General features: G+C 42.6%; 57 protein-coding genes. 6 read left to right on the plus strand and 51 right to left on the minus strand.

Annotated elements, in window-relative coordinates; genetic code table 11:
- The first annotated feature begins 388 nt into the window (after positions 1-388).
- Positions 389-601, plus strand: a complete 213-nt coding sequence (locus SFC25_RS17445; RefSeq protein WP_411216480.1) for a helix-turn-helix domain-containing protein — start codon at positions 389-391, stop codon at positions 599-601.
- A gap of 144 nt (positions 602-745) precedes the next feature.
- On the opposite strand, the gene SFC25_RS17450 is transcribed toward SFC25_RS17445, so the two are convergent.
- Genes SFC25_RS17450 through SFC25_RS17460 form a run of 3 tightly spaced genes read right to left on the minus strand, consistent with a single transcriptional unit; the run spans position 746 to position 3,000 of the window.
- Complete coding sequence (locus SFC25_RS17450; RefSeq protein ID WP_411216481.1) at positions 746-1,294, minus strand: PH domain-containing protein; 549 nt, start codon at positions 1,292-1,294, stop codon at positions 746-748.
- A 34-nt stretch (positions 1,295-1,328) separates the two neighbouring features.
- A complete protein-coding gene (locus SFC25_RS17455) occupies positions 1,329-1,922 on the minus strand; it encodes a replication-relaxation family protein (RefSeq protein WP_411216482.1) in 594 nt (197 codons plus the stop codon).
- On the minus strand, positions 1,864-3,000 hold the full coding sequence (locus SFC25_RS17460) for an FtsK/SpoIIIE domain-containing protein (RefSeq protein WP_411216483.1): 1,137 nt from the start codon (positions 2,998-3,000) through the stop codon (positions 1,864-1,866). Before SFC25_RS17460 ends, SFC25_RS17455 begins: the two co-directional genes overlap by 59 nt.
- A 323-nt stretch (positions 3,001-3,323) precedes the next feature.
- Between SFC25_RS17460 and SFC25_RS17465 the strand changes: the two genes are divergently transcribed.
- Together SFC25_RS17465 and SFC25_RS17470 are read left to right on the plus strand one after the other, a co-directional pair.
- Positions 3,324-3,506: a helix-turn-helix domain-containing protein gene (locus tag SFC25_RS17465; RefSeq protein WP_411216534.1), complete on the plus strand. Its 183-nt coding sequence runs from the start codon at positions 3,324-3,326 to the stop codon at positions 3,504-3,506.
- 76 nt (positions 3,507-3,582) lie between these two features.
- Entirely contained in the window at positions 3,583-3,798 is a 216-nt protein-coding gene (locus tag SFC25_RS17470) for a hypothetical protein (protein ID WP_411216484.1), read from the plus strand.
- A 52-nt stretch (positions 3,799-3,850) separates the two neighbouring features.
- Here the strand turns inward: SFC25_RS17470 and SFC25_RS17475 are convergent, their stop codons facing one another.
- From SFC25_RS17475 to SFC25_RS17655, 37 genes are all read right to left on the minus strand, one after another.
- A complete protein-coding gene (locus SFC25_RS17475; RefSeq protein WP_411216485.1) occupies positions 3,851-4,342 on the minus strand; it encodes a hypothetical protein in 492 nt (163 codons plus the stop codon).
- Positions 4,339-4,854 (minus strand): hypothetical protein, encoded by a 516-nt coding sequence (locus SFC25_RS17480; protein ID WP_411216486.1) that lies wholly within the window; start codon positions 4,852-4,854, stop codon positions 4,339-4,341. Before SFC25_RS17480 ends, SFC25_RS17475 begins: the two co-directional genes overlap by 4 nt.
- An 87-nt stretch (positions 4,855-4,941) precedes the next feature.
- Complete coding sequence (locus SFC25_RS17485; RefSeq protein WP_411216487.1) at positions 4,942-5,865, minus strand: M15 family metallopeptidase; 924 nt, start codon at positions 5,863-5,865, stop codon at positions 4,942-4,944.
- Positions 5,866-5,907: 42 nt separating this feature from the next.
- On the minus strand, positions 5,908-6,177 hold the full coding sequence (locus SFC25_RS17490) for a phage holin (protein ID WP_411216488.1): 270 nt from the start codon (positions 6,175-6,177) through the stop codon (positions 5,908-5,910).
- A 68-nt stretch (positions 6,178-6,245) separates the two neighbouring features.
- A complete protein-coding gene (locus SFC25_RS17495) occupies positions 6,246-6,557 on the minus strand; it encodes a hypothetical protein (protein ID WP_411216489.1) in 312 nt (103 codons plus the stop codon).
- 88 nt (positions 6,558-6,645) lie between these two features.
- The gene (locus tag SFC25_RS17500) at positions 6,646-7,353 is read right to left on the minus strand and encodes a hypothetical protein (protein ID WP_411216490.1); all 708 of its coding nucleotides are present in this window, start codon (positions 7,351-7,353) and stop codon (positions 6,646-6,648) included.
- A gap of 93 nt (positions 7,354-7,446) precedes the next feature.
- A complete protein-coding gene (locus SFC25_RS17505; protein ID WP_411216491.1) occupies positions 7,447-8,241 on the minus strand; it encodes a hypothetical protein in 795 nt (264 codons plus the stop codon).
- Positions 8,231-8,782: an acyltransferase gene (locus SFC25_RS17510; RefSeq protein WP_411216492.1), complete on the minus strand. Its 552-nt coding sequence runs from the start codon at positions 8,780-8,782 to the stop codon at positions 8,231-8,233. The genes SFC25_RS17505 and SFC25_RS17510 overlap by 11 nt, the downstream gene beginning before the upstream one ends.
- A 22-nt stretch (positions 8,783-8,804) precedes the next feature.
- On the minus strand, positions 8,805-10,040 hold the full coding sequence (locus SFC25_RS17515) for an O-antigen ligase family protein (protein ID WP_411216493.1): 1,236 nt from the start codon (positions 10,038-10,040) through the stop codon (positions 8,805-8,807).
- Positions 10,041-10,134: 94 nt separating this feature from the next.
- On the minus strand, positions 10,135-10,416 hold the full coding sequence (locus SFC25_RS17520) for a hypothetical protein (RefSeq protein ID WP_411216494.1): 282 nt from the start codon (positions 10,414-10,416) through the stop codon (positions 10,135-10,137).
- Between the two features lie 28 nt (positions 10,417-10,444).
- Positions 10,445-11,932, minus strand: a complete 1,488-nt coding sequence (locus SFC25_RS17525; RefSeq protein WP_411216495.1) for a pectate lyase family protein — start codon at positions 11,930-11,932, stop codon at positions 10,445-10,447.
- On the minus strand, positions 11,932-13,467 hold the full coding sequence (locus SFC25_RS17530; protein ID WP_411216496.1) for a phage tail spike protein: 1,536 nt from the start codon (positions 13,465-13,467) through the stop codon (positions 11,932-11,934). The genes SFC25_RS17525 and SFC25_RS17530 overlap by 1 nt, the downstream gene beginning before the upstream one ends.
- Positions 13,467-14,177: a phage tail protein gene (locus SFC25_RS17535; RefSeq protein WP_411216497.1), complete on the minus strand. Its 711-nt coding sequence runs from the start codon at positions 14,175-14,177 to the stop codon at positions 13,467-13,469. Before SFC25_RS17535 ends, SFC25_RS17530 begins: the two co-directional genes overlap by 1 nt.
- The gene (locus SFC25_RS17540; RefSeq protein WP_411216498.1) at positions 14,178-18,938 is read right to left on the minus strand and encodes a phage tail tape measure protein; all 4,761 of its coding nucleotides are present in this window, start codon (positions 18,936-18,938) and stop codon (positions 14,178-14,180) included.
- A 31-nt stretch (positions 18,939-18,969) separates the two neighbouring features.
- Positions 18,970-19,119, minus strand: coding sequence for a phage tail assembly chaperone GT (gene gpGT / locus SFC25_RS17545; RefSeq protein ID WP_411216499.1), 150 nt, complete (start codon positions 19,117-19,119; stop codon positions 18,970-18,972).
- Between the two features lie 35 nt (positions 19,120-19,154).
- A complete protein-coding gene (gene gpG / locus SFC25_RS17550; RefSeq protein WP_411216500.1) occupies positions 19,155-19,520 on the minus strand; it encodes a phage tail assembly chaperone G in 366 nt (121 codons plus the stop codon).
- A 48-nt stretch (positions 19,521-19,568) separates the two neighbouring features.
- Complete coding sequence (locus SFC25_RS17555) at positions 19,569-19,757, minus strand: hypothetical protein (protein ID WP_411216501.1); 189 nt, start codon at positions 19,755-19,757, stop codon at positions 19,569-19,571.
- A 3-nt stretch (positions 19,758-19,760) separates the two neighbouring features.
- Positions 19,761-20,372 (minus strand): major tail protein, encoded by a 612-nt coding sequence (locus SFC25_RS17560; RefSeq protein ID WP_411216502.1) that lies wholly within the window; start codon positions 20,370-20,372, stop codon positions 19,761-19,763.
- A 16-nt stretch (positions 20,373-20,388) separates the two neighbouring features.
- Complete coding sequence (gp17, locus tag SFC25_RS17565; protein ID WP_411216503.1) at positions 20,389-20,757, minus strand: tail completion protein gp17; 369 nt, start codon at positions 20,755-20,757, stop codon at positions 20,389-20,391.
- A 2-nt stretch (positions 20,758-20,759) separates the two neighbouring features.
- Positions 20,760-21,161 (minus strand): HK97 gp10 family phage protein, encoded by a 402-nt coding sequence (locus tag SFC25_RS17570; protein ID WP_411216504.1) that lies wholly within the window; start codon positions 21,159-21,161, stop codon positions 20,760-20,762.
- Positions 21,158-21,529, minus strand: a complete 372-nt coding sequence (locus SFC25_RS17575; RefSeq protein WP_411216505.1) for a phage head completion protein — start codon at positions 21,527-21,529, stop codon at positions 21,158-21,160. The genes SFC25_RS17570 and SFC25_RS17575 overlap by 4 nt, the downstream gene beginning before the upstream one ends.
- The gene (locus SFC25_RS17580; protein ID WP_411216506.1) at positions 21,510-21,812 is read right to left on the minus strand and encodes a phage gp6-like head-tail connector protein; all 303 of its coding nucleotides are present in this window, start codon (positions 21,810-21,812) and stop codon (positions 21,510-21,512) included. Before SFC25_RS17580 ends, SFC25_RS17575 begins: the two co-directional genes overlap by 20 nt.
- Positions 21,813-21,829: 17 nt before the next feature.
- Positions 21,830-22,993, minus strand: a complete 1,164-nt coding sequence (locus tag SFC25_RS17585; RefSeq protein ID WP_411216507.1) for a phage major capsid protein — start codon at positions 22,991-22,993, stop codon at positions 21,830-21,832.
- Between the two features lie 11 nt (positions 22,994-23,004).
- Positions 23,005-23,784, minus strand: coding sequence for a head maturation protease, ClpP-related (locus tag SFC25_RS17590; RefSeq protein WP_411216508.1), 780 nt, complete (start codon positions 23,782-23,784; stop codon positions 23,005-23,007).
- Positions 23,777-24,877, minus strand: coding sequence for a phage portal protein (locus tag SFC25_RS17595; RefSeq protein WP_411216535.1), 1,101 nt, complete (start codon positions 24,875-24,877; stop codon positions 23,777-23,779). The genes SFC25_RS17590 and SFC25_RS17595 overlap by 8 nt, the downstream gene beginning before the upstream one ends.
- A 69-nt stretch (positions 24,878-24,946) precedes the next feature.
- The gene (locus SFC25_RS17600; protein ID WP_411216509.1) at positions 24,947-26,581 is read right to left on the minus strand and encodes a terminase TerL endonuclease subunit; all 1,635 of its coding nucleotides are present in this window, start codon (positions 26,579-26,581) and stop codon (positions 24,947-24,949) included.
- Positions 26,578-26,916, minus strand: coding sequence for a P27 family phage terminase small subunit (locus SFC25_RS17605; RefSeq protein WP_411216510.1), 339 nt, complete (start codon positions 26,914-26,916; stop codon positions 26,578-26,580). The genes SFC25_RS17600 and SFC25_RS17605 overlap by 4 nt, the downstream gene beginning before the upstream one ends.
- Positions 26,917-27,051: 135 nt before the next feature.
- Complete coding sequence (locus tag SFC25_RS17610) at positions 27,052-27,237, minus strand: hypothetical protein (protein WP_411216511.1); 186 nt, start codon at positions 27,235-27,237, stop codon at positions 27,052-27,054.
- The gene (locus SFC25_RS17615; RefSeq protein WP_411216512.1) at positions 27,221-27,526 is read right to left on the minus strand and encodes an HNH endonuclease; all 306 of its coding nucleotides are present in this window, start codon (positions 27,524-27,526) and stop codon (positions 27,221-27,223) included. The genes SFC25_RS17610 and SFC25_RS17615 overlap by 17 nt, the downstream gene beginning before the upstream one ends.
- A gap of 183 nt (positions 27,527-27,709) precedes the next feature.
- Positions 27,710-28,264: a hypothetical protein gene (locus tag SFC25_RS17620; RefSeq protein WP_411216513.1), complete on the minus strand. Its 555-nt coding sequence runs from the start codon at positions 28,262-28,264 to the stop codon at positions 27,710-27,712.
- Positions 28,265-28,279: 15 nt separating this feature from the next.
- Entirely contained in the window at positions 28,280-29,662 is a 1,383-nt protein-coding gene (locus SFC25_RS17625; RefSeq protein ID WP_411216514.1) for an SNF2-related protein, read from the minus strand.
- Positions 29,652-29,942: a VRR-NUC domain-containing protein gene (locus SFC25_RS17630; RefSeq protein ID WP_411216515.1), complete on the minus strand. Its 291-nt coding sequence runs from the start codon at positions 29,940-29,942 to the stop codon at positions 29,652-29,654. The genes SFC25_RS17625 and SFC25_RS17630 overlap by 11 nt, the downstream gene beginning before the upstream one ends.
- A gap of 293 nt (positions 29,943-30,235) precedes the next feature.
- Complete coding sequence (locus SFC25_RS17635) at positions 30,236-32,665, minus strand: virulence-associated E family protein (protein ID WP_411216516.1); 2,430 nt, start codon at positions 32,663-32,665, stop codon at positions 30,236-30,238.
- A 17-nt stretch (positions 32,666-32,682) separates the two neighbouring features.
- Positions 32,683-33,507, minus strand: coding sequence for an HlyD family secretion protein (locus tag SFC25_RS17640; RefSeq protein ID WP_411216517.1), 825 nt, complete (start codon positions 33,505-33,507; stop codon positions 32,683-32,685).
- Positions 33,464-34,195 carry a sigma-70 family RNA polymerase sigma factor gene (locus SFC25_RS17645; RefSeq protein WP_411216518.1) on the minus strand — a complete coding sequence of 244 codons (732 nt, stop codon included), beginning with the start codon at positions 34,193-34,195 and terminating at the stop codon, positions 33,464-33,466. The genes SFC25_RS17640 and SFC25_RS17645 overlap by 44 nt, the downstream gene beginning before the upstream one ends.
- Entirely contained in the window at positions 34,188-34,880 is a 693-nt protein-coding gene (locus SFC25_RS17650; RefSeq protein WP_411216519.1) for a sigma-70 family RNA polymerase sigma factor, read from the minus strand. Before SFC25_RS17650 ends, SFC25_RS17645 begins: the two co-directional genes overlap by 8 nt.
- A 318-nt stretch (positions 34,881-35,198) precedes the next feature.
- On the minus strand, positions 35,199-35,339 hold the full coding sequence (locus SFC25_RS17655) for a hypothetical protein (RefSeq protein WP_411216520.1): 141 nt from the start codon (positions 35,337-35,339) through the stop codon (positions 35,199-35,201).
- A 74-nt stretch (positions 35,340-35,413) separates the two neighbouring features.
- Here SFC25_RS17655 and SFC25_RS17660 point away from each other — a divergent pair, with 74 nt between their 5' ends.
- A complete protein-coding gene (locus SFC25_RS17660) occupies positions 35,414-35,779 on the plus strand; it encodes a YhjD family protein (protein ID WP_411216521.1) in 366 nt (121 codons plus the stop codon).
- Here the strand turns inward: SFC25_RS17660 and SFC25_RS17665 are convergent.
- From SFC25_RS17665 to SFC25_RS17715, 11 genes are all read right to left on the minus strand, one after another.
- On the minus strand, positions 35,763-35,966 hold the full coding sequence (locus tag SFC25_RS17665; protein ID WP_411216522.1) for a hypothetical protein: 204 nt from the start codon (positions 35,964-35,966) through the stop codon (positions 35,763-35,765). The genes SFC25_RS17660 and SFC25_RS17665 overlap by 17 nt on opposite strands.
- The gene (locus tag SFC25_RS17670; RefSeq protein WP_411216523.1) at positions 35,966-36,358 is read right to left on the minus strand and encodes a pyrophosphohydrolase domain-containing protein; all 393 of its coding nucleotides are present in this window, start codon (positions 36,356-36,358) and stop codon (positions 35,966-35,968) included. Before SFC25_RS17670 ends, SFC25_RS17665 begins: the two co-directional genes overlap by 1 nt.
- The gene (locus tag SFC25_RS17675) at positions 36,355-36,483 is read right to left on the minus strand and encodes a hypothetical protein (RefSeq protein WP_411216524.1); all 129 of its coding nucleotides are present in this window, start codon (positions 36,481-36,483) and stop codon (positions 36,355-36,357) included. The genes SFC25_RS17670 and SFC25_RS17675 overlap by 4 nt, the downstream gene beginning before the upstream one ends.
- Positions 36,471-36,815 (minus strand): hypothetical protein, encoded by a 345-nt coding sequence (locus tag SFC25_RS17680; RefSeq protein ID WP_411216525.1) that lies wholly within the window; start codon positions 36,813-36,815, stop codon positions 36,471-36,473. Before SFC25_RS17680 ends, SFC25_RS17675 begins: the two co-directional genes overlap by 13 nt.
- A 10-nt stretch (positions 36,816-36,825) precedes the next feature.
- On the minus strand, positions 36,826-38,805 hold the full coding sequence (locus SFC25_RS17685; protein WP_411216536.1) for a DNA polymerase: 1,980 nt from the start codon (positions 38,803-38,805) through the stop codon (positions 36,826-36,828).
- A complete protein-coding gene (locus SFC25_RS17690; protein ID WP_411216526.1) occupies positions 38,805-39,563 on the minus strand; it encodes a DUF2815 family protein in 759 nt (252 codons plus the stop codon). The genes SFC25_RS17685 and SFC25_RS17690 overlap by 1 nt, the downstream gene beginning before the upstream one ends.
- 217 nt (positions 39,564-39,780) lie before the next feature.
- The gene (locus SFC25_RS17695) at positions 39,781-40,974 is read right to left on the minus strand and encodes a DUF2800 domain-containing protein (RefSeq protein WP_411216527.1); all 1,194 of its coding nucleotides are present in this window, start codon (positions 40,972-40,974) and stop codon (positions 39,781-39,783) included.
- Between the two features lie 13 nt (positions 40,975-40,987).
- Positions 40,988-41,521 (minus strand): hypothetical protein, encoded by a 534-nt coding sequence (locus SFC25_RS17700; protein WP_411216528.1) that lies wholly within the window; start codon positions 41,519-41,521, stop codon positions 40,988-40,990.
- A 319-nt stretch (positions 41,522-41,840) separates the two neighbouring features.
- The gene (locus tag SFC25_RS17705) at positions 41,841-42,065 is read right to left on the minus strand and encodes a hypothetical protein (protein ID WP_411216529.1); all 225 of its coding nucleotides are present in this window, start codon (positions 42,063-42,065) and stop codon (positions 41,841-41,843) included.
- Positions 42,062-42,343: a group-specific protein gene (locus SFC25_RS17710; protein WP_411216530.1), complete on the minus strand. Its 282-nt coding sequence runs from the start codon at positions 42,341-42,343 to the stop codon at positions 42,062-42,064. The genes SFC25_RS17705 and SFC25_RS17710 overlap by 4 nt, the downstream gene beginning before the upstream one ends.
- Positions 42,344-42,356: 13 nt before the next feature.
- The gene (locus SFC25_RS17715; RefSeq protein WP_411216531.1) at positions 42,357-42,575 is read right to left on the minus strand and encodes a hypothetical protein; all 219 of its coding nucleotides are present in this window, start codon (positions 42,573-42,575) and stop codon (positions 42,357-42,359) included.
- Between the two features lie 227 nt (positions 42,576-42,802).
- On the opposite strand from SFC25_RS17715, the gene SFC25_RS17720 reads away from it, so the two are divergent.
- The gene (locus tag SFC25_RS17720; RefSeq protein ID WP_411216532.1) at positions 42,803-43,408 is read left to right on the plus strand and encodes a LexA family protein; all 606 of its coding nucleotides are present in this window, start codon (positions 42,803-42,805) and stop codon (positions 43,406-43,408) included.
- Positions 43,409-43,451: 43 nt separating this feature from the next.
- Entirely contained in the window at positions 43,452-44,606 is a 1,155-nt protein-coding gene (locus tag SFC25_RS17725; protein WP_411216533.1) for a site-specific integrase, read from the plus strand.
- Positions 44,607-44,687 lie beyond the last annotated feature (81 nt).

Consider the following 44,687-nt stretch of genomic DNA (forward strand, 5'->3'; position numbering starts at 1 on the left):
ACCTTCCATTTCGAACTTGATTATTCGAGCCTATTATATAGGAAGATAGAAGGTACAAAACAGCTTGAAACTAGCATTTTTAATAGAGTGTTTGGGATAGGATATTCTATGATGTTCTAGGTTGTTGGGCAAATGGTGGGCAAAACGTGGGCAAGCTCAGACCTCCTTAGGGAGGTCTTTTTTGTTTAACTCCACAGTATGCTTGCACTGACCGCATACTAAGATCACAGAGTACATGTTGTGCTCGACATCAATCACTTTCTTCCTCTCGTACTTATAACCGCAGTCGTGATACTCTTCATCAACCAGCACATTCATGGTGCAAACCTTCCTTCCAATTTTTTCTCCGTGAAGTTATACTTTTAATAGCTGCTTAAGGAGGTAAACTATGGCACTCCGGAAAGGGAGAAGCCGTTTATCTGAAATCCTTACAGATCGAGGAATGAACCAAGTAGACTTTGCTCGGCGCATGGGTGTTACAGAAAGTACCGTGTCAAAGTGGAAGTCTGGCACAAGTAAAATGAGCTTTGACCATGCAGTCCTTGCCGCGCGTATTCTAAATTGTACTGCGGAAGATCTGTACGAGTGGATTGAAAGCTAAACGGCTAAGGGTGATTATAACCCTTCCCGGAGCAAAACTTTCTCATTGAGAAAGTTTTTCCTTTCTTATAACTATAGAGGAATGTTTATCCAATTTGAAGTTGTAAAATCTGGAAACAAAAAAAGACCCTTGCAGGTCTTTTTGTCAGATGTATTTCTTTTTCTCTGTTTCGAATTCATCCTGCGTAATCGCACCCATATCGAGTAGCTCTTTAAGTTCTTTTATTTTTGCATATCCGCTTGGTTCAGGTGCAGCAGCTGTTTCTGCTTGTGCTTGAACTACAGTTACTGTCTGTCCTTTTTTAAGTTCATCAATTGCTCTATTGGTAGCATCAACAAATGGCTGAACAGTATTTTTAGCAACCTGCTTGATCTGGAACTTTGCAGCGCCATCCCAGATATGGATTTCTCCCATAAGCATGCCGCGCTTTTGAGAAATGGAATTAATTTTCTCCAAGGGAATCTCTTTCTGTTTGATACCGAAAACCATTCCTTTATCCAAGAAAAGCACTCGTTTGTTCGTAACGACAATTAACCATGTATTGTTATCCAGGAATCCACTTGTAGCATAATTGATTATCTCATCATCAAACAATATCATTGGTAATTCTTTGACTTCCTTCTTGGTTCCAAATAAGTCAGTTACATTTACTTCTTTAAATCTTTCTTTTATGGATTCAACTGTATGAGCCATATTTACTCCCCTTTTTCTAATCCTTTTGTACTAATCATATCACCAAAATCCGATATTTTACAGCTGATTTTTTACATGCTTCTTCTAACTTTGTCTTCCTTGAGTGGCTTGTTGTACACCATATTAACGTCGGGGTATGCTTCCTAGTTTCAAATATAATTCTAGAAAGAACACTGTATTTTTTAATTTTCTCATAGTTTGTTCGCATGGGTTGTGTATTGTCCACTTCCAAAAAGTGAACTTCACCTTTAACATGATACATGGCATCAGAAATTAGTTTGTTTTCTCGCCATGTAACAGGTACTTCGGTCCTCCAATCGTCAGGCATACCCAACTGAATGTACATCTCATTACGCATAAGGGTGTGCTTCATCTTTCCTGTTCTCAATTCATCCTTGGTGCTGCCGATTGCATCTCTCCCTCTGGCTGCCACATAATATATCTTCTGTTCAGATCTCTGGCTGCCAATCAGTTTATCGCGTTCCATCTCTTTCAAAATCCTGTGCGCATTACGATCACCGCCCAGCTGCTCAATTAGCTGCAGCTGTTTACGGGTAGCATAACCAAGACTATCCAAAGTGGACAATATCTTTTCTTCGCGCAATCTTCTCTTCTCGGCCTGTAACATCTTCCATGTACCTCCCCAATTTCTCTTTTATCTCTTCGTCGCTAACATATGGTACCTGAATCTCCTGCCGCTCATGTGTCCGGTAAATCGCCCTGCCGACATTGCTTATCTGTTCTGCCCCGGATTCATCAATAGCCACACGGCTGGCCACTTCTGTCGGTAGACGAAAACTGATCTTTGCATCGCTATTCTGTTTAACCTGCCGTGGAAGCGTGTCTGCTGTGGGATATTGCGTACAGAATATGTTTCGGTATCCCATGGCTCCTGCTATGCGTGTAATCTCTGACAGAGCCTGCTGGCAATACTGATAAACTTTTTTCTCATCTTTGGAATGGAAAGCAGACGGCGTAAGTTCTGCGCCCTCATCGACTATGATGAATGTCCTTCTTTTTAAATCAGTGTCCAGGATATTGGTATATTCCTTTTCCCTGAACATCTTCATCCGCTGCCGCATCTCTGCAAGGATATGTTCAAATAGTTCACCGGCTTCGTCTACTGAGCTGGCCACGCGTTTGATCTGCTTCATTCTTTCATATGGTCCAAACTCCAAGCCACCTTTCATATCCACAATGTAGATCTCTGCATCATCAGGATGGTTTGAAATCAAGTGGGCAAGGATTAACTTCAGCAGCACTGTTTTACCCTGTCTCGTTGCACCAGCGACGGTCATATGAGGGACTTTGTCAAAGTCATGCATTACCATTCCGGAAAGACCAATGCCGATCGGTAATGTCCATCCGTCGCTCTGCTGCCAATTGTAAGCAATCCGTTTTGGTATGCTGCTCTTATATACTCTCACATGAAGCTTTCCATCAAAGTACACGTGAACAGATCGATCGAGCGTTTTCTGAAGCACTTGCTGCAACTTAGAATCATCAATCAATCCATACGGCACGTTGTAGACATACTCCTGGTAATCATCTTTCTTAATCGTCCGGATCAATGAAGGGTCATGGTCCTTTACTCGATAATTTAAATTACGAAAGGCTTTTTTGATTTTGTAACGATCGCTGTCAGGCATGAACATTCTTGCCGCAATGTAGCTGCAGCCGGCAACAGCAAAAGCCATTTCAAACATATGCATCCCTCTCTTCGGCTGCATATACGTTTGCATCTTCGTGACATGAATAGTCGTTTCTATATTCGTATTGATTATTAGCAGGGATTGGACAAGGATAAATAGAAGATATTTTACAGGTCATCTTAAGAGAAAAAAGGAAGGAGAGAAGAAAGAAAGGCGGCGTTGGCGGACGCGAATCTCCTAGATTCGGAAGCTGTGTATTCGGTTGTATCTGCAGTCGTATATGCGTTTCTAAGATTAGTATATCCAGAGGGGTCATAATTGATACCTAAAAATCCAAATTAATTTTGATTTTAATGACGGAGATGAGACCATTGAAGATGATACTAAACGAGCACATAGAAAACTCCGGATTGAAAAGAAAGTACATAAATGAGCAGTTAGGCATTAGTAAGAACACTTTAAAGAACTGGTGCGAAAGCAAGACATATCCTCCACTTGATAAGGCCGTCCAGCTGGCAGCTATGCTTGATGTGGATATAAAAGATTTGTACGAGGATTAAGAAATTGTAAAGTTGGAAAATAAGTGACACCTATCCAACCTTTTGTACGATTATAGGAGTAAAAGGAGGGGATAAAGTGATTAGACACAGTTTGTATTCCGAATACGTAATGGCTAGGCAGCAGATTGCTATTGATGGATTGACCCTTTTCGTAGAGCTTGAACTTGATCAGCACGAGGGCGTGAATTACGATTTAACACCAAGTAATCCTTTGCTTAGTAAGTTTACTCAAACTGAGATTGATTTGTTTGAGGAGATTTTTAAGAGAGATACAACTGCCATGTTTGGATAATAAATAAAAAAGCCCCTCCTATAATTGGAGGGGCTTTTTAAAATAGAGAAGGTTATGCGTGATGTTTTATAAGTTTGTCAACAATCTCAGGTCTAAATTCCTTAGTAATGAGTTCTGCCAATCTTACTTTATTATTCTTTTTATTTTTTTCCTTATTCCTTTTCTTTCTCTTTAACAACACTTCGGTATTAAACTCGTCATATGCTTCGACATATGTCTCCACTGAATTAGGAAAAGTCCAAATAAAATCTCTATAGAAAAATATATACAATTTCTTTTTGGAATTAACTAACTCAGTAACATGGCTCTTGAATTCGGGAGAAACATTATCTTTATGCAAATGTTTAATTATTTTTTTACGCTTAGAGTATACTTCATCTGCTTGTTTCATTGGCGTTTTAATAACTACAGAAGGAAATAGATACACTCCATATAAGGAATTTCGAACACTCTGGGTTTCCTTATATAATCGGTAGAATAGCATTGACAAAAAGGCCATTAAGAAAATCACCAGAAAGTATAGAGTGGTATAAAATAATATCATCCAGCAACACCTTCCTCTTGTGAGATTTTGCCTTTTTTCTTTTCTGCTTTCTTGGCATCCTTAATTCTTTTCTTCTCTAGTTTTTGCTCATAAGATATAAAAGGCTTAAAAAATAGTTCAATACCACATGCAATTGCATATGCACCCCCTACAATTAATACAAAACTATAAGGTGTGAAACTAATGTCTACTAGATTATCAATTGCAGCTATAAAGGAACTTTCTCCTACTGTTATATTACCCGAATCGGATAGGGTTAGTACATTTAAAATCCCTAAAAGCATCACAAAAGCAGCAGCACCAAAGATAACAGCGAACACTTTGTAGAATGCCTCTCCTCCGACATCACCTTCAAACATTTTATACCTACATAGCTCAAAGTATTCATTAAAAAGCGCAACCATGCCCATAAATGAACTTACAAAAAAAGCAGGCGAACTTGTACCGTCAGTTCCTACATGAGTTATCAAGATAAACCCTATAAAAGCTATAATACGTTTATAAAGAAGCAATGTTGACTGCACATCCCATTTTTTACATCTAATATATCATAATTATGTATAGAGGTGGGGAAATATCCATTTTTCCCCACCAATATCTTATGCAGCTTCAAACATTTTCGTATAGGTTACTGGTCCAGTAGTTCCATCTGCTTTGATTCCTTTGGATCTTTGGAATGCACGAAGCGCTTCATCAGTTAATGGACCAAACGCTCCATCAATCTTATGCTTGTAGCCGTATAGACACAACGTTGCCTGCAGTAATCTTGTCCAACCTGGTGTATGATCATCTTTGTTCTGAACTGCAGCTACCGCTCGACTCTTAGGACCCCAAACTCCATCAATAGCTGTTTTACCAAAGTATTGATAGATACGTAGGAATGCATCAAACGTAAGTGGTCCAGTTAGTCCATCTTCATCTAGCTCATTAAATCCTGCTTTATCTGGATAGTCACGGCTGTTCCCCCACTCCTGTGCTGCCTTAACCCAGCTTGATCCACTAGAAGATGAAGGAGGCTTGCTGACAGTTTTACTTGGCGCAACTTTTTTAGTACCAGTACGATCCGTCAGACTCGGACGCTTGCCAGCTCGCAGTTGAGCAGTAGATAGCCCTCCTGTCATTTCAAGGTGCGGATAATCTTTGAAGCTAGTCCAGTCTCCGCCCCAAGAGAAGCCAAGACTTTTTGCAATAGCAGCTACCCTTTTCCAATCAGAATTGACTGTCCATATGGCCTTGCTGCCGTCCTCAGATGTAAGGAAGTAATCAACAGCCAATCCGAAGTTATGATTGGAATATCCACCGCGAGCATTTGTGACTTTACTGCCCGGCTTGGTGCGACCTTGTGCATATAAAGCATTCTGCTGCGCATATGTGCGCATGCCGTGTGAAATCTGAGCATTGATACCTTCCTTGTATGCTCTTCGAATTAATTCCAGTGCACTCTTCTTAACAATGGCATTCATGCCGCTTCCCATGTTCTTCTCAGAACGTCGTAGCAATGTGTCTAGTGATACTCTTCCCATGTATGTTCCTCCTCATAAGAAAAGGCCGCCCATAGGCAGCCCTCATTTTTTAGGTTTGTTATATGTCAGTACTTGTTGGCTATCCCCGAAACCTCTTGTAGTGTTATCCACTACCGAGTTGTACAGGCTGACTGCAACAGTGAACAGCACATAAGGATTTCTTACGGCATCAGCGAACACGTTGAACAGCGTTGGCCATGTTGTAAGGTCTTGCGCTGTAAGTCCAGCATAAGCTAGGATTGGCACAAAAATTGCAAGTGCGAGTTGGATGTAAAACTGCGGGTTCTTGAATCGTACTTTCCAGTTGATCATATTAGCACCTCCTTTCTTGTATAATAAAAGCCCACCGGCTGGACCCGGCAGGCATGCTGTTCATTAGATTACTGACCTAGTAACCACTGGATAATTAAAAAAACAACCCCACCAGTACCTAGTAAGCTGGAGATGGTTGTGAAGGTTAGCTGCTTCAATTTTGTTTTATTATCACGTTTATGTTGCTGGTCATCGAATGAATATTTTATTACTTCCTGCAACATCGCTCGCTGTTCACGACCTTCAGCTAAGACTGTGTTCTCAATCTTGAGCATGCCGTTTTCCATCTTTTCTACAGTTTTTTCAAGAAGGACTATTCTGCGTTCATGATCTTGTACGATTTCATTCATGGGTGTGTTCACCTCCGATGTTCCTGGCATTTTGTTCGCCCCCTTTTAATCTCTTTTTCAACCTATGTCACCTCCTTTGCAAAATAAAAAGCACCCCCCAAAATCGGGATGCTTTCTTTCATGTATATATCCATCTGGAATTTGACTGTATCATCGTATCTAGGCTTTTATTAAAGTCTTTTTCAGTTACAACACCGTATAAGGAAATACCCATCATAGTAATACGACTACTTGAAGTCGAAAATTCTTGCTGAGATGTAAAATAATCATACATAATGGACATTCTTATTACATTAAAGTTTTCATACTTACTAAACTTATCTAAGATATCTCGGATATATTCAAAAACGAATTTAGCATAATTAGTTGCTTGTTCTTGACTTGGTATCTTGCCATAATGAATTACATCATTTCGTAATTGTTTTTTAGATCCTTTAATTTTTGGAGGTTCTTCTTTAAATGTAACCATATAGAGACTATGAAATGCTCCTGCTTGCTGTTCTGAACTTCGATTCATTGTTTCCCAAATTCCGTCCAATACCGCAGAAGGAACACTATGATATTTGGACAAGAACTTGAAACAGTACTGGTGGAATCTTTCTAATGCTGTCGCGAAGCTTGAAACCGCTTCTCTTGTGTAACCATCTATTAAAGCATATATTCCTACTTCATATAACATCTCAAATAATTCAACAGATAGTACATGGTCATACTCGTGCCCCTCAGAACATTTAACTCGGTAAAGACTTTTATTACTGACCTCAAAAGTCACTTTGTTCTCTTTGTTTTCATCCATACACATGGCGCACTCTACATCAAATCGCATGAAACTTCCTCCCTTTCCGTCTTTATTCGACAGATTGGGAGGATATTCCTTTAATAAAAAAACACCTCAATCGAGATGCTTTTTACTTTTTCATTAATAGATTATTGTTCCATCCTTGTTAATGGTTTTACTTTCACTCTGGATGTCACAAAGAATTCTACCATCTAATAAAATATCTTTTACTTTTACATTTTTAACTGAAATTACTTTTAACTTCTCGTCAACTGCATCCTTTTCAATCGCAACGTTAATACCCTGTTTAAATGGAGTGGAAGGGTACCTGATGCCTTGAGACCCAGGTACATTGAGTAACATTTTCGCTAAACTTACAGTTACCTTATACAAAAATTCTGTACCTACTCCGACATCTTTTGTAAACTCAGTAAAGAGAAATTGTTCAATTATCTTATGGTTAATTTCTCCATTAATTGTCAATCTAAATGGCAATTCAGTTCCGAGACAAACATCTGTTAAATTTAAATTACTTAATGTCTCAAATTCCACTAATGCAAATTCATCATCAATTTCTGCTTTAACCTCATGAAATGGAGTTATCGAATCTGTTGAGGTGTATAATATAGACTCTTTTTCATTGTTAAATCTACCAATTGTTTTAACAAATTTTTCCGGACAGTAACTTACTTCACTAGTGGTACGGAACATCTGATCACTAGTATCTTTCTTTCTGACTCGGTATAATTTTACGCCCTTAGGATATGTCCACCCCTTGTGTAAAATGCAAGGCAAAGTATCAGCTGTAAGGTTTATTAACTCCTCTACAGTAATTCTTCTTAGGTCAACGCTACGGTACCGCTCCAACCTGTCTAAAACTACAAGAGGATCGTCATGATTTAAGGGTACCTCGTAATAAGGCTTCTCATTCAACATAACCTATCTTACCTTCCAAACCAGCAGCCATTTCTTTCTTCATCTCATCTGTAATCCCTCGGTGTATCGTATAGCTATAATCCCATATAGGACTACCATCCATCTTCTCTTTAGTTGATTCTACATAAGATGATGTATGCTTAATGAACTGTGCTGGATTTCCAGCCACTACACTATTATCTTCAACATCTTTCGAGACAACACTGCCAGCGCCGATAATGACATTATTACCAATTTTAACATTGGGAAGTATTGTACTATTAGCTCCAACGAATACATTATCGCCAATTTCAACTCGTCCAATTTTTGTGTAACCTGTATGCATCTTTGTGCTTGCATCGTGTGCCAAAATATACACTCGTGAAGCAAGCGTTACATTGTTTCCTATCGAAATTAACCAACAGTGAGGAGGATCAATGATAACCCCTCCCTGCCTACTGAAATTTTCACCTACTTTCAACCCATTTTTTATGAGAGCTTGAGTAGTTGCTTCACCTCTAAATCGAAGTAACAATTCATGTACTTTGCCTTTCAATCTCATAAGTTGTTCCCCTTCTCTGTCTTTACCATACTAATTTTCGTCGTGTCTTTTTGGTCTTTGTCTTCAAAACCACTTCTTTTTCTTGATGTTCATATTTGGATAACGTTGAACCTAAGCTAAAGAACATAACTAACATGCTCAAAGTGAAAATCATAACCTCCGCCATTGACAAGGAAATGAAATTAATCACACTTAGCAATGGCAAGTATTTATACTTATCATTACTGGTAAATGTATATTTTACTGATCTGAAGAAACCGTAAATTACAATTAGCGCAAACGCAATCAATGGTAGCCAACCGTAATTTCCGATTAAGTTTATAAAGGTATTGTGAGCTCCATACGATATGTTATTTGTAAAATATTCACTTCCGCCTCCGAAGAAACCAGCATCGTTTATAGTCTTCTGCCAAATAATCCCTCTATGAGAAAGTAAATCTCCGCTCCCCGATGTTTGTACGAATTTTAAAACAACACTGTTGTAAATCGTTTCGTACAAAGAAGTAAACCTAACTACAAGAAAAATAATGATGGCTGCTACCAACGCTATAAAACCTCCACGTATCATTAAGCCCAAGAAGCGTTTTTGCTTTATTGAGTATACAGTTAGATAAAACAAGCCTACAGCTACACTTATAGCAACAGCCAGTGAACTAGTGCGACTGCCTGACAATATTGTGAGATAAAAAGTCCCTAGTAACACTATTCCTGCAAGAAGTAATTTTGACTTATAAAACCTTTCAACTCTACCAGCTATTATGCCTTCTAGTTTGACTAGTACAACTGAAAAAACAACAATAAATACTGTTGCAGATACGGTACCGACTGAATTCGGATTGAAGAATATACCGTGATATGGCATAGTATCAATGCCATAAAGTAGGTATGGAACTAAGAGCACAGGTATATGACTTAAAATAACCCCATAGAAAACAACTTTATTGATGTTAAAATCAATACTCGGTATAACAGTTAGAGTCACTACAAACAACAATACTAAAAATGCCGAATCTAATATGCCACCCACGTCATCATTAATTAATGCTGATATCGCACAAAACAAAAAGAAAAGATAAGTGAAAGTAAGCACTACAGTATTAATTCTCAAATTTTTGTTTTTATAAAAGATAGGTACAATAATTAGTGACGACACTAATGCATAAACAAAAAATACACCTTTTACAGGTAATAGATCAGACAGGTTAAGCGAACTGAATAAAAAAATCAGGGCTATAACTATGAAAAGGACTTTCTTCAAATGAATTCCCCCTATGTATAAATCCTACCACTCACAGATTTTAACATATTAAGGAGGAATTTAGATTAGAATTTTGATGATTATGGAAAAATGTTCATTCACTCTCAATGATATCGGCAGCGCCCAAATACTCATCTCTTGTTTTTAGGTATTCATACCCCTGTTTAATAAAGTTTGCGGAATCCTCTTCGAGAGAAGGGGTAAAGCTGTAATTTAGTTGTTCCAGTAGATAAGCCTTATCTTGATCACTGTATACTGATACTTGAAGTTCAATCTTATCTTTGTTACCTACGATATTACTGATTTGTATATATGCTGTGTTAAAGGTTAACAGTTTACCGTAAACAATTAGATTATGCGATTTTAAGAAAGCCATCTGATAACACCTCCTTGTTTAAAACGGCTCAATACACAAACTGAGTACCGTTCCAAGTCTTATTTTTATTAAGTGCTGGATCAAATATTGTATATCCGATCATTAAATGTGATCTGTACATACCCGGGTTGTTAGGAATGATTTTTGGGTACAAACTCTGATCAGAAGCCTGTGAACTCGCTCCAATTTGAGGAGTACCAGTAAATTCGATTAGGGAGTTAGGTCCTTTTGAAACATCATACAACTTTCCTGCGGCTGTTGCTGTACCTCCTCCTTCTTCATCTCGATTAATCGTTCCGTTAACAAAATTGAACCTTCCCGCTGCTCCATCAAGTACTATATGAGTTGCTGAAGAGTCATCTCTATTCATAAAGGTGTATGCATCTAAAATAGTACAGTTTGTATACGCGCCTCCTCTAAATACAATCTTAGCTTGAACAGACTCACTGCCTGGAGAAATAACGGTTCCTCTGAAACCTGTTAAGTCATATACAGTACCGGTAACTCCATCTGCACAAGGAGCGATTAGAGTGCTATAAATACCCTGAATGTTATAACCTGCTACGGTCTGACCAACTACATAGGGATTAGTCCATGTTGTCGACGTTACAATCCCTTTCACGTAATTAAAACCGTATTGACCTCCATCCACTCTAATGAAATCAAATCGGTTAAGGTAGTTATTGTGTTCAACATGTACCCCACTTTCATTAACTCCCTTAATTCGTATTCTTTCAAAGATACATTGAGCTGTAGGCAACAAAAACTCCAATCCCCTGGCTGCTTTTTCATTCCCATCTAACAATATATTAGCGATATTAATATTATGCAGCGCGCCTTCAGATGTCTGGTTTTTTCTTTGTGCAGTAAACATGGAGGTTATTGTAGAAGAATCTGATACTTTAAAAGCTGACTTATCTCGACTTAAACCGATAATTATCGTGCCGAAATCTTCCTCATAACCTCCGTAGACACTTAATGTTTTACTTATTAAGAAGACCGCATCCGGAATAATTAATCTCTTTTTGTTTTCGTAACAATAGTCAATAGCTGCTTGAAGTGCGATCGTATCATCGCTCAAACCGTCTCCTTTTGCATTGAAGGGCGGAAACCTCGGATCTACACCGATATTTCTCAAATAATCATCGTGCATCTTACTAACTTCTCTAAGCGAACTTTGCAACCATTGAGGCAGACTAACACTTTCACCAATCTTCGAGGAATTAGCGTTTATTAACCCCTTTATTTTTTCATTGTCTGATTTAATTCTTTCGGAAGCTGTTGCATGCTCTATTCCATCCTCATCATATCTAACATCAACAATTTCTGATGGTTGAGGATTATTCCTGATTAAATTATCTACTCTGCCAGTCTGATATTCCGCAGCAGTCTTGGCATTGTCTGCTATATCGGCAGTCTCTTCCATACTAGTTGCAATTGAATCTCGAACCTCTGAACCAAATACAGCTTCCCGTACTTTTTTCGCTAGTACTTTAATCTTGTCTGGAATTGCCATTATGAAGTTCCCCCTTCCAAAGCTGTTATCCTTGCTTCCATCTGATCTAGATCAACTGGTTGCACAACTGAAATAAGCTGCAGTTTATTCTGCAGCTCTTCCAAGTTCACGCTCATTGAAGTTGTAATTAAGTCAAGTTTTTGTTTATCAAGGTGGGACATTAGTCCATCATCTGTAGCTGTTGCTAATCCATATAGCGGAATGCCCTCGATAGCCGCGTTCAGGTCATATATTGCTTCGTTTAAATTGACGATAGCTTGGTTGATACCAGGTAGATCGCTCTCAGTAATTGCTTGGTTTATTTGAGCCACGCTGTCGTTGACGGCTTTCACTTCAGCAGACAATGAGCCTATTCGCTGTGACTGAGACAACACTCTTGATTCGATGCGTGCAACATTCGTTACTGCCTTTGCTGCTCTTGCTTGGTAGTCTGCCAGCTTTACAAATTTATCTCCGATTGTAAGTGAGGAGTTTTCCGGTGCAGTGATATCAATTTGCGTACCAACAATTCTCAAGTCTTCATCAATACTCATGATTGGATTTTTTACTGGATGACTATTGCCTAGCTCAAAACTGTCTACTGCCTTGCCAATAAACGATAAGTCCACCGCTTCGATTGTATACTGCGCAAGTAAGGTCTTTTGACTTTCTAAATGAAGCTGCCCTCTACTCTTTAAGACAACTGGATTTGAAATATCATCATAGGTGACTGATCCGCCTTGATACCCAAATTCATCGATAAGAGCATATCCATCGAGATACGGCAGACCATTATTTACAGATTCGATTGTAACCCTAGCCTCGGATGCATCAGTAGCTGTTTCATCTTCTGATGCTATTCGGGCACCTAGAACCGTCAGTCGAGTAATAATACTCGATGGATCAACATCCTCAGTAATGCTTTTAAGGTTTCTGGTAAGCAGAATAGGAGTGTTCTTTTTCAGCTCACCTATTCTGGATAAGTAATCCAGGTATCGAACCCCGTTCATCTTTCGTATCTGTAATTCTCCACCAAGACGATCTAGAAGTTTCTCCTTTATGGTGTCAAAGGTAGATTGTTCAGCGCTTGTATAGTAATAGACATTATCGTTGGGATCAGTAACAGTAACCTGTCCTAGCTTAAAGTGCTTGTACTCCTCAACTTGGCTATTGTGATAATTCAGCAACTCTTGTAGGAATGCTGAAGGTGATCCACGCCACTCCCTGTGCTTTTGCTGACTGTCTCCAAGATAGCCAAGTTCTCCATCAGCCTCGAATGTATCGCTAAGGATACCGCTACCGTCCATGGCTCTTTTTGGCTTATATACACGTCCTTCAAATACGTACTTACCTGTCTTCATGTTCAGCACATTAATGAGAGTTTTGAGTGGCTTTATCTTTCCATAGCCGGGATTGCCGGGATGAATCTTGAAATCAAAAGAGTCGATCAAGTTAATTTCCTTCCTGATCGACCCCTCCGGTAGTTTTATATTGTTTACGAACGGATGATGGATAGTAATAGGCTTGCCATCATTAATCATAGTCACCTTATACATCAGCGCATCTCCTTGTAATACACAAATTCAATTGTTCCGGTACCGGTGACGGTAATTTGGTTGTCGCCTGCTGACAAAGTGAAATCGTCACTTTTATGTCTTCCTGCAGATACATCAAGCTTGATATTTCCTTTTGTCAGTGTCATAGCAGCAGATGTTATTATTTCTGGCGTTACATCCGGCGTTCCTACATTCAGCAAGTTGAGTGAAAGGCTTCCGTTCACATCGAACCTAACTTGCTGCGCTACATCCAATTCAAAATTGAACTCGTCCCATATGTCATGCCCCTCTGAACGTATGCCGATCATGAATGGATAAGCTGTGAAGTTTGCTGTTAGAACACCAGACTGCCAATCATCCTGGAAGCTTCCTCCCTCATCAAACTCAGCAAGAAAATAATAGCCGGGGATAGCGTCGTCTTCCAGCCTTACCTTCCCGCGAGTAGTAGACAACCAGTTCAATAACTTTGTCTTTGCTATATGCACATATTGCGGGTTTAGTTGCTCACGATTCATAATAGTAAACTGATAAGCAAGTGATCGAGGCTCATATACCTGAGACCCGTACAGCTCACTAAAATCCAATTGCTCGTTACTAAATGGCAGTGTAATCAAGTTCTTTTGTTTCTTAGCTATTCCAATGTCCCGGGAAGCGATCGGGAACCGGAAGTCTTTATATGAGTGATGGCCGTTATATGTTATACCAAGCACCTACGCTCGCCCCCTTTCTGCACTTTGGACATTGGATGTTGCTATGGCATCGATATATTTGAATACCTTCCGAATCAGTGGTTCTCCATCAATGTTGACACTGAAATCAGTATTCAATAGCAACTGGAGTATTTGTTTCAACACTGCCAACATTTCAGCTGTGTTATCCACGGCTGCATCATTACTGCCTCCAGATGGAGTCGGCAGCTGGTTAGGTCGCTTATTACCTGCAATGTCTTTCCCTGCCAATGCAAGCAACTTCATGGCTTCAGTACGTCTTGCTGGGTTTGTAGGAATAATCCATTCTGGATGTCCCTCTTCGGCCAGCTGATATAGACCCCTGTTCGCTACTAATCCACCAGTTGCAAAACCTCGATAACCATTCTTGCTCATTTCTTTGGCTAAATTAATACCGGCCGCTTTCGTGTTGCCTCGGAGATACAACGGTAAGTGAGTTAGCCAGTCATTTGCCCAATCCCCGTCTTCAATGACAGCTGTGAAATACTTCTTAGCTGCTTCTCCTCCAGACTTCATCAGCGTTTTGATTGTGTTGTCTAATACGCTGTCCTTACTGTATGTGCCGTTATAACCACTAGAATCCTTCTTTTTTAAGGCAACAGACAATGAACTAATCGCATTCATTATGGTGTTGTTCGATCCCTGCAAAGTTTTGATTGCATTAGTTACTGACTGTCCAAATCTAGATAGTGTCAATCTTACTTGTTGGAGCAGACTTGATTGCTTACGAATACTGTTCAACTGATTTTTAATGCCCTCAGCCGTGGTTTTGCCATGTTCCACAATCTCTGAGAACATATCAGTAAATCCTAGTCTACCTGCAGCGTAATTAAACAACGACTCAGCTCTGTTCCGATGTTGTTCAAGTGGAATGATAACCTCGTCTTTATCTCCCTCTCCAACCATCGCAAACTGCTGCCGATCGATAAGACCGCCAGTTTCATAACCCACATAAGGACGCCCTTGATTTACAGCTTTTACACCAGGTACATTTCCAATTGTTTTATATCTTGTTTTGATGTAGCCAATAGCAGCTAGAATGTTATGAACAGGATTGAAAATGTCGTCGTAACCACTCTTTTTAAAGGCATTGAATGTTGGTCCGATTGTCTGCATCAGACCTTTGGAAGGAATGCCGCGCATAGCGTTAATATCCCAATTGTTCTGTGCCTTTGGATTGCCCCCAGATTCTCGCATTGCAATTAGAGATAAACCGTTTAGCCAATTGCTACCGGACACGCCTGCAATCTCCATCGCTCTGGTGACCCACTTCTTGACATCAGCTGTAGGATTACCGCTAGCCTTTACATCGTCGCCACCTTCAAGAAGCCCTTTAATCCAATCCTTAGCACCAGTTGTCGCTTTAGATATCATTCCTTCTGCGATACCTTTGGCTGGCTGCAGCACATCTCCTAAATTGGTAAAGTCTGATACTGCAGTTTTAATAAGTGACAATGGATCCTTAGCAAAATCCCAGATTGTGGTGGCGGTTTTCTTGACTGAGCCCCATAGGTTCTTAGCTCCACCCCATGCTTTCTGTAACAAGCCTTCCCCATCTTTATAAGCAGGAATACCAGACTTAAGCAGGTTGGCTGTACTGTTCCCGTCTAGGACGCTCGTACCTTTTGGCAGGTTCAACAAGGTCTCTTTCTTAGGAGACAAGAACATGTTACCGTCTGGAGTACGAATCAACTCTTGTTTGTTACGTCCTTTCGCATCAGAAACAATTGCAGGACCACCTGGGTGTCCGTCTGTACCTTTAGCGTAAGCAGGGATATTCCACTCTGGAATACGTAGTTTCTTAGGAGCATTGACTTTATTTAATATCCAGTTGATACCGTCGCCTACTCCATTGACGCCCTTGGCTAATCCTTCAAGTAAAAACTTGCTTACATTCTTCACTCCTCCGGCAATATTCTTCGCTGCGTTAGAGAGTCCGTCTCCCATACGTTTTGGCAAGCCTTTAATAGCATCAACCATGTTATCAAAGACACCCTTGGCTTTATCACGCATGTTTCGGAAGATTTCTAAGCCCTTGTCTCTAACATTGCCAAATTGTCTCACGACGGAGTTATAGGCGTTTTTAACTGGATTAATTATATTATCTTTGATTGACAGCCAAATTTTACGAGCTGTATCGCGCAACGAAGTGAATGTAGCTGTCGTGTTATTCCTCATATTCGTGAAACGGCCTTTTACAAATTCAAAAACCGCTCGGACAGTGTCATAAAAGATATTTTTAATGCCGTTCCAAATAGATGAAAAGAAATTGCGCAAGGAAGTAAAAATAGACCTTCCTGTATTTAACATGCTTGTGAATCGATTTTTAAAGAAATTCCATATCCACGTAATCGCTGTGGAAAAAGCAGTTCTAACTGCAGTCCATAAAGAAGCGATACTGCTGCCGAAGGCTTTAACAAACCCTCCTACACCTTTGATAATCCGTCCGATAAACAGCAATTGGATATAATTCCAGATGAACTGTATTGCACCGCTAAACATTTGCTTGACGCCTTCCCACATCTTAGAGAAGTCACCAGTAAACAAACCAGAGAATATTTTCACGACGCCCATAATGACGTCTAGCGCCCCGTTTATCACACCTTTTATATTAGTCCAAACCATTTTCACCACAGAGAGCACTATCTTGAAGGCAGTCTCTATAATAATTTTGATGTATGGAAATGCCCATTTTACAACAGCGACTATGGCATCTATGACCGGCTGTACCACGAACATAATGCCATTCCATATATTCTTGAATGCCTGCAGTAATTGCTGACCGTCTGAATCCCAGAATGCCTTCACCTGACCAATCTTTTCTCGAACAAAGTCCATCGCCACACCAAAGGCCTGCATGATCATGTCCTTAGCCTTAGCAAAGCCATTTCTGACACTATCTAGGAATGCAAGGAATTGTGGATTCGTGGTAAGAAACTCTTTAATCTTTTGATATGCAGATACGATTGCATCCCTTACAGCTTGTACAATATTCCGGAATGTTTCCGACTTCTTATAGGCTATGGTGAATCCCGCAACCAACGCAGCTATTACTGTCACCGTTATACCTATAGGTCCCATCAACGCTACAAATGCTAACCTGAGTGCTTTTAATATGCCGCCTGCATTAGCAATTGCTTTAAACAACGGGGCAATTACTTTCATAGCAGATCCCAAGGCAAGCGAAAATAGCCCAATAAACGTAATTAAAGGACCAAGAACTGCTGCCGTAATTCCAGCGATTGCTATAAATTTTTGAGTTGAAGGTGAAAGTGCGTTGAACTTGTTTACCAAACCAGTTATGTTTTCGGTTAAGGAACGGATAGCAGGAGTTAGAATGTTACCTAAAGTTATTCCTGCAGTCTCCACGGCTCCTCCCAGTTCTTCTATCGCACCTTTTAAGTTGTCTTTCATTTTAGCCGCAGCTTCCGCTGATGCACCTTCGCTATTCTCTAATGACTTAGTCATTTTATCGATTTCTTCAGGACCAGCTTCCATTAATGCCAAGAAACCAGACGTAGCTTCTGTACCGACCAAGCTAGCAATTGTTGCTGCTTGTTGCGTTTTTGTTTGCCCTTCGAGAGAGCTTTTAAAGTTTTCGATAACTTTGGAAATACCGATAAAATTCCCTTCGGCGTCCGTAACTTTAATCCCCATTGCCTCCATGATTTTGCTATTCGCTTCACTCGGCTTTAGCAAAGCAAGTAGAGATGCCCGAAGAGCGGTACCGGCATTTTCTCCTTGCAAACCTGCATTTGTCATAAGTCCAATCGCGGCAGCAGTCTCTTCCATCGATACACCTAATGCGGCAGCTGGTGCGCCGGCATACTTGAAGGCATACTGCATATCCAGGATGTCTGCAGCGGTATCATTAGCTGACTGAGCGAGAATGTCCGCCACCCTTGATGCTTCTCCGGCTTCTAATCCCCAAATATTTAACGCTGAAGCCACTACATCTGCTGTTAATGCCATATCCGCGCCAGATGCTTCAGCAGCACTGATAACACCCGGCATCGCCGAGATAATGTCTGTGGCGGTGAATCCTAATGCAGCTAGCCCTTCTTGAGCAATTGCGACTTCACTCGCACTTTTAGAGGTACTGGCACCTAAATCTAATGCTGATTGCCTTAGCTCTTTGAATTCTTCAGATGTTGCACCGGCAATAGCCCCTACTCTCGACATCTGTGCTTCAAAATCCATTGACGTTTTAATACCAAGAGTGAACGCACCAGCTAAAGGAGCTCCCACATATAAAGAAGTGAATCGTCCAACTTCCCTCGTATTTCTCCCGATAGACTTTAAACGATCGCCATACTGGTTAGCTGAATCGCCCATCTGGGACCAAGAACTGCTTGCCACTTCCTGCTCTTTTCTTAGATCTTTGAGCTCTTTTGCTACACCATCTATACTTCGTTCAAGATTTTGAAGTGCTGCAGACTGGTTGTTATACTGCGTTGCAGCCTTTTGTGCTTCCCGAGATCCCTCACCATGTTCAGCCACCATCTTTTCATAGCTTATACGAGCTTTGTCCACTATTCTCTCTTGGACCTGAAGCTTCTTGTTAAGTCCCTCAAGGCGGGTCTCGTGCTTGGCAATGGATCTATCGCTCCGATCAAACACAGAAAGATTTGCCTTCATTTCGGAGTTGACCTGTCGCAACGCTGATCGTAAGTCTGTTAGTCCACTTTCGACCTTCAGGGAATCGAGATTTAGTCCAATCGAAAGACCTTCAATTCTTTCCATGTGCCACCTCCTTTCCTAAACAAAAAATCCCTCAACCGCCGCCAAACGCAGCAATGAGGGATTTCTCTTCTTTTGGTTTCTTACGATCTTTCAGCAAATCCATTACATACATATACGGCATGTTTAGGATTTTGTTTATGTCACCATCCTGCTTATATAAATCTCCAATAAAGTTATCCATGTATTCTAGCTGTTTTGCTGGCGAGAAGTCTTCGTCTACGAGAGTTTCTTCTCCAGGAACTTTTTTGTTTCGTCTGTTTGATTCCCCTGAGTAATAAATGTGATTTGATCACGGATTACTTGGATAGCGTTTGGAGCGTGTAGTTTGTTATACACATCCTCAACTGTAAATTGATCATTGTATATGCGCTTTGCAACGAACTCAATCATACGATCAAAGAGCTGCATCTCGTCTTGATCAGTCTCTCCATCCATGTCCTTCTCCATTTGCATCGCTTCGCGAACAACACTCAATGGGATAAATGGAGGCGTCCAGTATTTTTTCAAATCCGGTTCTCCGCCGGATAGTACCTCTTCGGGATTCTCAACTAGTTCAAGCATGTTACGTTTTAAGTTAGCCATTTTCATTCTCCTTTAAATAGGGAGCCGTAGCTCCCTTGATGGTTTGATTTACTCTACTTCCTTAATGACCGGTTTACCGCGCTTATTGTCAGAAGACAGCAGCTCGTCGATTCTCTCTTCAGGAATACTTTTATTCGCTGGATTAGGATAACGATCACCTGTGTGATAAACCTTGTTACCGTCTTGAAGGTCTTTAAAGGAATCGATAACCTCATACTTTTTCTTTTTTGCTGCCATCGATTACACTCCTTCCGGATCTGGCGCTGCAGCTGTGGGATACGGCTTACCGAAGATTTTCATAAACAACGCGTCTCGATTAGTTGTAGAACCTTTTTCATCTACTGCAAAAAGCACTGACTTTTCAGTTGCAAACCCTTCAATTTCACGATCCATAAACTGTGCTTCAATTTCGTTATTTTGGAACTCGGTACCGTCTTCTTTTGTCTGCCCATTGATGGCCGGTCGAGTGAAGATACCTTTGGGTAAGCCTACCCATTCTTTACTACCGTCTTCGTGAGTTTTCGCAAAAACACATGCAACGTAGGGAGGGTTATCGGATCCACCGTAGGAATAGATACCGTCCACCTGTTCTAAGCCGAGCAACCGCCCTCTATCTTCGACCGGCAGTTTATGGAAAGCGCTGGTAACTGTTGTATCGCCATTAGATACAGCCATCTCAGCAGTCTTGTTATCTCCGTACCCGCGAGTAATTTCCTGTGGAGCTTCGATTTCTAATGTCTGTAGAAATTTAATGCGTTCAATGACGCCTTTTGTAATTTCTGTGCTTGTCTCATCAAGCTCGCTGTAGTAAAACTCGTCTACTCCAGTAGAAGCGCGATAATTTTTAACCATGTTCAATTTCCTCCTCTTAATCTAGTAGATATTCTTTCAGCCTGTAACGCCGACCATCGCGAAATATATTTAGGTCCTTATCCCATTCATCAACACCGGTACCGTACTGACCAGCTCCAAGTTCACGACGCAGCACCTCACCAATTTGACGGGCAATGCTTTTCTGCTCTGTATCCGTCTTGCTCCAGACATCAATTTGGTAAAGATATTCGTAGGCAGTAGGCTTGTCATCCGCATAGTCAGTAGGCAATGGCGGTCCTATTGGATCGATAACAATCCAGGAACCAGTAACATCCCCGGATGGTGGGTATTCATAAAATTTAATTCTTTCTCCTACTAAGGTAGATATAAGGGAGTCAGCAGTGAGGGAATTGTATATTTCCATAATCATTTACTTGCCTCCCTCTCAATCGCTTGCTTAATCGTTTTTCGATATGCAGCCTTAGCAGATTGCAGCGATCGAGCAATTGCACCTTTACCAGCAGGGTTTGGATTTTTGACTGTTCCCCATTCATTCAGATGAATAATACGAAATCGATCTTTTGGACCTTTCCAATGTATCTTGATGGTTCTGTTCCCATTTGTATCTGTATAAGTTTCTGATATCGTTACTTCATCGACAGTCGCTCCAGTATCCCTGAATGTTTCTAGCTGACTCTTTAGCTCTTTCACATAAACCTGGGCACCAGCTTTTAACGCTTGGTCGCTTATACGCTGCATTCTGCCAGGTCCAAACCGATCTTCCAGCTGTCTCATCATTTTTTCAAAGCCTTGAATTTTAACACTCATCGAGTGGACACCTCCGCCACGATATCAATGAAACGACGGTCTTTCAGGTTGGGTTGAGCTGTCCGGATATTGTATTTCAGATGTTCGAACTCCGGTTCAAACACTTTCACATAGTGCTTATCTGTTGGCCGATAATCTGCGCCTGGATCACGAATTGTGATAGTGAGGTCGGATAACGTGCCATTTGCCTTAGCCTGTTCTAAATCCCTTAACCACACTTGATCAACTGCTGCCCAACACTTGTACAGGTCAATGTCTTTCGATTCTCCCGGCATAGGTCCTTCGTTCGGTTTCGCTCCAAAGAACGCCACCTGTGTACGCAACTCGCCCGAATGCTTCCGAGGCTCTTTATACTTGAGTTGTCTCATCGCTAACCTCCTCATCTGGAAGATTGCTTAGCGCGAAACTATTGATCTGGGCTAAGAAGTTATGATCAAAATACTCCAAGGCATCGTTATAGGCGTAGCGTGAGCGTTCAAGTACCAACTCTTTGCCCTGATTAGCTGTATCCAATGGGAAAGAACCGCACTTATCCGATATATCAGCATAAGAATAGGACAGCAACCTTTCAAGGTGACTGTCCTCGCTTTTATGAGATATATGAAGCCGATCCTTGAATTCCTGCAATAACTCATCTGTGACATCAGCCATCTATGCCACCTCCTAGATTAGACGCCAGTTGGCTCCTCTGGAGTAGTTGGAGCAGTTGTGTCTTCTTCAATTGCAAGATTTAAGTCGTACACTTGTGCAGCGTAGTTATCAACTGGCTTACCTGTTGCGAATTGCTTGGCGATGTACAGCGTAGCATCTTCCATTGCCATTGTTTCAGTGAATTTGTTGATGGTCATTGCACCACCAATAGCAGCAACGTATTGGTCTCGAACAAAGAAGAGCACCTTGTCTTTTGGAACGAATGCAGAAGTTGTGATTACTGGGTTGAATGGCAAACTTTGTACATAAGCACCTGCAGAATTTTGAACAGTTGAATTGGCTTGAATCCCAAAGCTGTCAAACGGGTTTACGACCATAACCACTTTGCCAGCAATATTTCTTACTTTGTCTGTGCCATTTACCGGACGGATGGAAAGCTTTTCGACAACGCCCTTCAATTCGTTGATTGTTGTGCGTCCTGGTCGGAAGGTCAATGTACCTGCAGACTCTTTCAAAGTAACTGCACCATTTTCACCAACTTGGTACAATAAGCCGATTGGTTGCTTCTGGCCATTCCCTGCTACGAAGCCTCTCTCCAATCCAACTGTCATAGCTTCAGAGATCATTGTACGTACATAACGTTCAACCCAAACAGGTCCAAGCTGTAGCATGTCGTTGGCAATTGGCACAAACGCAGTAAGTTTGAGTTGCGTAATTGTTTCTTTACGGAATGTCGCGTTCAATTGTCCTTTAATACCTTCGAACAAATCGCCCCATACGGCAGCGCCCTCTGGATCGGAGTAAATGAATTCTGTTACAGCTCCAAGGTTTTGAATGCCAATTTGTTGAAGCAATGGATGTGCTTCTACAAGATCCTCAAAAATACGTTCCTGTGTTGTTTTAGGGAGCGTGTCCTTGTCCTTGAATCCGCCCTCTTCAATAACAGCATTAAAGAACTTAGTCTCTTCGCTTGTCAGCATGTTTACGCCGCGAGACTGCAAAACAGATTGATCGGCCATATTACTCTGCACTTGATTGAAGATGTCTGCCCGTACATCATTAGACAAAGCTTCAATCATATCGCTGAGTGCGGTAGCCTGCGCCTCCTGGTCACCGCTTTCTACAGCCTGCGCAAAGGCTGTTTTCTTTTCCTCGAAGTTTACAAATTTAATTTTCGGCATGGTTTGCCCTCCTATAATTTTAAAAAGAGACTAGCCAAGTTCTGCATCGAAATTTCTGGAGCAGGATTAGGATTAGTCTCTTTTGGTTTATTTTTATTTGCTTGTGCAGCTACTCCATATTTCGCGAGTAGCTTTTCCTTGCTGTTTTCATATTCCTCCGGTTGTTCTTCCGCCGGATTATCTTCTTCATCTTCGAGCTCTGGAATTTCAATCTCATCGCTGACTGTATCTGCTAAACCGAAAGCCACAGCTTCCTCAGCAGTAAGCCAAGTTTCGTCATCCAGCAGCTGCTCCAATTCTCCATCTTCTCCTATAAAGCGTTTCTTATATGAAGCTGCAAGTGCAGTATCGATTTTTCGAAGGTCCCTTGCAGTCTTCTCAAACGCAGCCGCATTACCCCACTCAATTGTTGATGCTCTATGGATCATGAGCATTGTGTTCTCAGGCATGATGATTTCATCACCCGCCATAGCAATAACAGAAGCAGCAGACGCAGCGAAGCCATCTACATGTACTACAATTTTCGCTTTGTGATTCTTCAGGAGTGTACCTATTGCCACGCCGTCGAATGCTGATCCACCTGGCGAATTAATATGGACGTGAATTGTATCAGCTTTAGTGTTTGTTAATGTTTCTTGCATACTTTTGGCACTCGTACCGTTCCAAGACCAACTGCTTATTGGTCCGTAAATATACAACCGCGCTTCCTTGCTGTCCGCATTCGCTTCAAATCGAACATCTGATTTTTTGGTCATCATACTCATCAACTGTTCCTTGAGCTCTTTACTCATCTTCTTCACCTCCTTCATCACCTGTTTTATCAATAGACTCATAATTCTTGGTCATTACGTACTCGTCCATTACCGGGTTGTCTACCATGTCATCCCCTACCTTGTCTCGCAGTTCATTTCTGTTCCAAGCTCCGGAGGCAATTAGCTTATCAATGCTATTTGCAAGATCAAAGATATTACTGTAAGTCGGTGTACGAATTTCGAGATACTGGCCTTTCAAATAATCTTCTCGATCTATAACCGTATAATTAAGGGCATCGCTAATTTTCTTAGCCAAGGGATTGATACAGAACACCATATAATTACGTGTGGGCTTCTCTAAATCTGCCATCTCACTTTTAAGCATTACAACCGGGATTCCAAGAGCAGCTGCTACTTGGGTCATAAATCCATCCGTGACCTTATTAATTTCATCTACGCTTGGACCAACTGTTGTATTTTGTTGGTGTTCCTTATAGGTGAATCCTTTTTGCTGAGGGATGACCGCAACGGCTTTCTCTGTTACCGCCTTATAAACTCGATTAATAAATGACTGAAGCTTATTAGTCTGTTCTTCTGCCTTCCCGTTTAGCCCTTCAATATCAACGGTAGCCCTGATTTGATTTTTCCTTTTCTGGAATTCGAGCATCCTCCCAAAAAGATCGCCGTAGTCGTAAAAAAGCTCGTCAATTAGTTGTGAAAGCTTTTCGTTAGAATATTGAATATAGATAACTTCACTCATAAGGAAGCTCCGTTTATACTCGTAGTCCCGAACGACTACGCTTTTAAAAACATCCTCCATTACCGCGTATTCATTTTTAATAAATGAATCAGCAATAAGTAATTCTCCAGTGTCGCTCTGTACAATTAAACATTCATTATCATAAATTAGCTTCCGTACTACGGTTTGCCAAAAGAAAGAAGCCGACATGTTTTTATTCGGACGGAGGTTTAATCTGTAGTACATTTCGTCTTTAACTGTTTTTTTATCTTTCCTGACTCTGAATTCAGATTGGCTAAGAGTCCTACCAATAAACCCGATACACGTTTCAATCGCCATACGCTTTAAATTCGTTTTTTTCGATGCATCGTCTATGAGATCAAGATCGAGCATGACTTCCAGCTCTTTGTTCTTTCCGATTAAGCCGAATAGATCCAGTACTCCCAATGTCTCACCTCCTCACTAAAAATCTATTGCATCTAAATAGAATTCTGCTTCTTCATCTGGCAAGGCATCAGCTTGCCAAAGCGCATGAATGAAAGCTTGAAACCCGTCTGTTTTTCTACTGAATTCGTCTTTCTTCAAGTATTCCTTGTTGCCGTCCGGTTTAATTTTTACGTAGACATTGTTTGTGTACCAGCGCATTAACGGGTTATCCCCAAATATGATTTTTTTGTTGGCGAATATCGTCTCAACCCTAGGAGCCAGCAGGGAGTGTATCGCTCTAGGATTTCGAATGTATAGGATTTCAAAACCTTCTGCTTCCAAAGCTGATTTGACCAAATCCAATCTGAAAGTATCAGCCACTATCCGAGTCAATCCGTATATCTCCCTCATTTCAACAAACCAAGCTACGATGTGATTGATATCAATCGAAGGTTCGTCAACGACAGTGAGGAGACCCATATCCTCCCACTTTCTTATGGGGGCTTTGAGCTTAACCTTGTCCAGAAACCCCTTACGCACAAAGGAGTGTGTTTTCCAAATATAAGATCCCTTATTTTTGAATAGCAGTCCCACGGCAGCAAAGTCTTTAATACTGGCAAAGTCTAGTCCCCCTATACATTCCCTGTGCTTAAGCTCAGGTATTGGTTGATTTGTAGCTTCGATCTCTTCCCAGCTGGCGACAGATTTCGTTAAGTCTACTTCCGGGAGATTCATTCGCTTAGTCATGAACTCCTCGCGGTTAGACGGGTCATTATCTAAATCCTTGTATTCTTCACACACAATATAAAAAAGCCCTTCAGCATAATCGCTTCGGGGCTCGCAAAACATTGGATTCGCTTTTTCCCATGTGCGTGGGTCTTTTACTTCTTCAGGATCGTCGAGCTTACAGATAAACGGAAAGAGTGAGTCGTTTAGTTCACTGCCTTCCAGGATATTCTTTGCACGATCTTTCATCTTATCAAGGAAACCTTCACGAACGTAACCATCTGTTCCAATGAAAAACTCCCTTGGGTTCTTTACTTTACCAAGACCACTGGAGAATACTCGGACAACTTCGTTAGTTTCGTACTGATGTATCTCATCGTAGATAACACAACCGTCTCGCAAACCATCTTTTGTTCCAGCATTTGATGTGCGATATTTTACAATGGCTTTTGTATCTACGCTTTTAATTTCAACCTTTGTGCAATAGAAGGCATCTTGCAAATCCTCTTCGCTTTCAATCGTGTCGTACATCTCGATAAATGATGTCTTTGCTTGTTCTTCTGAGTTCGCCACAATCGACACATTATACTTCGGAATACCATGTAGTTCACTAATCAAGAAGTTTGTTAGCGCCGTAATCAAACCATTCTTTCCTCCGCCGCGCCCCATCATAAGCAGGTACTTACGGAAGAAGTTACGGCCGTTAGCTTTGTAAAATAAAAAAACAAAAGCAGCAAAGAATCTCTGAAAGGATTCCAGAGGAAAGTACCACTTTTCAGTGAACTTAATAAAGTTCTCAATCATTTCATCGTCAAAATATATATCGTCTCGGGTCAGTACATGTTTCTCCAGGAAATCGATTAGCTGGATGCGCTCTTTATTCAGCTTAATCTTACCTGATTTGTAGAGCTGGATATATTCCGTGACGTGCTTGTTCTTAATCATATTAACGATTTACGAGATGAGCGCTTATTCTTCTTGCCATTGCCGTCGTCAGCCGCTGCCGCTTTCAACCCTAGGGAATCCAGTATCTTTAACATGCGGTCATTTGTTTTATGCAGGTCATTGATGGAGGGGTTCGACTTAGGCCCATGCATCCCTGAAACCTGAATACCGGTTTCCTCGATTTCTTCCACAAGATCACACTTCAAATCCCAAAGGGAAAGATAGTCCTGTACTAAATCCGCGTAATGATTACCGACAATCTGTTTCTCCTGCAGCTGTTCAGTTAAATCCTTCTCAATCCGTTTACGCAATGTCGAGCGCAAAATCTTCGCCAAATTGAACCCCTCCCTTCATTTCCAGTTGATTCCAATTCTATACTTACGCGCGAAAAGGCTGTAAATCTCGGAAATCGACCCCCTGCCCCGGTTCCCATGGCATAAAAAAACGCCCAAATCTTTAGGCGGGGGGTGTTATTTGTATTCTTTTCTCCATTTTCTTTTGCACTTAAATTCTCTTATTGCTCTAAAGCCTTGAATTATCCATACCAATACTGTGGCAACTATTGGTGCAAGTATAAAAGAAATAATCCCTAAGCAAATCATATAAATAACACAGATGATTAAGATGCCAAGAATAATTTCACCATCGCTCATCATTCCACTCCTTCTTATCCTTCTTAGTCCCAATGTTATTGAACGTCCTCTTATGTTCCTTGTTGTGGCAATCGATGCATAGTGTCTCAAGGTTATCCAACTCTAAAGCAAGCTTAGGATGATGATAGATCTCCTTGATGTGGTGAACGTTCTGTCCCTTGCTGAACTTACCCTTGCGCTTGCACTCCTGGCATTCATAGTTGTCACGTTCTAATGCAACAAGCCTTAGCTTGCGCCATGGTCCTGACTTATAGAACTTCTGCTTCTGCTGCTTTGTCTTGTACTCTGCCACAACAATCACCTTCTTAAATTAAAAAGGGCATGCCCACTCAATCAGCAGCATGCCCTCTTACACTAGATATTGCTTTGTATTTTTAGAATCGACACAATGTCTTGGTCCTACATTTATTTCACGCTATCATAGTAACACGGTTCTTTTGCTAAAGATAGGACACGTTTGTGACATGGCTATCCGTTAATGCAACTTGATGCTATCTACTCCAAACATCAGTCCTGACAAGGTTTGTACGGCTTTCTCTACATCGCGGTACACAGTTCGCTTATCAACCATATGCCGAAGTGACACAGCTTCTGCTGTCATTAGTTCGTCGCCAATATATAAATCATAGATTACCTTGTATGCTCTGGCATCTTCGGCACGCAATGATTGCTCACTCATCACCTTGTACACTGCCAACATCTTACGGATAAAGCTGACCATTGCGAATGTCCGTTCTTTACTTCGCTTGATAGACTCCACGAGATACTCGGACTGCTCACTATTCTGCATCTGCTCCAGGAAGTTGTCTGCTTCCTCAAGTTCTTTAATATCGATATCGACGTCCTCGCAGTGTTTGACAAAAGAACGGTACCGTTTCAACAACAGCTTGGTGTTACGCAATCTCAAGTTTTGTTTATCTGTCTCACGTTTTTCTTTCTCTTGATCCATAAACTCTAAGGCCTTCTGAACTGCGACAGCAGCTGATACCTTCACAATCTCCTCGATCTGCTTCTCGTTTAAGTATGTCATTGCTTCTTCCCCCTTTTAGGAATTGGAATCATCCTGCGCTTTCTCTATCCTTGCTTTCAATGCTGACATTAGCTGCTCTTGTGTATTCGCCTTGTCATTTAGTGCTACTGCCACATCCTCATCCAGCCCACCTGATACGGCAAGATGGTGAATGATTACCTTTTCTGTCTGTCCCTGTCTATGCAGTCGCTTGTTAGCCTGTTGGTATAGCTCAAGGTTCCAGTTAAGCCCGAACCAGATAACATGGTTTCCTCCTTGCTGAAGGTTCAATCCGTATGCTGCAGAAGCCGGATGTGCTAGAAGAATATCAATCTCGCGATTGTTCCAGTCGTCCTGATCCTGCGGTGTCTTCAGTTCTCTTACTCGAAGACCTGACTTCTCCAAGGCCTTCTGTATCCGAAACTTGTCATGCTGGAAGTTGTAGAAGACAAGTGCCGGCTTCCTGTTCAATGCCTCGATCAATTCCATGAATGCCTCAAGCTTGGCATTGTGTATCTGGACAATGTTGCGGTCCTCGTCGTAGACAGCCCCGTTACACAGCTGCAGTAGCTTGTTACTCAGTACGGCTGCGGATCCAGCATCGATAGTTGATTCATCTACTTCCAGAAGCATCTCCTTCTCCAACTTCTCATAGGCTGCTTGTCCTTTGCTGTCCAAGATAACAGGTACCGTGTTGTACGTGATATCCGGCAGCTCCAGATAATCCTTTGCATTCATACTGACGCATATATCACCGATAAGTCTTTGGATGGCTTCCTCTCCCCCGTCCTTTGGTGCGTAGGAGAAGATGCGGTCACGACTTCGTTGGTCTGGCTCGAAGTACCTTTCACGGAAACCGGTGATGTGTTTGCCAAGCCTTTGCCCCCCGTCTAGCAAGTAGACCTGCGCCCACAAATCCAATAGGCCGTTAGGTGCTGGTGTCCCAGTTAATCCGACGATACGTTTGATGTGCGGCCGTACATTGCTTAACGCCTTGAATCGTTTTGCCTTATGATTCTTAAAACTACTGAACTCGTCCACTATCACCATGTCAAATGGCCAACTATTCCGGTAGTACTCCACCAGCCAAGGAATGTTCTCCCGGTTGATGATGTAGATGTCTGCTGGCGTATTCAATGCTCTTATTCTCTTAACTTGAGAACCTAATACGGTTGAAATCCGAAGCAGCTTCAGGTGATCCCACTTATCACGCTCATTCGCCCAAGTACCTTCTGCCACTTTCTTTGGTGCGATTACCAATACCTTGTTGATGGCGAATCGGTTATACTTCAAGTCGTTCACTGCTGTGAGTGTGATGACAGTCTTACCAAGTCCCATGTCCAACAGCAATCCAAGTGCTGGTGAAGTAAGCACACGGTTGATACAATACCTCTGGTAGCTGTGTGGCTTAAACCGCATCCGAACCAGCTACTTCCTGAATAAATTCATTCACGCCTTCTTTGCTGTCCACTACCCTTACATCGCAACCGAAGTTGGAGATATCTCGCATCTGCTTCAGCTGCAGAGGCCTTGGCTTTTTACCTGGTGCTTTCAGCTCTATAAAGTAAACTCTGTTACCGGGAAATAGTACAATCCGATCTGGCACTCCATCATTGCCGGGAGATTCAAACTTGTATGCCTTCCCGCCAGCTTTCTTGACCTGTACCCGTAAATAACTTTCAATGTCTTTCTCTCTCACCTGTATCATCCCTTCGGTACTGGTCACCTTCTTCTCGTACACACGTATAGATATAAAAACAGGCGGATTAGGCGTTATACGTATATGCCTAAACTCTATATATTACCTATTTTTATATTCTTATATATTTAAAGTGAACAAGGTGAACAAATAGTAATAAATGCTATAATACTGCGGTTTTTCCTGTTCACTTTCTCTGTTCACTTTCTACTTTTTCAAAGTGAACAAGGTGAACACTTCCAAAATATAGTAAGTGAACAAAATCGGAGAAAGTGAACAAGAAGGTGAACAACTCACTGCTGCTTTACATATCCACCTTTTACACGTCCGTAAGGACCGTATCTACTGATGCTTTTATGCTTCGACCATCCTTCAATGTTCTCCAGGATATCGTTAATCTCCATCGTGTCCGATCTCCTCATAAAACGAATTTCACCACCGAAACACTCTACAAATATTTCAGCTGCACATACTCGATCACGAGGCTCTGTCTCCACCTCAGTCTTACCGAATTCATTAGACCAGTACAGCTTTCGTGCATGCACATCTTTCTTCTGCCAGTCCTTCGGTACGTCCCTCTCCACAAAATCACGGACAAGGCTTTCCCGCGGATTATGTTCGGCATGGCTTTCCTGTTGACGCTTGGCTTCCTGTTCCAGCTCACCACTTAGAATCAGGGACTCGCCCAGTCGCCAGTACATAACGGCCTCTGCCCACAACTGGTCCACTTCAGCATCCAGGTGAGAGAAAACATCCTTACTGTTGGACTGCACACCACAATCGACTGGCCAGAACCGGCGCCCACCGGTTGGATCGCGAAGATAGTCGCCTCTATTAGAAGTACCAAAGAACACGTTACGACGCGGATGCTTCTCGGCTTTACGGGCATAAGCAGCCCTGTATTGATCCTCTGTCCTGGTGAGGAATCCCTTGATCGTATTCAAGTCTGATTTATTGTAGGCACTCATTTCCCCTACCTCTACTATCCAAACACCCTGCAGCAGCTCGGCAGCTTCCTTGCCTTCAAACGACTCTACACTATTGGAGAACCAACTTTTACCCATCTTCTGAATAAGCGTCGTCTTCCCTAAACCCTGCGCACCAGTCAATACTGGCATCGTGTCATATTTACACCCAGGGACATTCGCCCTTGCAACGGCAGCCGTGAATGACTTTCTTGTCACTGCCCGTGTATAAGGTGTATCAGCTGCGCCAAGGTAATCGATAAACAATGTATCGAGCCGACGAATACCGTCCCATTTCAAACTGTTCAAATAGTCCACGACTGGATTGAATCGATTCTTTGCGGCACTAAGTACAAGTGCATCATTGATGATGTCTTTCACACGAAAGCCGATGATTTTCTCCAAGTAGGAACGTAAGCCTGCATCGTCCTGATCGGTCCACCTGAAAGAGCCTGCTTCATCATCGCGCGGAGCCCATGGAAAAGGAGCTTCCCCTACAACTGATTCTGCGAAGGTGTCCATCCGGATACGCCCCTTCAAATTGGGGTCACCTTCTAAAGCAATCAACGTGTTCTCAATTGTCTTCAGAGGCTGCCCTGTCGTCCCACTTATCTTCAGCTGTTGGATCCAATTCATATCGTTCTTTTCAGCCGGAGTATTGTTGCTGCTGTTTCCGTCCAAGCCAAAGTCCTGGATAGCCTGCTCATATCTATCTTGGTTCATGATGGCGGCCACACCTGCATCATTTAATGCAAAGGATGCCATCGACGTATAGGACGGCAGCTTATTTACCGGCGTGTCTGCTTTTGCATCATCATCCAGCTCTCCGTACTTATGGAGTCTGACAAGGTCAAAAGCGTTTACCAATCTACCACTGCATGGATCTGTAGCATGATGGGAGTATAGGAACAGCCCGTCATCATAAAGCACTGCCCCACCCATTGTTGAGCCACCAACGTACGTATATCGATCGCTGCCATCTTCAGCAGGCGTATACACTCCGGGTAAGAAGGTATCGATGGCGGACGGAATATCATATTGCCGGCAGAACGCTCCAACTACCCCGTTCTTCTGCGTCGGGTCGCCTTGTTTGGCAGCAAGTTTTACATGTGACTGACTTGCACCCGGTACCTCCGGCCACTCCTGAATATCTCGCCAGTTGTTGTATGTTCCAAGCAAGCCATCCACATCGATGAAGGGTTTGTCTGCATGCTCGAATACATACTGGCTGTCTTTACTGCAGCTCGGCCAGTACATTAACCGGGACGCTTCAAATGTCGTTGGATCCGCAAGGCTCATTCCAATCAACGAAGCAAGCTTACGAGCAAGCGGCTCATACTCATCAGCTGATGCGGTTCTACTTAAAGGGGCAAGCACACGTAATCGCGGCTTACCCTCCTCATGTTTCCTTGTACTGTAGACAGCATAAGCGCAGCTAAGCCCATCAAGGCGACGAAGCACATCAGCGGTACCGCCAGCAGGAATATTGTCCAAATCCAATGTGATAAGATCACGGCCAGTTACATTGGAAGCCTTGCGTCGATTTCCCTCAAGAGTACCGGCAACAAAACCACCGACATCCTTCAACTCATCCTGGTCACGCTTGGACATCTTGATGTATTCCTGAAATGTCTCCGTACCTCGGCGCGCTACCCGGAGGCGGTCAACCATCTCGGACCAGTAAAGAGTCTCGGCTGGCCAATGTGTCGCTTTCCGGCTGTTACCGGTTGATATGGTGATCTGTCTGTTGTTTTGCATGACGTGTTACCTCCTGGCTATTGCAATTGTGCGCTGCAGTCTGCCTCCAGTTTGATTAGTGCCAGCTGACGAAGAGGCACGACCTCTTTTTCGTACATGGTTCTATACCGTTCGCTTTCCTCAAATGCCCGCTGCAAAGTTTCTTGTGCAGCCTCCAGCTGATCTTTCAGACTCTCAATCTCATCGTCAGCTTGTGCAAGTTGCTCCGCATCAGCAGACAATTCCTTTATCGTGGATTCTTTTAGTCTAATCGTTTGTTCCAGACCAAGTTTCATATCTCTGTACTGATCGTCCCACTCTTGTTTGGCTATCTTAAAGCTGTTTTGATATTCCAAATCAATATCAGCTACCTTGTTCTCAGCAGCACGCAATTTATCACTTTGAGCCTCATAATCTGCTTTCAAGCTGTGGTACATTTCGGAGAGCTCTTGATTACCTTTCTGCAATAATTCGTAATCGTTATTCTGGCGACGTTGCTTGTCCTTTAACTCTTTATGATCCTGCTCAAGCTTCTCGTAATCTTCTTTCTGCTTCGCGAGCTTGTCCTTGATCTTGGAGAAAGTCTCTGTGTTCTTATCTACCGGCACCGACTTAGCTGTTGCTGGAGCAAAAGTTGGTTTCGGCTGCTCCGGCTCCGGAATATCTTTAGAACGAAGAACCTTCTCTTTTTGAAATTCCGGAATTGTTACTCCTTCCAACGCTTTATCAATTTTTACCCGGTGGTTGTACACCCAGCTCTTTAGTTGCTTAGACTGTAGATTGAATTTCTTTGCAATTTCATCGACGCTATACCCCTCTTTACGAAACGTGACATACTCCTTGATTGTTATGCTCAACGCCATTCTCTTCTCCCCCATTCTGGAATCTCGTATATTGATTTTGGATTTCTTTAACAAGGAACGATACACGGGAATGATTTACTCCGAGCGCCCTCGCAATTTCGGCCTTAGTGTCTTCAGCCATTAACCGACGCACGATGAATTGTCGCTGTTTAGTTAGAGTTTGGATAAACTCTTCGACGTAAAGAGAAGACATGTCTTCATCTCTGTAGATAATTCCGTACAAAGAGGTGTTAGCATCTTCACCTTTATCTACTTCCAGATCTAAAGAATAAATACTCTTCTCATTTGATAATGCTTTTTCTGCGATATATAGCGTCACACCGTAATGCTGCGATACTTCTTCAATCGAAAGGTGCAGCTTGTCCTCTTTCTTAAGCTTTGTGAATAGATTCATTGCAGGAATGCCAAGCTTTATGGCATTTTCTTTCTCAGACATGAACCGTTGCAGATATCCTTGCACGTAAGGGAAAGCATAAGTCGAAAAGCGTAGCTTTTTCGATGTATCGAATCTGCGATAGGCATTGATCAGTCCGATTGCTCCTACATTAAACAAGTCCTCTGGTTCCAGGAATTTGCCCTTCTTAGCAGTCGGGAACTTCCTCACGATCTTCCAGATAAGACTTTCAAATTGCATAATGCACTCTTCCTCAGTCAACTCCTGCCAGTCAATTAGCTTTGTATCAGACATAGGCTATCTCCCTCGGATTGTTGTAGGAATGATATTGCTTGCCGATCTTCGCCAACAGACGGGACACATGCATTTGACTGCAGCCAATCTCTGCAGCGATTTCATGTTGGCTCATGTCCCGATGTCGCAGTTCCAAGATGGTACGTGAACGGTCATCCAATGTACCGATGAATTCATTTACGAAGAGACTTGAGTTGTCATCTTCTACGCCAAACATGTCATAGTAAGATGCCGTTGCCTCATCATCAAAAGGTAGCTCTGCGTCCATAGATCGAACCCTTTCCATGAATGCTATTGCTCCCGAAGCAACTTTGTACGGGACAGCATATCTTTCAGCAATCACAGAAGCAGGAAGATCGTTATCTCCTCGCCTATTTAATTTCCATACAAGCTCATTAATTTGGCGACCAAACGTGATGGACTTGTCATTGTCTCGCAAGAAGTGGTAAATGGAACCCCTAGCCATTACTTCGCAGTAGCTTTTAAACTTTGAGCCGTAGTCCGGATCAAACAATCTGTAAGCCTTCATAACTCCTATAGCGCCAACATTGTATAGATCATCAGGTTCAATGATTCTGCCCTTTTTAAATTTCAATTTACTAACAATAACCCTGACGAGGTAGCTGTATTTTTCCAGGCATTCTGCTTCCGTCATCAGAACGCCATCAATGATTTTCCTTTCCATGAGATATCCCCTTCCACCGCTGCCACCAATTGACAAATCGGTTCAAATATGGTATAATATTCAAATATCGAATCTCTTGGCAGGCTAGTCCTGGTGTATTGACTATCGCCGCCATCGTAATCGGAATTGCAAAAATAATAGCTGAGGGAGTGATGCCTATGATGAATAAACTAAAGAGCGTATTTACTATTACAAAGGTCATCAGCATCTTAGACACTCTAGTCCAGGTCATCAACAACTGCTTTTCCGTTATGGGCGAGTCTGCCAAGGGATTTCGATTAATTGATAGAGAGATGGGTATCTGCCCACTCTCTTTTTTTATTGCTTAATTAACCGCCAGCCCTGACGAAGCCGGCTGTTTAATTCACCTTTCTGCAAAGGCTCGTACACGTACACTCGATTGCCATCTTCCGTCCTGAACAGCAGCATCCACTTCCGACCGCGCTTTCGGTTTTTCATGGGCTTCCTCCTAAAAATTTGCTTGAATAACAAACGTACGTTCGTGTTATACTATGCAAGAAAGGAGCTGCCACATGACATCCGAATACTTGAAGCCCGTTCTCGAATACATTGGCATGGATCTCGCACATAAGAATTTCCTCAATGACATAAAGCTCTATGAGCAATCAGATTCAAAAGCAAAGCGCATATACATAACCAAAGCTGAAGCCGTAATAGAGGTACTGAAGCATGATCAGGAGCAGCTGCGCCGGAAGTATCGACTATATGTAAAGCTCTCGTCTAAAGGTGATGATTACCGTATTTACTCCTGGCGAGCTCAAGGTGATCAAGGCAGCCTACGTCTTAACGGCCAGCAGCTATTTAAACTAACTGCTAAGATTAGTCACTTGTACTGGGTAGAGAAGGACATAAAGTTTGAGCTCAAGCCTTTTTACTGACATCCTCATCTCTCCACTTGTAAACGGCCATGTAACCGAACGTACCGCGGTAGTAGGTGTGGTGAATCTTCTTTTTGATCTCGCAGCCAAGTGACTCATAATGCCTACACCGTTTCAAAAGCTTTCGCTTGTCCTCTTCGAAAAGAATCAGCGGCGGACGACGCCAAGGTGTTTTATTATTAGCCATTAGCTTGCTCCCGTTTGACGCTCGATCTCTTCCTGCAGAAGCGGCTCAGGTCTTACGAAGTGCGGTGGCTTTAATACCTTTCCATCACTTTCTCTAAATCTCGGCTTTCCATCTTGCCAGAGTTTGGACATATTAGCTTCATGGACAATCTCAAATAACCTTTCTGGCTTAACCCCTAACTCAACAAGTGTCCCAATTGCTAGATAGATAAGGTCAATCATTGCATCTGCTTGATCAACTTCAGTTTTTGCCGACAAGAATTCCTGAAGTTCTTCTCCCATGTAGTTGTATCGCGCACATCTTCTGGGTGCATCCATTACTGTTGGTTTTTCCGCCACCGGCTGCTCCATTGCCTTTTGAAACTGCTTCACCATTTCAAACTGCTTGTTCATTCCTCAACCTCCCCTTGGTCCAGCTGCTCAAGCTTTCGAATATTTGCTTCCTGTACATCTATGAAAATCAATCCCGCTGCCACTGCCCCAATGATGATCCCGATTGTAGCTCCTACACTTGGCATGTTTCACGCTCCTTCACCGCATTCGGAATACCAATAAACCCTTTATAATGGTGCTGCATGTCGTATAATTCGAAGCACCCTCTGGTGCCTTTCTGACTGTATAAGATGACCAATTTGTTATGGTGCAGCTTCATTTCAACTTGGAAATTCTTAAGCTTTTTCGTTAGCTGCTGATACTTAAGGAAATTGATTACTATGCCGTTCTCAAGCCTTGCAGGGATTGTCTTTGAGATCATATAAACGTCAGGACTTATAAGATCGTCTTCATTTTTCCTGCGGTTATCCATTTCATATTTCAAAAGGTTTTTGCTATACTCGCCCAGTTGTAACATGTGCAGCACCTCAATCTTTTTGGTAGTACTCAGCCAAGAAGCCGTCAGCGTTCAGGTTAAGTCCTGGCGCCCAATCAATTGGAGTGCTCATGATCTCGGCTATCTTGTCCAAATCTGCATTCTCTTTCGGTATATCAAGGACAGCTTCATCGTGGATGTGCATTACTGTTTGATAGCCTGCTTGATCCAGTCGTTTCAATGTGACCGCCAAGCAATCCCGTGCAACAGCCTGCACCACGTTCTCCACCAATTTGCCGCCGTAAGTGTTCATCTTCTCCCACTTCTTCGTAGTCTGGTTCAGTCCCCAATAATGGATTGCTTCTTTACCAAAGTCATTGGCAGCAAGGAAAGGTTTTGCATAAAAGAGTTTTCGCCCGCTTGGAAGTTGAATAGTCAAGAAGTCGAGTCCATTTTGGATGTCACTTTCTCTGGAGAAGATAAGCCCCTTCACGCCCACCGGCTGACCAGTTCTCATAACTGATAGAGCTGCATTCTCAAGTGCATACCAGAAGTCAACGATGCGCTTGTTCGTAGCTCGCCAACGTCTTACGATATCTGGTAGCTCCTTCTCTTCCAGTCCCATGTCCAGTGCTCCCATGGAGATTAATGCCCCTGAGCCCCCTTGGTATCCAAGGGCAAGTTCTGCGACCTTACCTTTTTGCCGTAGCTCATATTCCGGATTGCCTTTCCGGATAAGCTCAATTGGTATCCCAAACATCTGTGATGCTGATGCCTCATAGATCTTGCCATGTGTCCGAAACACTTCAAGCCGCCACTGTTCACCAGCAAGCCACGCAATTACTCGAGCCTCGATTGCAGAAAAATCAGATATTGCAAGAACGTTTCCGGCACTTGGTACGAATGCCGTCCTCACAAGCTGAGACAGCGTGTCCGGTACATTACCGTATATAAGTTTGATAGCTTCATATTTCATATCTTTTACAAGCTGCCGCGCCATACCTAAAGTAGATAAATAGTTACGTGGCAGGTTTTGCACTTGAACCAATCGCCCTGCCCACCGCCCTGTACGGTTGGCACCGTAGAACTGAAGCAGTCCACGTACTCGTCCATCTGCGCATACAGCAGCATCCATGGCTTGGTACTTCTTAACGCTTGTCTTAGAGAGTTCCAATCTGATCTCCAGCACCCGTTTTACATGTCCTGTTAGGTCTGGCAGCAGTTTCTCGACTGTTGCCTTCTGAAGGTTCTCAACTTCCACTCCTTGTTCTCCTAACCATTTTGTTAACTGTGGAGCACTGTTTGGATTAGCCAGCTGGGTGATTTCCTTCGACTCTGCTGAAAGGGAATCAGTTGAAACGTCACTCGTATATAAAGCTCCTTCTATAAGCTGCTGGTCCACTTCAACACCTGTGGCATTTATCCGTTGATCGAGCACCCACATTTCTTGTTCCTGTTGTGGCACCGGGAAATTGATTAGCCTACGTTCAATCTCCTTCTCCACTTCAACATCCTGCCGGCAATAATCAACGAACAGTTCCCATTTCTCCGGCTCATGGTGCGGTAATGTCCGGGTACGCTGGCCGTTCTTATTGGTTGGCTTTGTTGGCGTACAGAATAGCTTAATCAGCGCGTTACCTGTTGAAAGCTTTCGCTTGTCACTTGGCAGCCCCATTGCTTTGGCTGTTGGTCCAAGTCCTGCAGTGTAGCCGCAATACAAGCCGTGGAACATTGTGCAGTGCCATTGATCGAGCCATGCATCTGGCTCAATTCCGAAGTGTTTGCTCAGGCAATACCACTCAAATGCCGCATTGTAGGCATGCTTTTTAACGCTACCGTGCCGTAACGCATTCTGTACTTCCCAAGGAATTTCTCCACCCTGTACCAGGTCTATAACTTGTGTCGGTTCTCCGTTGACGGAGTATGCAAAGAGTAATACTTCAAAATCGGGAGACTGCACATATTTGTACAGTCCCGACTTCTTAATGTCTACAGATGAATAAGTCTCTATATCAATATTGAGTGAATGGATCATATGCCATATACGCCACCATTAAGCGGTTGACCAGTGATTGGGTCAAACTGTTGCTGTGGTGGTGCTTGGTACTGCTGCTGCGGCGCTTGGTATCCTTGTTGAGCTGGCGGTTGCTGGTAGCCTTGCTGAACAGGTGGCTGTTGTTGGTATTGCGGTGGTGCTTGATTGAATTGTTGCTGTGGAGCTTGTCCTGCTCCCCCACCTAGACCAAAGTCATCCGCTGCAGCTGGAGCAGATCCACTAAGTGGCTCACCGTCCCGAGTTTTTTGCACGTTAGTGCTGATATATACGCCGACGCCTTTTTTACCGGCATAGGAATAAGGATTAAAGTTGAGAGCGATACGGCCGTACATTCCGGAGTACACTTCTGAGTGATCAATAATTGGGTTACCTGCCACATCTACAATCTTCGGCGGGTAGTCAAGACCTGTAGAAGCTGTGAACACCCAGTGTCCCTTGCACTCATCTCCAAATGGCATGCCGTCAGAAGGTTTTACTCCGTCACCATCGTGGATTGGTACCGCAACTGTTGGAGGGATTACACCATTCCATTTTTCTGCTTTACCACGTTGCTTAGCTGCTTCGATGGCTGCATCAATACGCTGCTTTGTTTCAATGTCAGTCTTTGGAAGAAGGATTGTTACACCATATTTTGCATCCCCACCAAATTGGCTTTCACGTGGCTTCAGCAAGCTTACAAAACTGAAACGTACTTCCCCAGTTACGATACGAGTTGATGGTTGTTGGTTTGTCATATTATCAGTTCTCCTTTGAGTTGTTTTCTTAGGTTTCTTTGGTTTCTTTGGTTTTAGCTGCTGGGCAGGCAATTCTTTAATACGACGATATTCAAAGCGCCATTTATATGCGTCCTTACCAATCTTCTGAAAGAGTTTCCTTTGAGCTTTGTCTCTGGTAGGTTCAAAGATACCGAAGACGTATTTTTTGGATACGTTGCTGTACACGCCCCACTGTTTAACCGGTGCCAAAGTCATCACTCGCATCAGGCGCATTGGTTACCGCTTTCCGTTTATCACTGATTGGTGCAAGTGTCGGTTTACCGGTCGTCTTCTGGACGTGTCCCGGTTCTTCCAACAAAGTCCGAAACTCTTTCTTGCCTAGTTGCTTCTCAATCTTTGGAACAGTTAAAGGTACACGATCAAAGAGCAATGATTCATCAATGTCATTTGCCTTCAAATGTTCAAAGGCAGCATCTTGATTTACAAAGTTCCGGCTGCCGCGTCCTTCTACTGCTTTCCAGCCAGCAACCTCGTTGCCTTTCAAGCTCTCGGACAATGCGTGATCCTTTAATGCCTTCACCCATGAATCAAGGTGCTGGGCTTTCTCCAATATCTTACCGACCTCTTCGTTACTGATAAGAGGGGGTTTCATCAGACCGAAATCCTCAAGAGCAGTAAACTCATCGGCTCTTGCCCTGCATGTAGCTTTCACCTTGCAGAACTTGCAGTGTTCTCCTGGAACAAACTCTCCTTCTCCCTTGAAGGCCTTCTCAGCTGTTGGTTTAATCTCTTCGCCCCAAGCAAGCAGGTCTTCCACAGGAAGCGAGAATTCAGAGATACTATCCAAGCGAGGCTGGATAATGGCGAGATGCACTTCCTTGATCGGGTAGAGGAAGCCGTATTCGGTTACAGCACCCAGCGCGTAAAGCTTCATTTGCTCATTCTCTTCAGCGCTGACCGGCAGCCCTTTGCCATACTTGAAATCAGTAACGTACAGCTTGTCCCCGCCAATGATTAAGCAGTCGACCGTTCCAAATCCTTCTGGTGCATATGAGCTATAGTTAATGCGCTTTTCAATGGCTACATATGGATTGGAATCGAAGCTCATTGTGATTTTCTTGATGTAGTCCAAATAGGTGTCAGTGTGCTTCAGCATTTCCTTCTGATAAAGCTCCTGATCGTTATACGTTGTCTTCTTCAGCTTGTTCAACTGCTTGGTGTATTCACCTTTACTCATTGGCTCCATATACTTCCGGAGCTTCAGCTCGGCTATCTCATGTGCGAGCGTTCCTTCTTCTGAGTAGAACGACAACTTGTCTTCGAATTGCTCCCCTAGCCTGGCGCTGGGAGTGCAAGCAAGCCATCGTTTTGCTGAACTTGCAGATAGAAGGGCATGTGCACGATCACCGTGCGAAATATCGTTCGTCATGCAATCCCTCCTATTAGATGTTTGCTCCTGCTTCACGAAGCTTAGTTGCAAATGCCCCATACTGATCTTCAGGAAGCATAGTCAACGCTTGTACCTGGAACTCGCCCAAGATTCTGTGGACCTCATTAATTTTGCCTGCGTCCATTAGCTGCGTAGCTGCTACGCCCAACTGCTGCATTGTGTATTTAGCTTCAGAAGTAGGAACTGCCCCTTGCTGAACCGGCGGCTGCTGTTGCACAGGTGGTGCTTGTTGTTGCTGGATGGGCGGTTGCTCCTGTTGAACTGGAGGCGGTGTCTGCTGCACAGGTGGTGCAGTCGGTACAGCTGAATGAGCCTGCTGTTGAATCGGCGGTTGTTGCTGTGTCACTTCCTGCTGCACAGGCGGTGCTTGTTGAGTTTGTTGCTGATTAACAAACTGTTCTGCACCTGCTGCAATTGCTTGCATGGCTTGTCCAGTGTGAAGGCCTTCAGATTTTCCTAAAGCATTAGCAAGATTATTGATAGCAGCTGAAAGTTCAGGTGCATTTACGGTTAATTGGATATTCAAAATGATTCCTCCTAAAATGGTAGCTTGTCAGATACCAAGATTTGTATTACAATGGCGGTAATAATTTTTAAATTCAGCACTGATCTATGCTTGGCGGCGGATCAGTGTTTTTTATTTGCCCGGCGAATCTTCCTTGCGAACTTTCCTCTACGCCTGTCCACGTTGCGACCGTAAGTTATTAAACCTTGAGAATCATAAACCTCACGTTTCTTTTTCAAACTTTTCACCTCCCTTCAGTAGCTGTTTACCAAGCCATAACCCAGAAGCACTACGACCAACACCACCATTGAGTAATGCAGCGCATCATGCTTGTCCAGCTTCAATGAACTAGCCTCAGCTTCTGATCGGCCTCAACTGCTTGTAAACTATGAATCTGTTTTTGTATTTGGAGCACAATATGAAAGTTCTTATCAGCAGCCATGTGATGGATTAATGCTCTTGACGTGTCACCTGTTGCCATGGCGTCAGTTGCTCTAGATGAATTCATAAGATACCGGGAAGCGACTTCGACTAACTGCGCTTTTAACTCCTCAACTCTGCTCATGCCCTCGCCCCTTTCTCACGGATCCACTGCTGCAAAAACTCCCGAGCTTCTTTAGCTGGGAAGAACCACTTGGACCCGATCTTGGTTTTGATAAATCTCGGATCATGGAAAAACTGTTCTTGTATGAATTTCCAACTCATGCAGGTTCTTCGGCATAACTCTTTTGAATCCCAGTAAACAAGCTCACCATCAAATTCTTTGATGACTTCTGCAACCTTCTCTCTGTATATCTGGAAGGCTTTTTCTTCGTCGATCTGCACGTTGATTAATGTATTCATTGGCTCCCTCCTTTCAGTGAGCAACTTTCTTACTTTCTTCCTCAGTGAACAGATACTCGACAGTGTGGCCAGGAAAAACTTCACGCTTAATGGTGAACATCTCTGACCGGTTGAACTCCGTCTTGCCTGACATCTTGCTGCTGAATGTTTTGGCGCTCACACCGATCAATTGGGCCATAGTAATCCCGTCGATATCCGACCGCGCCATTTCAGCTCGAAGGTTTGGAAACATTATCATCACCTCCCCAAAACTACCATGCGTGGTAGGAATGACTAAACTATATACCGTGCATGGTAGAACTGTCAACACAAAAGACAGAAAAAATTACCACAAAGGGTAATTATATTATTCACAAGCGTAAATAATTACTGTATAATGAAACCAAACTTACCTTGTAACGTAGAAATTTACATATTAGAAACTAAAAAATAAATGTTGTAATCGGAGGAAAAGGAAAAATGTTGTTTACTGAGAAATTAGATATGCTTATGGACGAACGAGGAATTAACAGGAGTCAGTTATCTAAAGCATCAGGAGTACCTTATACTACAATCGTTAACTTCTATGAAAAGGGTTCAGACAATATAAAGCTTTCCACACTAAGACGACTTGCAGAATACTTTGATGTAAGTTTGGATTATCTTGTTGATGATGATGTAGAGGATAGAAAAAGCCCCAATCAAGAAATGATGGCTTTGCCTATCGTTGGTTCTATTTCGTGCGGGAACGGTAACATTGTTTTTGAAGAAGTCGAAGGTTATGAAGCAACGCCAAAAGAATGGTTGAACGGCGGAGAGTATTTCTATCTAAGAGCTAAAGGTGATAGTATGACTGGTGCTCGAATAAATGACGGGGATTTATTGTTGATTCGTAAGCAGAATGAAGTTGAAGATGGTGAGATAGCAGCAGTCGTTATTAACGACGAAGCAGTTTTAAAAAGAGTCTATAAACAAGACGGTGCTTTAGTTCTGCAATCAGAAAACAGTAACTACCCACCTATAGTCGTTACGGACGGTAGTGTTAATATCGCTGGAAAACTTAAGAAGATTGTCATTAACTTTTAAGCCTTAATGTTATCTATTGAAACTTGAAAGGAGGTGAGAAAACATGGCGTCGTTTAGGAAACGCGGAAGTAAATGGGAGTTCCGCATTGTTTACAAAGACAAGCGTACTGGTAAAAGACGTGAGAAGACTAGCGGAGGATTCAGCACGAAGACTGAAGCACGGAAAGCTGCTACTCAAATGCAGTCTGATCTCGATTATCACGGGTTCATTGAAAACGGGAATGAGATTGTAAGTAGATACTTTGAGGATTGGCTTGAAGTTTATAAAAAGCCATATGTAAAACCTATAACCTACTCTCTCCAAGAGAGAAATGTTAGGCTCAATATTTTACCTCGTTGGGGTAATTATCAGCTAAAGGAATTAAACCGTACGGAATATCAGAAGTGGATCAATGAGCTTCCGGGTAAGTATTCTGAGGGCACAATAAGAAGAATTCACAGCATAATGAATTCTGCTATCAATGATGCTGTACACGAATTCCAAGTATTGAAATCAAATCCTATCCAAAGGATTAAGATACCGAAGCAAGTCGATAAGGAGGAAAAACTCCAATACTTCACCAGACAGCAAATGTCTGTCTTTTTGGATGGGCTGAAAAAGCCACAGAAGAATGCGAAGTATCAACATAGTCGACAGTACTTGTATCTGTTTACCTTAATGTCCAGGACAGGTCTTCGTATAGGTGAAGCTCTTGCACTTACTTGGGATGACTTTGATGAAATTAGAAAGACAATTAACGTAGACAAAACTTTGGTGTACCCAATCAATTCCGAACCTTATCTTTCTACTCCTAAAAGTAAGAAGAGTGTTCGTAAAGTTAAGCTCGATGACTTCACTGTGAAGGCATTAAAAATGCACAGAATCAATCAAAAAGAAACTGTGCTTAAGTATGAAAGATATAGGCCATCAAAGGATGGTGTTATATTCCACCAGCACGAAGGTCGCTGGCTGCGTACAAACATAGTACGTGATTTCTTTAAGGTCCATTGTAAACGGATGGATCTACCCGTATTGTCTCCCCATGCGCTTCGACATTCTCATGCAGTCCACCTGCTTGAAGCTGGCGCAAATATAAAATACGTGTCCGAGCGACTTGGTCACGCAAGCGTGAAAGTCACAGCAGACACGTATCTACATGTAACAGAGAAGATTGAGGACGATGCTCTCAATCAGTACTCCAATTATATTGAAGGGTAGTTCTGCACTTGTTGGGCAATTGGTGGGCAACCGCTACAACAAGTGCGGGAAAACCTTGATATATAAGGCTTATCCAATACT

Origin of the sequence: Terribacillus saccharophilus, from assembly GCF_046592595.1 — a bacterium.
Taxonomy (GTDB): domain Bacteria; phylum Bacillota; class Bacilli; order Bacillales; family Amphibacillaceae; genus Terribacillus; species Terribacillus saccharophilus_C.

Bases quoted from the DNA above. Each gene is read 5' to 3' on its own strand.
- SFC25_RS17445 (WP_411216480.1), top strand. From the start codon at position 389: ATGGCACTCCGGAAAGGGAGAAGCCGTTTATCTGAAATCCTTACAGAT.
- SFC25_RS17450 (WP_411216481.1), bottom strand. From the start codon at position 1,294: ATGGCTCATACAGTTGAATCCATAAAAGAAAGATTTAAAGAAGTAAAT.
- SFC25_RS17455 (WP_411216482.1), bottom strand. From the start codon at position 1,922: ATGTTACAGGCCGAGAAGAGAAGATTGCGCGAAGAAAAGATATTGTCC.
- SFC25_RS17460 (WP_411216483.1), bottom strand. From the start codon at position 3,000: ATGTTTGAAATGGCTTTTGCTGTTGCCGGCTGCAGCTACATTGCGGCA.
- SFC25_RS17465 (WP_411216534.1), top strand. From the start codon at position 3,324: ATGATACTAAACGAGCACATAGAAAACTCCGGATTGAAAAGAAAGTAC.
- SFC25_RS17475 (WP_411216485.1), bottom strand. From the start codon at position 4,342: ATGATATTATTTTATACCACTCTATACTTTCTGGTGATTTTCTTAATG.
- SFC25_RS17485 (WP_411216487.1), bottom strand. From the start codon at position 5,865: ATGGGAAGAGTATCACTAGACACATTGCTACGACGTTCTGAGAAGAAC.
- SFC25_RS17490 (WP_411216488.1), bottom strand. From the start codon at position 6,177: ATGATCAACTGGAAAGTACGATTCAAGAACCCGCAGTTTTACATCCAA.
- SFC25_RS17495 (WP_411216489.1), bottom strand. From the start codon at position 6,557: ATGCCAGGAACATCGGAGGTGAACACACCCATGAATGAAATCGTACAA.
- SFC25_RS17500 (WP_411216490.1), bottom strand. From the start codon at position 7,353: ATGCGATTTGATGTAGAGTGCGCCATGTGTATGGATGAAAACAAAGAG.
- SFC25_RS17505 (WP_411216491.1), bottom strand. From the start codon at position 8,241: ATGTTGAATGAGAAGCCTTATTACGAGGTACCCTTAAATCATGACGAT.
- SFC25_RS17510 (WP_411216492.1), bottom strand. From the start codon at position 8,782: ATGAGATTGAAAGGCAAAGTACATGAATTGTTACTTCGATTTAGAGGT.
- SFC25_RS17520 (WP_411216494.1), bottom strand. From the start codon at position 10,416: ATGGCTTTCTTAAAATCGCATAATCTAATTGTTTACGGTAAACTGTTA.
- SFC25_RS17525 (WP_411216495.1), bottom strand. From the start codon at position 11,932: ATGGCAATTCCAGACAAGATTAAAGTACTAGCGAAAAAAGTACGGGAA.
- SFC25_RS17530 (WP_411216496.1), bottom strand. From the start codon at position 13,467: ATGTATAAGGTGACTATGATTAATGATGGCAAGCCTATTACTATCCAT.
- SFC25_RS17540 (WP_411216498.1), bottom strand. From the start codon at position 18,938: ATGGAAAGAATTGAAGGTCTTTCGATTGGACTAAATCTCGATTCCCTG.
- gpGT (WP_411216499.1), bottom strand. From the start codon at position 19,119: ATGGATAACTTTATTGGAGATTTATATAAGCAGGATGGTGACATAAAC.
- gpG (WP_411216500.1), bottom strand. From the start codon at position 19,520: ATGGCTAACTTAAAACGTAACATGCTTGAACTAGTTGAGAATCCCGAA.
- SFC25_RS17555 (WP_411216501.1), bottom strand. From the start codon at position 19,757: ATGGCAGCAAAAAAGAAAAAGTATGAGGTTATCGATTCCTTTAAAGAC.
- SFC25_RS17560 (WP_411216502.1), bottom strand. From the start codon at position 20,372: ATGGTTAAAAATTATCGCGCTTCTACTGGAGTAGACGAGTTTTACTAC.
- gp17 (WP_411216503.1), bottom strand. From the start codon at position 20,757: ATGGAAATATACAATTCCCTCACTGCTGACTCCCTTATATCTACCTTA.
- SFC25_RS17570 (WP_411216504.1), bottom strand. From the start codon at position 21,161: ATGAGTGTTAAAATTCAAGGCTTTGAAAAAATGATGAGACAGCTGGAA.
- SFC25_RS17575 (WP_411216505.1), bottom strand. From the start codon at position 21,529: ATGAGACAACTCAAGTATAAAGAGCCTCGGAAGCATTCGGGCGAGTTG.
- SFC25_RS17580 (WP_411216506.1), bottom strand. From the start codon at position 21,812: ATGGCTGATGTCACAGATGAGTTATTGCAGGAATTCAAGGATCGGCTT.
- SFC25_RS17585 (WP_411216507.1), bottom strand. From the start codon at position 22,993: ATGCCGAAAATTAAATTTGTAAACTTCGAGGAAAAGAAAACAGCCTTT.
- SFC25_RS17590 (WP_411216508.1), bottom strand. From the start codon at position 23,784: ATGAGTAAAGAGCTCAAGGAACAGTTGATGAGTATGATGACCAAAAAA.
- SFC25_RS17595 (WP_411216535.1), bottom strand. From the start codon at position 24,877: ATGCTCGATCTTGATCTCATAGACGATGCATCGAAAAAAACGAATTTA.
- SFC25_RS17600 (WP_411216509.1), bottom strand. From the start codon at position 26,581: ATGATTAAGAACAAGCACGTCACGGAATATATCCAGCTCTACAAATCA.
- SFC25_RS17610 (WP_411216511.1), bottom strand. From the start codon at position 27,237: ATGATGAGCGATGGTGAAATTATTCTTGGCATCTTAATCATCTGTGTT.
- SFC25_RS17620 (WP_411216513.1), bottom strand. From the start codon at position 28,264: ATGACATACTTAAACGAGAAGCAGATCGAGGAGATTGTGAAGGTATCA.
- SFC25_RS17625 (WP_411216514.1), bottom strand. From the start codon at position 29,662: ATGCGGTTTAAGCCACACAGCTACCAGAGGTATTGTATCAACCGTGTG.
- SFC25_RS17635 (WP_411216516.1), bottom strand. From the start codon at position 32,665: ATGCAAAACAACAGACAGATCACCATATCAACCGGTAACAGCCGGAAA.
- SFC25_RS17640 (WP_411216517.1), bottom strand. From the start codon at position 33,507: ATGGCGTTGAGCATAACAATCAAGGAGTATGTCACGTTTCGTAAAGAG.
- SFC25_RS17645 (WP_411216518.1), bottom strand. From the start codon at position 34,195: ATGTCTGATACAAAGCTAATTGACTGGCAGGAGTTGACTGAGGAAGAG.
- SFC25_RS17650 (WP_411216519.1), bottom strand. From the start codon at position 34,880: ATGGAAAGGAAAATCATTGATGGCGTTCTGATGACGGAAGCAGAATGC.
- SFC25_RS17655 (WP_411216520.1), bottom strand. From the start codon at position 35,339: ATGAAAAACCGAAAGCGCGGTCGGAAGTGGATGCTGCTGTTCAGGACG.
- SFC25_RS17660 (WP_411216521.1), top strand. From the start codon at position 35,414: ATGACATCCGAATACTTGAAGCCCGTTCTCGAATACATTGGCATGGAT.
- SFC25_RS17665 (WP_411216522.1), bottom strand. From the start codon at position 35,966: ATGGCTAATAATAAAACACCTTGGCGTCGTCCGCCGCTGATTCTTTTC.
- SFC25_RS17670 (WP_411216523.1), bottom strand. From the start codon at position 36,358: ATGAACAAGCAGTTTGAAATGGTGAAGCAGTTTCAAAAGGCAATGGAG.
- SFC25_RS17675 (WP_411216524.1), bottom strand. From the start codon at position 36,483: ATGCCAAGTGTAGGAGCTACAATCGGGATCATCATTGGGGCAGTGGCA.
- SFC25_RS17680 (WP_411216525.1), bottom strand. From the start codon at position 36,815: ATGTTACAACTGGGCGAGTATAGCAAAAACCTTTTGAAATATGAAATG.
- SFC25_RS17690 (WP_411216526.1), bottom strand. From the start codon at position 39,563: ATGACAAACCAACAACCATCAACTCGTATCGTAACTGGGGAAGTACGT.
- SFC25_RS17695 (WP_411216527.1), bottom strand. From the start codon at position 40,974: ATGACGAACGATATTTCGCACGGTGATCGTGCACATGCCCTTCTATCT.
- SFC25_RS17705 (WP_411216529.1), bottom strand. From the start codon at position 42,065: ATGAGCAGAGTTGAGGAGTTAAAAGCGCAGTTAGTCGAAGTCGCTTCC.
- SFC25_RS17710 (WP_411216530.1), bottom strand. From the start codon at position 42,343: ATGAATACATTAATCAACGTGCAGATCGACGAAGAAAAAGCCTTCCAG.
- SFC25_RS17715 (WP_411216531.1), bottom strand. From the start codon at position 42,575: ATGTTTCCAAACCTTCGAGCTGAAATGGCGCGGTCGGATATCGACGGG.
- SFC25_RS17720 (WP_411216532.1), top strand. From the start codon at position 42,803: ATGTTGTTTACTGAGAAATTAGATATGCTTATGGACGAACGAGGAATT.
- SFC25_RS17725 (WP_411216533.1), top strand. From the start codon at position 43,452: ATGGCGTCGTTTAGGAAACGCGGAAGTAAATGGGAGTTCCGCATTGTT.